Origin of the sequence: Caballeronia sp. INML2 (assembly GCF_023631365.1) — a bacterium.
In the GTDB taxonomy this organism is placed as follows: Bacteria; Pseudomonadota; Gammaproteobacteria; order Burkholderiales; family Burkholderiaceae; genus Caballeronia; species Caballeronia turbans.
Map to the genome: position 1 here is coordinate 1 of NZ_JALQDH010000002.1, position 56,735 is coordinate 56,735.

Here is a 56,735-nt window from a genome sequence, read left to right on the forward strand (position 1 = left end):
CACGTTTTGTGGATCTCGCCGGTGTGCGCATCGGTGATGGTCGGACCTGCGCCGAAATCAACCTGCGCGGCTTCTGCAGGTTTGAACTCCAGCCGCATCGGTACGTCCGGCGTGAGCTCCGCCTTCAATTGCTGAAGCAGCCTGTAGACGGATGAGTAACTTCCCGCGTAGCCGTGGTTGCGCACCAGCGCGCTGTGAATCGTCGTGCCGGGGACGCCTGCGTCATGCCACTGGGCAATCTGTTCGCGCCACGGCTCGGCCGACGAGATACAGCTCGTGGGCAGGAACTCCTTGCGGCTGAACGCTGTAGCAAGCTGCGCGTCATCCGGCAGAGCGTTGTCCGGAGAAAGCCACCCGCGCTCGGTCGCGATCTCCCGCACGGCCGCGAGCTTCTTACGGCCCATGATCTTCGACCGGTCGATATCCCGGTCGGAGTCACCCTGGCGCATTCGCACCAGAACCTGTCGATATTGGTACATCTCGAACTTCCTCTTCAAGCCACCCTCCGGAGCAAATGCGTGCCAGGAGAGTAGCGGTTGGCGAAGTTCGAGCGCCCGACTCAGACGCCAGTGGCGCGTTTACGGCGAAAATCTACCGGCGCCTATATGCCGAAAGACTTGTGGCGCCTAAACGCCGAAAAGTCCCTGGCGCCTTTACGCCGAAAACGGTTTGGTTCCTTAACGGCGAAAGTTCACAATTAATGCCAGAGACGATCTAAGCGCCATAAAAGCGCAACACCCGATCTTGTACAACACTGTTTTGTACAGAACTGTTTGCACAATGTAATATTTATATTTGCCAATATTCTTAAAGGTAAATCCTACAAAATGATAGGGTTATTCTCTCAGGCCGTCAAATCTTGATGCAAGATTGAGGTTCTCCGGATGCAATGTTGCTTTGCAATTTGAGGACAGCGAAGCCGGAACGCGGCACAACTATGCTTGCATTCAAACGGGCTTGCGCCATCGATTAGTCAAGCTCGATGCGGGCAGTTCTTCCTAACGGAGCTTAGTAGTCCTCTCGTCTTGAGGACTCTTGACGGTATCGTAGAGAACCCACTGGGGACGGTCAGATGAAGCAAGAGGTAAGCAGAAAAGCAGCAGCAGCCAAGGCTAGTAAGAATGGATCGGATCAGTTCAGATTCTTCTGTAAAACGTGTGGCAAGAAACGCATGCACTACGTCAGCGATACCAAATGTGTGCTCTGTACAAAGCAGCGAGACAAGAGAAGGACGAAGGAACGCCGCCAACACCCTGAGCTACGGAAGAAACACAGCGATGCTACGCGGAAATGGAACCGAGCCAACCCGGGGTCCAGCAGGGAGTCAACCGCGGCTCAAGACTGGCGAGAGGCAACGGGAGCGAAGCAGATGCACGCTTGGTATGAAAGAGAGCGGAAGGCCATGCAAGCGGTCTATGCCGGTCTGTTTGGCAGGGGAAAATACAAGCAGAATGGTGACCACTTGATAGCGAAGGTCGCCAAGAATGGGAACGATGAGCACGTAGCAAGTGGACTTCACACCTTCGCAAATCTTGGCCCCCTACCGGCAACGGTGAACCGAGGAAAAGGCAGCTACTTCAATCCCGATCATGAGCGAAGCCACAAGCCCGCTAATCGACACCCCGGTGGAGCTTGGGACCGTGAGCCAACCCCTTATGAAGTGGCGTACATGGAGCTTATGGAGAAGGAATACGGGGAGACCATCGAACAGAGCCTGAGGAACCTCGGAGGCTACCTGGACCGTCAAGCACGGGCCTATGAGAAACACGCCAGAGAGACGCATGATGTCGAAATCTTGGTCGATCCTTCTTGGTTTTAATGTCGTGTTGTACCTAAGTGGAAAGCTCTGAAAGCCCCTAGATACGAGGCTTTCGAAGGAGAAACTGACGAGAAGACCGTACAAGCTTTTATGACCATGCTGCAGAAGCTATCCGAGAAATAGACCGACGAAAGACAACGGTTTATGGCTTACTGTACGTTCCCCGCCCCCTTGCGACCTGAGCTCACTGTCAATCCTAGACCAGTTATAACACCTTTATTGATGACCATTTTCACCGGATACATTTTCCTATTAGCTCTAGTCTATCCTCGGTATATCCTTCGATGGCCTTCACCTTCTAGACACCCCTAACGGGGCTATCGTATTCCGCATCCAGCAATGGCCTCGCTTAAGAGATATCCACCTATAGGTCAATCTATTTTGTATATCCGGTAACAGTTTTCCTTATAGCAGCCCTCTTAACGAGTCCATGAAAACCATGATACCTAGGGTCTCCAAATACGTGGAATCCACGGGAAAAGTGGGGCGAACGACTTCAGGCAACCCACGACCCTTCACCAAAGTAACGTCACACCATGTCAAGCAACACGTTCAAGATTGCCCAATCGGTCTGTAGTGAAGCGACTAAGGCCACTGAAAGGCTTGTCGAAGCTGAAGCGTTGAACGGCGTCAACCTAGTGGCGAGAGTCTCAATCGTTCCTGCCAGCAACTTCCCTGACTGGCCGACCAAGCTTGCCGAAGCGCTATGTGAAAACCCGGAACTGGCTGCGCAGTCTAATGAAAGATTGGTCTCTGCGGTCGAGGCGCGTAGTGGCAGGACCGGCTTCAACCCAAAGCTTATTTCGAAGGATCTGACAAAGGCTCAACTTGCTTTCGTGTCTGGCATTCTTCGTCAGCACGGTTATTCCCCGGCGACACTCAAGAAAGGAACCGATATCAAGCGGATTGTCAAAGAGCAAATCCGAGGCGACACGCCTGCCGCGAACCAACCTACAGTCTTCTTCCCCGATGGAGTCTCAATTGACGGGAAGATTTACAAGTACCGTCAGCGCAACACTATTCCCACGGGTCTCCCATGGTATGACCTCTGCATCCGGATCGCAGGTAGCGAGGTTCCCCTTCAGATCGTGCTAAAGCTACGTGCTGTCAGCATTGGCGAGTTCCAATTGAAAGACAAGGCCGCGCAGGATTTCGCAAGTTCAGAGCAGACGGTGCGGAGGCAGGAGCTCGACAGGGAGCCGCAGGTTGCCCGCAGCTTGTCGGAACTTGCCAAAGCCGTTAGAGAGAATCAGCGAAAGGCAGTAGTACCGGGTGAGTACACCGGAAGTCAACTTGGGCAGCTAATTCGTTCGTGGTTCTACAACGTCACCGTAACGAAAGCTGGATACGTCTGCCTCGGAGACTTGTTGAAATCCATGGAGGACAATCCTGAGATCGTGGAAGCTTTGGAGGCGTTCATCAGCCAGCCTTATGGCGATGCCGCCAACGATAGAGAAGTGGAAGCAGCCTGACTGCCTTACAAAGACCGGGATGATCGTCGGTCGACAGGCCCATCTACGACAGTCCTCAAGGCGATCAACCACGCTACGCGGGTTTTACGTGCGTAACGCAAGTACCTCTAGACGAATTTCATTAGAAATCTTCGCAACCTGAAGTGAGAGATTACTATATTCTTGCGTAATCTGTTCTTGGCTCTTAGTCGACAAAAAAAATAACGTCTCTGCCGCTTTTTCGATAAGCACGGGCAACCGCGATTCAGCGGAAAGCTTGTTGCTATTTAGCCACCGTTCAATGGCCCCGCTAGATAGCCCATACAGCTCCTCATTCCATCGAGTACCGTTCACTATCTCTAATATTTCACGTTGAGCCGCAATGCGATTATTAAATTCAGTCATTTAAATACTCACATTAAAGGATTTCATCCAGTCACGAATATTATCAAGGGATTTCCGTGCGTCTTCAAGTTCGCACTCGTTTAATCTTTGACCATAACCGCGTGTGGACAAGATCCTCGCTTTCGCAAAAATCTCAAATTGTTCCCTTTCTAAGGGTGCAGCTGGACTGACCAGCATTGGCGAGTTTCGCGAAAAAATGGGTTTTCCAAGTAGGAACGAATAACATGTCGAAAAATTACGTATTGCTAGAAACATACAAGACAGGTGAAACGTCTGGCTGTTACGCGAGTAGACGAACGCATTGGCCGATTCATCGAACAAACGCTTAAATTTCGCACAATCCTGAAGCGCTTTTTGATATTCCGACGGCTCCCCGAGCTGTTTAAGAAAGTCGATGCCGTCGGATGAGAAAATCAAAGCGGACTCGTAATGCAAATGCCATGCAAAAGGGTTGCCTTCACGCCAGAGGGCTTCAAGACGATCGTAGGTATAGATCGAAAATTTCTGTGGGTCGATCACGGGTTGCCGTTCATCAGTGCAGGCAAGCAAATCAATGTCAGATCCACGGTCCATTTCCCCCCGACAGATCGATCCGAATGCGTAGAAATGCTTTCTCATCTTCGGCCGAATCTCTTAACTAACATTGCTGTCAACAATGCAATCGTTACAAAGCGACTTGCAACGATGCAGTCCAAGAATAGCGGCGAAAAGTTTCGTGGCGGGATTATGCCGAGAAACTCTCCAGGTGCGTTACATAATGCGGTGAGTATATCGTCTACATGCAGCAAGCTGCCATTACGAGCGGTATCGTAGACAGCGACGAGGACCAGAACGAGCATGATAGTGCGCAACAGGTTCCAAACGCTTTCACCGTTTCCCCAAATGAAATCGAGAATCCAAAAATCGGCCCATTTTACGAGCTGCGGGAACCGTTTCCAGCCGCCAAACTTTTTCTGATAATAACTTTCCTTTGAGGACCACGACTTGAGCAGGTATGTCGAGGTTGCCTGCAGCTCAAGCGATATCGCTTGATTGACTGCTTTGGCGTCGCCGACTTGCTGGTAATTCATCCTCAAAGATCGCGCAAATCGCATCCGGAGATTTTCTGCGCGAGGCGCTTCACTACGAAGGATGTCGTGGTCAATGTGGCAACGCTCAAACGTTGCATAGTCAAACTTGCAGCCGATGAACGCCGTTTGATGAAAGTTCGATCCGATAAATCGGCATCCAGTGAAGTCGCACGTGTCAAATACACAGGTGTTCAAGTAACATCCATCAAAGACGCAATGCTCGAATGAAACTCTTTTGAAAGCTATTTCCTTGGCATTTAATCTTACAAATACCTTATACCTGAAGCGCTTCGCTTCCTTTTCGACATTAGCCGCGAAGTAATGGTCGGTGATCACCTCCCGGTTACCTTTCTGCAAAACGTCTTTGGGCGCAGGAAGTTGCGGCACATGCGAGGGTAAGTGCTTGAGATCGCTTGACCCGCTTTCGGGAGTTGAACTCGGAATTTCCATTTTTTGGTTAGCGCCGCTGAACGTACCGATTCATCTATGATGAGCAAGCCATAAAGCAAGGCGTATCTGCGCTGCAGCTTGCAAGCCGTCAAGTCTATCATTCCAACGACGCTTCACGGGGACGGCCTGAAACAGCGCGGGCTGGTGGCTCGGGATTACTCAGAACATGGGCCCGAGGCAGCGCCCGGTGACCGCGCAAAACCGCGAAATTATGTGACAGTTATGCAAACGGCTTGCGGTCCTGCAACAAGCGGCGGTTTTATTTCCTCGGCAAGAAATCATGCGCCAGACGAAAAAACAGCACATTCGGCGGCGGGAGTTGTTAAGCCGATACGGACGCGTCACAAATTGGCATGCAAGCCTGCGGGAACATGCGGACAGGCCCCGGGGGCGGTCTCCGGTGCGAGAGAGCAGCGCAACCGTGCTGATCGAAGGGGAGTTCACAGAACCAGTCGGCGAGGTCACCCGATTCCTGATTCAGGTCTCGCCAACTGAGAAGCAGGAGCTGGGGAATGTCGAAGTACCCAACGTAGGCGTCTTCATATCGGTCAAACCCGAGTTTCAGGGGGTCATTGACATGACGGAGGACCGGTTCCATGAGTTGCTAACTCTAGCTGCATCGAGCCGCTTGGCTTGGTGCCATTTCGCATTCACGACCCCGCATCGGCGGTCCTCCTTCATCATCAGTATCGACTTCACCACGCAGCCGCCCGACGACGAGACCTAACGAGGCGCAACCTCGTCAAATCCGCCACCGGACGGCGAAAGGCGCAGTGACCGTGCAGAGTGTTCTTCTTGATTAGCCGAGCTTCATCGCCAATTCGCCAGCGTCGATTGACACATACCGTTGCAGCATGTTGGCCGTTGTGTGGCCTGATATGGCTCGAAGTTCCAGAACCGAGAGGCCCTGTTTTGCCAGCCTTGTAAGTGAATCGTGTCTCAGGTCGTGGAACGTGAAGTCGCTGATCCCGGCCCGGGCAACCGCTCGTTCATAAGCTTGCTTCAACGCTTCGATCGAAAGAGGAAAGACCGTTCCGTGAACGCTGCGCGGTAGCGATTCCAGCATCTTGACGCACGAAGGCGACAGAGGAATTCGTCTCGGTTGACCGGTTTTCGTCACATGCAACATCGCGGTTCGGTGCGACAAGTCCACATCTTTCCATCGCAGTGCGAGGATTTCTCCGCGTCGAGCAGCGGTTTCCAAGGCAAAGACCACGACCGGCTTGATCCATGGATTCCGGCATTGACTGCAGGCGGAAACAAGCGCGGTCCTTTCTGATGTGGTCAGCACACGGTCACGGGGTTTTCCGGCAGGTGGCTTTCTGATTAGGCTGACAGGGTTCTTGGAAATTGGGATGCCCCACTCGCGGATTGCCATCGTGAAAACGTGCCCAAGGAGTTGGAGTTCCCGCAATGCCGTTCCAGAGGAGACCTCTCTTAGGCGGGCATCTCGCCACGATGCGATCATTTGCGGGGTAATTGTCGCAATGGCGTGCTTTGCTAGGCCGTGTTTCTTGAGCGTTTCAATTCTGTAGATTTCGGCGCGGCTCCCTCGCTTGCTATTACTGACTTCCTTCGCATATCGGTCGAGGAGTTCTCCGAGGGTCGTCTGGCGCTCTCGAACAGTGGTATCGATCCACTCCCCGGCGTCGATGAGGCGTTCCTGCAGTCGTGCCCACTTTTCTGCGTCTTTCTTGAGCGTGAAAGTTTTTGATTGGGTCGGGTAGCCGGTGCGTTTCACGATCGCCTGCCAGCGGTCGTTGCGTTGACGAATGGTTGCCATCACTTCTCCAAGGGTGACAGCGGGGTGACAAACCAATGTGACAAACGGGGGCAACTTGCGCTAACCCCTTGATTCCATGCTTCGTTGGGGGGGTAGCTCAGCTGGGAGAGCGTCGCGTTCGCAATGCGAAGGTCGGGAGTTCGATCCTCCTCCTCTCCACCACGAATCCAAAGGGCTCGGCTTGAACGCCAAGCCCTTTTCCATTTGTTCCCCCACCCGCCTCCTTCCCCATTCGCGCTAGACTCAATCTCACATCGACTGTGCGAGGGCGACATGCACTTCAACATCCGCGGAATCGATCACGTCGTGATCCGCTGCGCCGATCTCGACAACATGGTGAATTTCTATCGCACCGTGCTGGGCTGTCCAGTGGAGAAAGAACAGCGCGATCTGGGCCTCGTGCAAATGCGCGCGGGCCGTTCGCTGATCGATCTACTGGCCGTCGGTGCGAAGATCGATCGGCCCGAGAGCGGCCAGCCCGGCAAAGGCCGCAACATGGATCATCTTTGCGTGCGCGTCGAGCCGTTCGATGCGGATGCGTTACGCGCGCATCTTGAAAAGCACGGCGCGCGCATCGGGGAAAACGCACGGCGCTATGGTGCCGAAGGTTTCGGCCCGTCTCTCTATCTGTTCGATCCCGAAGGCAACATGGTGGAGCTCAAAGGTCCGCCGGAAGCCTGAACGTCGACCTTCAGGCCGACCCCGCCTTGAGCACGTTCCAACGAATCGCAACCGGATCGACGGTCTCGCTGCTCAGCGTCACGTCCCCGTCCTGCACCATCAATTGCAAACGCATCGTCCGTTCGGCCAGCCTGCCGAGCGCTTCGGCGACGCCATCGGCGAGGGACCACACGGTCACGTTCTGTAGCCGCTCGACCTTACCCTTCACGCCGTTCCACCAGATGTCAGCGGTCTTGCCGGCATAAGCGATGACGATCACGCGCTCCGAGCGCCCGCTCGCTTTCGAAATGCGCCGTTCGTCGGGCTGGCCGACCTCGATCCAGGCTTGAATCTGGCCGGTGAGATCTTTCTGCCAGAGATCGGGTTCGTCGGTATCCGAGAGGCCTTTGCAGAATTCGAGTCGCTCGTCGGCGAACAGCCCGAAGGCGGCGACGCGAACCATCATTCGCTCGTCGGTCTCCGATGGATGGCGTGCAATAGTCAGGGAATGATCGCCGTAGTAGTGGCGGTCCATGTCGGCAACTTGAAGGTCGGCCTTGTAAATCGTGGATTTGAGAGCCATTCAGCATGAGGCGCCGGTTTTTTGGCCGGCGAAAAAGGAATATCGGAACGCTCCGTTCGATGGGCGCGCGAAACCGATATTGTGCGGCGAATCGATGGAAATGTGGAAGGCAGCCGGAGACGCGCGCTCGAGAGCGCGGCGCAGAGCGATGCGCACGAATGCAGCGTCGAATTACGTCCAACGATTATTCGCGGGAAAATCGAAGCGCCGACGCGATTAGAAATCGCGCCGGACTGCAGGCACGGGAAACGCGAAAAACGCTTATTGATCGATGAACCGATCCGCGGTCCACATTCCTTGCGTGTCGCTATTGGCGGCGTTGACGAATTCGACGTCATGGCCCACCACGCGAATCACGCGAAAATGCGAATCGACCGGAGTCGAAATACATTCGAATCCCTCGAAAAATTGCTGCATTTTCTGATGCTCGCCGGCTCTCGCATGCTGGTCGGCCGAATCGAACTTGTCTTTGGACAAGCAGCCATACGAATTGGGACGGAACGTGAAGGTCTGCTGAGCCTGTATGACGCTGTCTTGAGCCTGCACTGCGGAAACGACTGCGAACAAACCCATCATCGCAAAAAGAGCACCGGCGCGTTTCTGCATGTATAGCCTCCTAACGAAGCCGTTTCGCAATTAGCTATGTATTTAAAAGCGGATAACCGCAAGACTCATGCTAGATGAGTCAGCCTAACTTGCAAGCATATGTTGTGTGCGGCTGCAACAAGTCAGAATGTCGCAGGTCTATACGGCGACGCGAGCAAATCGCGGATTAAAAAAAAATCGTCGAATTTACGCTTTCAGGAGAATGAAAGCCCACATTTGGAGTCGCGAAAGTGTCGCAATTTGCTTCCGCGCGTTTTTTGGTGCGGCGCATTAAACACGGGTGAGGTGTGCCCGACAGTTCACGATCGGCGTGGCGGGCGACGTCAAGCTGGCCGAACGGCCTCTTGCAAGCGATCCGCGTTCATGGATAAATCGACGCATCGAACTCAGGAGAACAAGGATGACCCTCGCCCAATGGCTGCCGTTCGCGATCGCGTCGGCGATTCTCGTCGCGATTCCCGGCCCGACCGTGCTGCTCGTCGTGTCCTACGCGCTCGGCCACGGCCGCAAGTACGCCTTTGCGACGACCCTCGGCGTCGCGCTCGGCGACCTTACCGCGATGACCGCGTCGATGCTCGGGCTCGGCGTGCTGCTGGCGGCATCGGCTGAATTGTTCATGGTGGTGAAGTGGATCGGCGCGGCGTATCTCGTCTACCTCGGCATCAAGTTGTGGAACGCGCCCGTCGTCGATGCGGACGCCGTCCAGCCCACCGGCGACCTGCGCACGAGCCGCATCATGGCGCACGCCTACGCTGTCACCACGCTGAATCCGAAGAGCATCATCTTTTTTGTCGCGTTCGTACCGCAATTCGTCGATCCGCATACGGCGAGTGTGTCCCAGATCGCGATTCTCGAAGCGACCTTCGTCGGCCTCGCGGCGGCCAACGCATTCGCGTACGCGCTGCTCGCGTCGGGAGCACGCAAGGCGATTCGCAAGGCTTCCGTGCAGCGCGCCGTGAACCGCACGGGCGGCGCGCTGCTGATGGGCGCGGGCGTTTTCGCGGCGGCGTGGAAGAAGGCAACGTGAGTCAGCCCGACGATTGGACCGCGAATGCGCGGCGCGTGTACTACGGCCTGCTCGACGACTGGAACAGGCAGGACGCGGTCGCGATGGCCGCGCGGTTTACCGAGCGCGGCAGCATGGTCGGCTTCGACGGCAGCGCTATTGATGGGCGTGCGAGCATCGAGGCGCATCTTCAGCCGATCTTCGCCCGGCATCCCACACCGCGCTTCGTCGCGAAAGTGCGCGAGGTGAGGCGCATGGCAAACGGTCAAACGCTGCTGTTGCGCGCCGTCGCCGGGATGTGGCCGCGCGGTGCCACGGAACTCGAACCGAGCCTGAGTGCGATTCAGACGATGGTGCTGTCGCTCACCGACGGTGTTTATCTGATCGAAATGTTCCAGAACACGCCGGCGGCGTTTCACGGACGGCCGGAGGAAGCCGAGAAACTTAACGCGGAACTTCGCGCACTCGGCAAACCCGCGGGCGCGTGAATTGCCTGTTGAAGAGAGAAGTCGGTTTGGGCCCCCGCTGGCTTTGGCGCATGTCGCTTCACGGTCCGCGCGGTCGTTCAGTTAGGCTCAGAAGCTTATTTCTTCATCAACGTATGCCGCGGAAGACTGATCGTGAATATGCATCCGACGCCCGGAATATCGCGCACGCTCAGAACACCGTCATTCAGCTCGACGCTCCGGCGTGCAATGGACAGTCCCAGCCCAAGCCCCGATTTATCCGCTCCGAACTGCGTAAACGGCAGAAACATCTGCTCTGCTTTGCCCGGCGGGAGACCGCCGCCATGATCCTTCACTTCGATAAGAATCTTGTCGGCGATGGCATATGCGTTCAGGGTGACTTCGGAATGTGGTCGCGTAAATTTGATCGCGTTTTGTATGAGATTGCCGAGCGCCGAATAAAGCAGGTCGCGATTGCCGCTGACAGCGAGCCGGGCATCGACTGGCGTTAAGACAAAGCCGCATCCGCGTAGTTGTGCGGCCAGATTTGCCGCGTGCTTCGTTTCGTTTATGAAGTCCGAAAGTGAAAACAGCGTCCACTTCGCGGCATCGCCAGAGGGTTTGCGAGCGTCTTCGATCGAATGCTCAATGAGTTTCCCCAAGCCCGCCAGACTGCGCTCCAGAACGGCGCCCGTAGCACCGAACAAAGGCAAGTTCCCGGCCTTCGCGGCGGCGAATGCGAGAGTCGCCGTGTGCAGGAAGTTGCGAAGCTCGTGCGCGAACGATCCCATGCGTTCGCCTTCTTCCAGTGCGTGCTGAGTGGCCATGTTGAAATCGCGTTGATAACTGAATTCAGTCACAGCGTCGGCGATCGCGTTGTCCAGGCAGCGGTTCAGCGTGCGGAATTCGTCGATCGAAAACGGGGCATCGCGTTCATGTGCCAGGTCCGTGATGGCCTGACACAGGTCTCCGTAATCATGGACGACCTGGTCGACCGTGTACCCCAGCCGTAGCAACTCGTGTCCGTGCCGGGCTGCGGCCTCGCCAATCTCCGATCGGCCGGAGTTGCCTCCCGACGAGCCTGACACGATGACGCTGTCTGCGGGGCGGTCCGTTTGCTCGATTCTCAACGTTTCTATCAGCTGTTCGAGGAACAGCGGAACGCCGTTTTCGAGTTGCAGCACGGAAGCGCCGCGCGCTGGCCGTTGCGCGACTTTGATCCTGCATCGCGATATCAGTTCGTCGCGATTATTGGCCAGAAATGTGTGAAGCATGGCGCCTCCTGCACGGTGGATGCCGGTAGCCGAACTACGAGATCTGGTGCGGCCCTTCGGTTCCAGAACTCGCCGTTCTTCACCGCGGAAAGCCAGACCGGTGCGCCCGCACGAAAATCGTGAGCCTCGATGGAGCAGTCAGTCAAGGTATTCGAGGACGTCGATTGTGTGGCGCGGCGTCGAGGGAGTGCGCTGCTTCATAGTAAAGAAAAAGCGAGAGCCTGACGAATCTGCATCGGAATACCTGCAAGGTCCAGAGCAAAAAAGAAGCCCATAATCGGCTTGGAACGCGCCTGGTTTTTCATGGGAAGGTCATAAGGCCAATCCCCGAAGCCTTCGCGGCGCAGCTGGAACGCCAGGTTGCGTCTGGCTCGTGTCTATCTCCTTCGGTGGCGGGACTTGCGTTCTCCGCGACCGTCCGGTCGACGACGCCTTCCGTGCTAGTCTCCGCTGCCAAATGGGAGGTTTTATGAAGCGGACGATCGAGTACCGAGGTTTTGAGATTCATGTCGAGCTCACTCCTTCTGCGCAGGACCTGTTTGACGTGATCGTCCAGATCAAAGGCGCCGAGAACATCGAGGTACTCGGGGCACGGGCGGATCGCGTAAGACTGCGTAACGGCCCTTTTACGGAGCGATGGGCGTATCTCGTCGGAGAAGTTGCAGGACAGGCTGCAATCGACGTCTTGTTGGGCCCTGCGGACTGAACTCGCGTTAGCTGTTCTGGGTGCTCAGCGCGCCGCGACACCGGCGTCGAGAACAGACAAAGGCGCCGCGCGCGATACGGCCGCGTTCGACGGTCCGCAACGCATCGTCAGGCGGTCGCTGAATGTGAGGGATAGTTTCAGACATCGTCGCCGTGCACGACAGCAGGGCTACTTGCCAATGCAGAAGCGGCTGAAGATCACACCCAACAAGTCGTCGGACGTGAACTCCCCCGTGATCGAGTTGAGATTGTCCTGCGCGAGCCGCAACTCTTCCGCGAACAGATCGAGCACCTGCGAGTGCTGGTCGGCATGTCCGGCGGCAAATCCGAGGTGATCGCGCGCCTCGCGCAGTGCGATCAAGTGACGCTCGCGCGCCAGATACACGCTTTCCGCGCCCGCCTGCCAGCCTGCGATTTTCAACAGTTCATCGCGCAGCAGCGAGATGCCGTCGCCGGTTTTCGCCGACAGGTTGACCTCGCGCGCGTGACCTTCACCCTCATGTGCCGCGGACGGCGCGCCCGCGAGATCCGTCTTGTTCAGCACTCGCACGACGGGCACGCCCGCCGGAAAGCGCGCCGCGATGGCCTGGTCTTCCGGCGTCAAGCCTTCGCGCGCATCCAGCAGATGCAGTACGACATCGGCGCGCTCGATCTCTCCCCAAGTGCGCTCGATGCCGATCCGCTCCACTTCGTCCTGCGTCTCGCGCAGTCCAGCCGTATCGATGATATGAAGCGGTATGCCTTCGACCTGAATCGTCTGCGCGACCTTGTCGCGCGTCGTCCCGGCGATAGGCGTGACGATCGCGAGTTCCGCGCCCGCGAGCGCGTTCAACAGCGACGACTTGCCCACGTTCGGCTGACCCGCGAGTACAACCGACAAGCCTTCGCGCAGAAGCGCGCCCTGCCGCGCGTCGGCGAGCACGGTGTCGAGCCGCTGCCGGATGCGTGCGAGTTTGCCGCGCGCATCGGCTGCTTCGAGAAAGTCGATCTCTTCTTCGGGAAAATCCAGCGTCGCCTCGACGAGCATGCGCAGATTGATCACGTCTTCGACGAGCGCATGGATTTCGCGCGAGAACGCGCCTTCCAGCGAGCGGCCGGCCGAGCGCGCGGCGGCTTCCGTACTGGCTTCGATCAGATCGGCGACGGCTTCTGCCTGGGCGAGATCGAGCTTGTCGTTGAGAAACGCGCGTCGCGTGAATTCGCCGGGCTCGGCGAGCCGCAGGCCGAATTCGCGGCCGGCTTCGAGCGCCCGTTGCAGCACCAGTTGCAGCACGATCGGGCCGCCGTGGCCTTGCAGTTCCAGTACGTGCTCGCCCGTGTAGGAATGCGGCGCGGGGAAATAGAGCGCGATGCCGCGATCGAGGGCTTCGCCGTTGCCGTCGATGAACGGCACATAGCTCGCGTGACGCGCCGCCAGCCCCTGACCGCATAAAGCGTGCATCGCCTTTTGCGCGGCAGCCTCGCCCGCACGACCGAACGACAGACGCACCACGCCGATTCCGCCCCGCCCGGGCGCGGTGGCGATTGCGACGATCGGATCGGTGTCGTTGCTCAGCATGTCGGTCGTGTCGTCGGATGGTTTCGAAGTGCGGGCATTGTATCGCGGGGTACGGATGGAGCCTCTCGCGCCCTCGCGCAGCAACACCGGGAGTGTTAGCCCTTTTGAGATAAAAAGTTACACTGAGGCTGAAACGGAAACTTTCACGCCGTCTGACGGATGACGCATACGGAAGCTCACGTTGCGCCGGAAATTTGTTGCCACATAGCAGTCAACTCGCGTGCGTATTCAAGATAAAAGCACGCGGAGTCGCGCCAAATCTAGCCCGGATGGTTGACTGGTAAGCAGCGATTGCCTCGCACAATCCAGCCCATGCCTACACCACAAGAAAAGGCCGATTTTTCCGAGCGGCTCAAATTCTCGATGACCCGTGCACCCGAAAAGATGCGCGGCGCGACTGATCTCGCACTGCATTTCAATCTGCGCTATCAAGGCGAATCGGTTTCGCCACAGACGGCGCACAAGTGGCTCACCGGACGCTCGATTCCCACCGTCGACAAGCTGAAGACGCTCGCCGAATGGTTCAAGGTCGATCAGCACTGGCTGCATTACGGGCCGCCGCCGAGCGGCAATCCGCAAGCGACGCCGAAGCCGCTCGCGCGCGACGAGCGGTATCCCGCGTCCGAGGAGACGCTCGAATTGGCGACGAAGATCGAAGCGCTGTCGCCGCATCATCGATATTTGCTCGAAGAACTCATCGAGCAGTTTTATGGTTCGATGAAGGGGTAAATCCAGTCTCACAAAAGCAAAACGCCCGGCAAGCCGGGCGTTTCCACATCTGGAAGAGCAAAGCCGCCGCTTACGCCGGCTTTTGCTTGCTCTTGCCCATCATGCGCGTGATGTAGTACTGCTGCGCGATCGACAGCACGTTGTTCACCACGTAGTACAGCACGAGACCGGCCGGGAAGAAGAAGAACATGACCGAGAACGCGATCGGCATGAACATCATCATCTTCGCCTGAACGGGGTCGGGCGGCGTCGGGTTCAGCTTGGTCTGCACGAACATAGAGACGGCCATCAGCACCGGCAGGATGAAGTACGGGTCTTGCTGCGACAGATCGTGAATCCAGAGAACCCACGGCGCGCCGCGCATTTCCACCGACGACAGCAGCACCCAGTACAGCGAGATGAACACCGGAATCTGCACGACGACCGGCAGACAGCCGCCGAACGGATTCACCTTCTCGGTCTTGTAGAGCTCCATCAGCGCGGCGTTCATCTTCTGCGGGTCGCTCTTGAAGCGTTCGCGGAGCTGCTGCATGCGCGGCGTGATTTCCTTCATGCGCGCCATCGACTTGTAGCTCGCCGCCGACAGCGGGAAGAACACGGCCTTGATGAGCAGCGTAAGGAGCACGATCGCCCAGCCCCAGTTGCCCACGTAGCTGTGGATCTTCTCGAGCAGCCAGAAGAGCGGCTTGGCGATGATCGTCACCATGCCGTAGTCCTTCACGAGCTCCAGTCCCGGCGCGATGCCTTCGAGCATGCGTTCTTCTTCCGGACCGGCGAAGAGACGCGCATCGACGTTCACGGTCTGTCCCGGCGCGATCGTCTGCGCGGGCAGGGTCATGCCGACGCGATACAGTTCCGGATCGATCTTCTGCACGTAGATGTCGCGCTTCACGCCTTGCTGCGGAATCCACGCGGACGCGAAGTAATGCTGCACCATTGCGACCCAGCCGTTATCCGACGAAGGCTCGAACGTTGCCTTGTTCTTGTCGATGTCCGAGAAGTCGATTTTCTGGAAGTGCTTCTGTTCCGTATAGACCGCCGGCCCGATGAACGTATGCGAGAAACGCGGCGTCTCGACCGGCGTGTTGTCGCGCACGAGTTCCATGTAAAGCTTCGGCGAGACGGGCGCGGTGCCGACGTTCTCGATCTTCGTATCGACGTTGATCACATAGCTGCCGCGCGTGAACGTATAGGTCTTGATGACCTTCACGCCACCCTTCACCGGCGATTCGAACGCGATCTTCAGCGTCTTTTCGTCGCCCGTCAGCGACGTCTGGCCGGGCACCGGCGTGAAGATGTCGTTGTGGTTCGGGAAGTCGCCGCCCAGAAGGCCCGTGCGCGCAAGGTACGTGTGGTTCGCGGTGTGATCGAAGAGCGTGATGTAGAGGTCCGGCTGCTTGCCGTCGCCTTCCTTCATCAGCGCGAGCTTCGAGAGCGTGCCGCCGCGCGTGTCGATCTCACCGGAATACACGTCCGTTGTGAACTTGACGAGCTGGGCTTGCGCCGTGGCGGGGGGCGTCGCGGTGCCGGGGGCGGCCGCGCCCGCGGGCGCGTTCGGCAGCTCGGACGGCTGTGCGCCGGATGCGGCGGAGCCCGGTGCCGGGTTGCTGGCGGTCTTGGCGGGTTGCGTCGCGCTCGGGAAGAACATCGACGGGCGCCCATGGTCCCGTTGCCAGTTGTCGAACAGCAGGACAACTGACACGAAGAAGATGACCCATAGGACGGTGCGTTTGATATCCATGCGTTGTCTCAGTGTCGATCGGAAAGCGCTTCAGCGCCGTTTAGTGTTGAAAGCTTGTCTTGCCCCGAATCCGGGCGCGATTCGGACGCGTCGTCAGAGCCGACGTGTCCGCGGGGAGGCGGCACGAGATCGACGCCGCCCGCCGAAAAAGGATGGCAGCGGCACAGCCGTTTCACGGCGAGATACGTGCCATGCGCGGCGCCATGATACTGGATTGCCTCGCGCGCGTAGTCGGAACAGGAAGGATAAAAACGGCACCGGTTGCCGAGCAGCGGGCTCACAGCAACCTTGTAGAAGCGCAACAACGCGATGAGTGCCGTTTGCATAGTCTTCGCGCCGTACGCCGGACCCGCCGTAAAAGGCAAACGTCTGGCGCAACCGCGCTTCATGACCCTGACGGGCCGGATGATTCGTCGACGGCGGGCGCCTCGGGCGGCGCCGCCACGGTTTCGGCCCTGCGGCGCGCGGCTTCGCGCACGGCACGGTCGAACAATGCTTCAAGCTCGCTGCCGACGAGCGCCCTGAGCGGCGGCGAACTCGCGCTCGGCATCGCCTTGCGGTCGATCTTCGCGTGCAGCCGAACGAGGATATCGAATCCGTTCAGCTGTGCGCGCCGCAACCGGAACGTGTCGCGCGCAAGCCGTTTGATCAGATTGCGCGTGACGGCGCGCGGCGCCTGCTTCTTGCCGATCACGAGCCCGAGCCGCGCTTGCGTCCCGGACGGCTTGCCGTACAAAACGAAGTGCGGCGAACGCCGCCAGGGGCGCAAACGAAAAACGGATGAGAACTCATCCGTTTTCAGCAGCCTTGCGGCCTTGGGGAACGCGGCCTGCGCCGGCAACTGAACGATGTCCTGTTTCAAGACTTCTGTGCGGCGCGTGAGCGGCTCGCTGTCGAGTGCAAGATCCAACCGCGAGCGGGCATTCGGCAGACTTAGATGGCCAGGCGCTTGCGGCCCTTCGCGCGGCGAGCGTTGATGACCTTGCGGCCGCCAGCGGTCTTCATGCGAACGCGGAAGCCATGGGTGCGCTTGCGGCGCGTCACGGAAGGTTGGTAAGTACGTTTCATGGTGCTCTCACTTGAGTTGATTGACCGCGCGGGCTTGGCTCCAGTGTGGTCACTGCAAGCGCGATGGCCGGAGGTTCAGGAATTCTGTTTTCGCGGAACCCGCTATTTAAACCGTTTTCCTATTGACCGTCAATAGGTTAGCGCGAGCGAACGCGCATTCCGGCGGATTTGCGGCCTCGTCGACGCGCTGATTTGACCCTGTGGATAACTCGCGCGCCGCCCTCGTTTGGCGTTAGAATCTCGCCTTACTCCCAAATATCCGCCCGCTGCTTCGGCCCGCCGTCCGCCCGCAAACCCTTGCGGCGTAAGCCTCCGGAGCATCCCTGCTCGGCTGTGCCGGGACTTGTCCGAACGTTCGGCAAGCACGGCCCGCAGGTGCGGAGCAACCATAACGACCGCATTCGATGAACGATTTCTGGGAACACTGTTCCGCACTGCTTGCGCGAGAACTCACGCCGCAGCAGTACGTCACGTGGATCAAGCCGCTGACCCCGGTCGACTTCGATGCCGACGCAAACACCCTGCGCATCGCCGCTCCCAACCGCTTCAAGCTCGACTGGGTGAAAAGCCAGTTTTCGGGCCGCATCGCCGACGCGGCGCGCGACTTCTTCAGCGCACCCATCGATGTTCAGTTCGTACTCGATCCCAAAGCAACTGCGCGCAACGCGATCGGCGGCGGATTGAGCGCCGCGCCGCGCCCGACCGCGAGCGCACCCGCCGCGGCGCGCGCTCCGGCGCCGTCGGCGGCGGTGCCGCAAGCGCCTTCCGTGGTTGCGCACGCGAATGCCACAGCGCATATCAACGCGCTCGCCGCCGAAGCGGCGCAACAGGCGCAAGCCACGCAGGACGACCAGGCCGATCTCGATCTGCCGAGCCTCGACGCCAACGAAGCCGCCGCCGGCCGGCGCACGTGGCGCCCGGGCGGCGCGCCGTCGGCGGGCGGTGAAACCGATTCCGCCTACGAGCGTTCCAAACTGAACCCGGTGCTGACGTTCGACAACTTCGTCACCGGTAAGGCGAACCAGCTCGCGCGCGCGGCCGCCATTCAGGTCGCCGACAATCCGGGCATTTCGTATAACCCGCTCTTCCTGTATGGCGGCGTGGGTCTCGGCAAGACGCACCTGATTCACGCCATCGGCAATCAGTTGCTGATGGACAAGGCGGGCGCGCGCATTCGTTACATTCACGCGGAACAATACGTATCGGATGTCGTGAAGGCGTACCAGCGCAAGGCGTTCGACGACTTCAAACGCTATTACCATTCGCTCGATCTGCTGCTCATCGACGATATTCAGTTCTTCTCCGGCAAGTCGCGCACGCAGGAAGAGTTCTTCTACGCGTTCGAGGCGCTCGTCGCGAACAAGGCTCAGGTCATCATCACGAGCGATACCTATCCGAAGGAAATTTCCGGTATCGACGACCGCCTGATCTCGCGCTTCGACTCTGGCCTGACGGTCGCGATCGAGCCGCCCGAGCTGGAAATGCGCGTGGCCATTCTGATGAGGAAGGCGCAGTCCGAAGGCGTGAGCCTGTCGGAGGACGTCGCGTTTTTCGTCGCGAAGCATCTGCGCTCGAACGTTCGCGAGCTCGAAGGTGCGTTGCGCAAGATCCTCGCGTACTCGAAGTTTCACGGCCGCGACATCACGATCGAGCTGACCAAGGAAGCGCTCAAAGATTTGTTGACGGTGCAGAACCGGCAGATCTCGGTGGAGAACATTCAGAAGACGGTCGCCGACTTCTACAACATCAAGGTCGCCGACATGTACTCGAAAAAGCGGCCGGCCAACATTGCGCGCCCGCGCCAGATCGCGATGTATCTGGCGAAGGAGCTGACGCAGAAGAGCCTGCCCGAAATCGGCGAACTGTTCGGAGGACGCGATCACACGACCGTGCTGCACGCGGTGCGCAAGATCGCGGCCGAGCGCGGCACTGATGCGCAGTTGAACCACGAACTGCACGTGCTCGAACAGACGCTGAAGGGCTAAGGGGCCTGCGGGCGCGGCGCGGAGAACGCACGCGTCATTTATTGCGTTCGAGCGCCTGTTTTTTGATGAAAACGCCCCCATTTTTAGGGGGCGGTTCCGTTTTGAGGCACAATATAGGTTTAGCCGTCCGTGGCCTGGGCGGCTTTCGAGCGCAGTTTTCGCGAGTGACCGGCGGGGGGCCGGCAACGCGTGTTACGAGGTTGTCCGTTGGGCAAATCTGGTGGCGAAACCGGCGGACAGGCCGTCACATCAACGAAGGAACTCTATGCAACTGGTCAAGACCGAACGAGATAATCTTCTAAGGCCGCTGCAAACCGTGAGCGGCATCGTAGAACGCCGCCATACGTTGCCGATCCTCGCGAATTTGCTCATTACCAAGAACGGCGCAGATGTGTCGTTCCTCTCGACCGACCTCGAACTCCAGATCACGACCCACGCCGATTTCGGCGTCGGCAGCGACCAGGTCGCCACCACGGTCGCCGCGCGCAAGCTGCTCGACATTCTGCGCGCGATGCCTTCCGGCGAAGTGGTGCTCGATCTTTCCGACAAGCGCCTCACGGTGCGGTCCGGCAAAAGCCGCTTCGCGCTGCAGACGCTCGCCGCCGACGAATTTCCCACGGTCAACCAGGCTACTGACTTCGGCGCGAGCCTTTCGGTTCCGCAAAAGACATTCCGCCAGTTGCTCGGCATGGTCTATTTCGCGATGGCCCAGCAGGACATCCGCTACTACCTGAACGGCATGCTGCTCGTGGTGGACGGCGACCAGCTGATGGCGGTCGCGACCGACGGCCACCGTCTCGCGTTCTCGTCGATGAAGATCGAAGGCTCGTTCGCGCGCCAGGAAGTGATCATCCCGCGCAAGACGATTCTCGAGCTCCAGCGTCTGCTCGAAGACATCGACGATTCCTTGAAGATCGACATCGCCGCGACGCAGGTGAAGTTCAGCTTCGGCCAGGTGGAGCTCGTGTCGAAGCTGGTCGAGGGCAAATTCCCCGACTTCCAGCGCGTGATCCCGAAGTCTCACAAGAACACGTTCGAAATCGGCCGTGAAGAGTTGCAGCGTTCGTTGCAGCGCGCGGCGATTCTGACTTCCGACAAGTTCAAGGGCGTGCGTTGCCTGGTCGAGCCGGGCCAGCTCAAGATCATGTCGACCAACGCCGACCAGGAAGAGGCGCAGGAAGAACTGGAGATCGCTTATCAGGGCGATACCGTCGATATCGGATTCAACGTCACGTATCTGCTCGATGTGCTCGCGAATCTGAAGATCGACACGCTCAAAGTGAGCCTCGGCGATGCCAATTCCAGTGCGCTCATCACGATTCCCGAGAACGAGGAATTCAAGTACGTGGTGATGCCGATGCGCATCTGACGCGCGCAATACCGGGAACACTCCAAGGGGCGGCGCGCCCCTTTGGCGTTTTTAAGGTGTTTTGAAAAGTTCGAGCAGTAACCCAGGCAGTGACGCAGAACCGGAAAATTCCATGACTGAAAACACAAACCCGCAGCCCGACAACAAGCCCGACAATAGCTATGGCGCTTCGTCCATTCAGATCCTCGAAGGTCTGGAGGCGGTGCGCAAGCGGCCGGGCATGTACATCGGCGATACGTCGGATGGCACCGGTTTGCATCACCTCGTTTTCGAAGTGCTGGACAACTCCATCGACGAAGCGCTCGCTGGCTATTGCGACGACATTCACGTCGTCATTCACGCGGACAACTCGATTTCCGTGACCGACAACGGCCGCGGCGTGCCGACCGGCCTGAAGCGCGACGACAAGCACGATCCGAAGCGCAGTGCCGCCGAAATCGTGATGACCGAGCTGCACGCGGGCGGCAAGTTCGACCAGAACAGCTACAAGGTGTCGGGCGGCCTGCACGGCGTGGGCGTGTCGTGCGTGAACGCGCTGTCGGAATGGCTGCGCCTCACGGTGCGCCGCGACGGCAAGAAGCACTTCATGGAATTCGCGCGCGGCGTCGTGCAGAACCGCGAGATCGTCGAAGAGGACGGCGTGCAGTATTCGCCTATGCCCGTCGTCGGCGATACGGAAAATCGCGGCACCGAAGTGCACTTTCTCGCAGATGCGACCATCTTCGGCAATGTCGAATTTCACTACGACATTCTCGCGAAGCGCATGCGCGAGCTCTCGTTCCTGAACAACGGCGTGCGTATCCGCCTGACGGATCAGCGCACCGGCAAGGAAGACGACTTCGCGTTCGCGGGCGGCGTGAAGGGCTTCGTCGAGTACATCAACAAGGCGAAGCAGGTGCTGCATCCGACCGTCTTCCACGCGGTTGGCGAACGCGAGAACGTGACCGTCGAAGTGGCGATGCAGTGGAACGACAGCTTCAACGAGAGCGTGCTGTGCTTCACGAACAACATTCCGCAGCGCGACGGCGGCACGCATTTGACCGGACTGCGCGCGGCGATGACGCGTGTCATCAACAAGTACATCATCGATAACGAGATCGCGAAGAAGGCGAAGGTCGAAACGACCGGCGACGATATGCGCGAGGGTCTGTCGTGCGTGCTGTCGGTGAAGGTGCCGGAGCCGAAGTTCAGCTCGCAGACGAAGGACAAGCTGGTGTCGTCGGAAGTGCGCGCGCCGGTCGAGGAAGTCGTGGCGAAGGCGCTCGAAGACTATCTGCAGGAGACGCCGAGCGACGCGAAGATCATCACGGGCAAGATCGTCGATGCGGCGCGCGCTCGCGATGCGGCGCGCAAGGCGCGCGAGATGACGCGCCGAAAGGGCGTGCTCGACGGCATCGGCTTGCCGGGCAAGCTCGCCGATTGTCAGGAGAAGGATCCGGCGAAGTCGGAGATTTATATCGTCGAGGGCGACTCGGCGGGCGGATCGGCGAAGCAAGGGCGGGATCGCAAGTTCCAGGCGATCTTGCCGTTGCGCGGGAAGGTGCTGAACGTCGAGAAGGCACGCTTCGACAAGCTGATTTCGTCCGAGCAGATCGTCACGCTGGTGACGGCGCTCGGGTGCGGTATCGGCAAGGATGATTACAACCTCGACAAGCTGCGCTATCACCGCATCATCATCATGACCGACGCGGACGTCGACGGCGCGCACATCCGCACGCTGCTGCTGACGTTCTTTTATCGGCAGATGCCGGAGATCGTCGAGCGCGGATATATCTATATCGCGCAGCCGCCGCTCTACAAGATCAAGGCGGGGAAGGACGAGCGCTATATGAAGGACGCGCACGAACTCAATCAGCATATGTTGAAGCTGGCGCTTCAAGGGTCGGAACTTGTCCCGAGCGAGGGCGCTGATCCCATTTCCGGCGATGCGCTGGGCGAACTCGCGCGTGCGTATCTGCTCGCGCAGGCTGTGGTCGATCGCTTGAGCCGCATCTACGACGCGGCGGCGCTCGAAGCGGTGATGGATGGCGTCGTCATCGATCTTTCATCGCAGGAAGCGGCTGATGCGTCGGCGAAGCGTCTGGAAGAACGGCTGCGTGCCGATCCATTGAAGCCTGAAGTGACCGTTCAAGCGGCTTACGATCAAGTGCGCGAGTTGCGCTCGCTGCATGTCAAGCGGCGCCATCACGGCAATGTCAAGGTGACGGTGCTCGATGAAGACCTTCAGTTGACGGCGGACTACAAGCAGCTCGTCTCGACGGCCGATACGTTCAAGGGGTTGATCGGCGAAGGCGCATTGATCAAGCGCGGCGAACGGTCGATGGCCGTCACCGATTTCAAGACCGCGATGAAGTGGCTGATCGCCGATGCGGAACGCAATGTCAGCAAGCAGCGATATAAGGGGCTGGGCGAGATGAATCCCGAACAGCTCTGGGAAACGACGATGGATCCGAACGTGCGGCGTCTGTTGCGCGTGCAGATCGAAGACGCGATTGCTGCGGATGGCATTTTCACGACGCTCATGGGCGATGATGTCGAACCGCGGAGAGCGTTTATTGAAAGTAATGCGTTGCGGGCGGGGAATATCGACGTTTGATTCAAAAGCGCAGCAATGTCCTGAACCGTAATCGCCGCATTTCGAACCGGCGATTACGGCGCGTCGAGAATAAAAACAACACGCAGTAATGGCTCCCGCGACTTCCGCTGAGATTCTCCAGCGCTTCGAGAACTTGAACGTCTGGCGGCGCGGCGATGTACGCGCGCCGCATAAGCCGTTGCTCGTGCTTCTCGCACTCGGCTTGTTCGTTCGGGATATCCGCGTCATTCCGTTCATCGAATATGGCAGTTCGCTGACCGACTTGCTACGCGAGTTCGGTCCGCAACGGCAAACGTACTACCCCGAGCTTCCATTTCTGCATCTCCGTAGCGACCACGTCTGGCAGGTGGCGATTCACGGCACATGCGACGAACTCGTTCTGCGCGTCCATTTGACGAAGACGCAACTACGCGAACTGAATGCGACCGGGCGATTTCCGGACGACGTTCAGCAATGCTTCGACGAAGATCCCCGCCGCATCGCGACGGTCGCGCGACTTCTGCTCGACAGGCATTTTCCAGAGAGCGTCCATCGCGACATACTGGACGCGACCGGACTTTCGCTCGACGTTTCCGTGCCCGCCACGCAAAGGCGTGATCCGATGTTCCGCGGCCAGGTTCTGACCGCATATCAATATCGCTGCGCGCTGTGCGATCTCGACGTGCGCATCGGCAATATGTCGGTCGGTCTCGAGGCCGCGCATATCAAATGGCATCAGGCGCACGGACCCGACGTCGTCGCTAACGGCGTCGCGTTGTGCTGCATGCATCACAAGCTTTTCGACCTTGGCGCCTTCACCCTGGGCGACGATCGACGCGTTCTCGTATCGGACGCAGCTTACGGATCTTCGCGCCAATTCGATGAAATCCTGCTGCGGCACCATGGGCGTCAGATGAACGCCCCGGTTCACGCGGAAGATCATCCTTCGGGCGACTTCATCGTCTGGCATCGCGCGCAGGTCTTCAAGGGACGCGCGAGGCCGATCTAGGCCGCCTTCAACGGCAACCAGATCTCCGTCACCAAATCCGCCGGCGCCGTCTCCCTCGGATCGCTGACATACACCTCGAACACGGGCGCGTCGCCGGTTTCTCGTCCCGATTTTGGCAGCCATTCGCCATAAAGCCACTGATACGCGAAGCAAAGCTGCGCATACGGCCCGACATGCGTGAGCACCGCAAAGTCTCCGCCCGCGACTTCCATGCGCGACACCGGCGCTTCGAATCTCACGGAGTCCGGCTCGAACAGTTCACAACACGCCATCGACCGAAGTTCATCATCAGCCACGGCCGCCGGATCATCGAAATAAATGCCGAGCGAACGCGCGCGAGGATCGATCAACCCGCGCATCGCGAGCCAATGAAACAGCAGTTCAAACGCCCGCCCGATGTTCATATACGACCCGCGATGTGCCATCGCGGCGACGGCGAAACCCTTCCGGGTACGAATATCGACCTGATGCATCGCGGTATCTCCTGATCGGGCTTCATCGAAAGGAACAAACATCGAAGCGCCGCCTTCGTTGCGAAATTGCCCAGGCGCCATCCGGTAGCTCGCCTGAAACGCCCGCGAAAACGCCTGCACGCTGCCATACCCGGCTCGCTCGGCGATGGAATCGATGGGCACGCCGCCGTGCACGAGCTCATTTGCCGCGCGATGCAACCGCAACCGCCGCACGGTTGCAGCCGCAGTCTCCCGATAAAACGCGTGATAGATCCGATGCCAGTGATAAGGCGACAAACAGGCCACCTCCGCGAGCCGATTGAGATCGAGCTCATCATCGAGATGGTCGTGGATATACGCGACCACGCGCGCGAGCCGCGCCTCGTAGAGCTTGCTGCTCATGGTTCGCTCCGGAAAGTAGACTCGATGCAAAGCAAAGTAGCACGACCGGCTTTAGCATTTCTTGCGGACTTGCGCGGACCGCGCCGGTGCGAGAGACGCGTACACTTTCGCCTTTGGGCGCACGAACGCGCCACGAACCAGAGAAATTCGCATATGTTCACCTGTCGAAACCAGTCCTGCGGCGCCGAGTGGGCCCTGTCGGATGTCGTTATCAAGAACGAGGGCCAAGGCCTGCTGTTCCGCTGCCCGATGTGCGGCGCGCGCAACTACGTGACGCGCAACGATGCCGACGACGGCACCGCCACGTACGAGCAGGTCACTGAAATCCCGCCGCGCGGAACACGCTGAAATCATGACGACCGAAACCTCCTTCAGCAGTCTGCCGCTCTCACCGGCGATGCAGTCGAACCTGCAGCAACTCGGCTATCTGTCGATGACGCCGATCCAGGCGGCAAGCCTGCCGCCGGCGCTCGCGGGCCAGGATCTCATCGCGCAGGCCAAAACGGGCAGCGGCAAGACGGCGGCCTTTACCCTGCCGCTGCTCTCCAGGCTCGACGCGAGCCAGTTCGACGTGCAAGCGCTCGTCTTATGCCCGACACGCGAACTCGCCGATCAGGTCACGCAGGAAATCCGCCGCCTCGCGCGCGCGGAAGAGAACGTGAAAGTGCTGACGCTGTGCGGCGGCACGCCGATGCGCCCGCAGATCGCGAGCCTGGAGCACGGCGCGCACATCATCGTGGGGACGCCTGGCCGCATCATGGATCACCTCGACCGGGGCACGCTCGCGCTCGACGCCGTGCGCACGCTCGTCCTCGACGAAGCCGACCGCATGCTCGACATGGGCTTCTTCGACGATATCGCGTCAGTTGCGCGGAAATGCCCGAAGGATCGCCAGACCTTGCTGTTCTCGGCGACGTATCCCGAGGGCATCGCGAAACTGAGCCAGCAATTCCTGCGCAATCCGCGCGAGATCAAGCTCACCGAACAGCACAGCAACGCGAAAATCAAGCAGCGCTTCTATCAGGTCGAGGATCACGAGCGCCTGCACGCGGTCGGCCTGCTCCTCGATCACTACCGTCCGGTGAGCACGCTCGCGTTCTGCAACACGAAGCAGCAGTGCCGCGACCTGCTCGACGTGCTGCGCGCGCAAGGCTTCGAAGCGCTGACGCTGCACGGCGAGCTGGAGCAACGCGAACGCGACCAGGTGCTCGTGCAGTTCGCGAATCGCAGTTGCTCGGTGCTCGTCGCAACCGATGTCGCCGCGCGCGGCCTCGACATCTCGCAACTCGAAGCAGTGATCAACGTCGATGTGACGCCGGATCCGGAAGTGCACGTGCATCGAATCGGCCGCACGGGACGCGGGGACGAAGAGGGCTGGGCGCTGTCGCTCGCGAGCATGGACGAGATGGGACGCGTCGGCTCGATCGAACAGGCGCAGCGCGCGGAAGTGGAATGGCATCCGCTCGACGAACTGACATCGGCGGAACCGGGTCACCTGAAGCCGCCAATGGCGACGCTGCAAATCCTCGGCGGCCGCAAGGACAAGATCCGCCCGGGTGACGTGCTCGGCGCGCTCACCGGCGAAGCGGGCTTCGACGGCAAGCAGATCGGCAAGATCAACGTGATGGATATGGTGACGTACGTGGCCGTCGAGCGAAACGTCGCGGACGAAGCGGTGCGCAAGCTGGGCGCGGGCAAGCTCAAGGGCCGCAAGGTGAAAGTGCGGAGAATGTGAGCGCGCTCAGGTTTCGCGCGACGGCTCTCCGACGATTCGTTCAGACGACGGATGGCGCGTCACCAGCCGCAGACCGCTTGCAATACTGCCCGCGCCCGCGAACGCCGCACCGAGCGACAGCGCGAGCGCCGGGCCATGCTTTCCGGCGATGCTGAAGCACAGCGCGACGAGCGCCGCGCCTGTCGCCTGCCCGATGAGACGCGATGTGGCGATCGTGCCGCTGGCACCGCCGCTGCGTTCACGCGGCGCGCTCGACATGAACGCCTTCAGATTCGGCGACTGAAAGAACCCGAAGCCCGCGCCGCAGATCGCCATTCGGATGCAGATCTCCAGCGCGTGCGGCTGGGCCGGCAGCATCGCGAGCGACACCATCCCGACGCACAGAATGGCCAATCCGACGCCGCCGAGCAAGCCGGGCGCGTGGCGATCGGAGAGGCGTCCCGCGATGGGCGCCATCAGCGCGACGAGCGCGGACCACGGCGTCATCAGAAATCCCGTTTCGACCTGGCTGCGGCCCAGCACGCTTTCGAAAAAGAACGGCAGTGACACGAACGCGAGCCCTTGCGCCGCGAACGAGCAGATGGCGGTCATCGTCGAGAGCGCGAACATCGGGCGGCGAAAGAGATCGACGGGCAACATCGGCGCGGGATGGCCGCGTTCGCGTCGCAGCAGAAGAACGCCCGCGAGCAGCGCGACGCCGAAAGCCGTCAGCACCGTATGAGCCGGCGCGCGCTGGGACGCTTCGCCGAGCGCGAAAATCAGCGACGCAAACGTGACGACGTTGAGCAGGGCCGCGACGCGATCGAAGCCGTGCTCGGCTCGTTTGGTCTGCGGCAGCGACGGCCACGCGATCATCAGCGCGAACACGCCGACGGGCAGGTTGACCGCGAAGAGCCACGGCCAGGTGCCGAGCGAGAGCACGATCGACGCGACCGTCGGCCCGACCGCGAACGCGATGCCGACGACGAGCGCATTCAGCCCGACGCCGCGCCCCAGCCGATGCGGCGGGAAGATCGCGCTGATGAGCGCCGCGTTGACGCTCATGATCGCGCTCGCGCCGAGGCCTTGCAGCAGGCGTGCGGCGACGAGCGTCGGCAGCGACCACGAGAAAGCGCATATCGCCGAGGCGATGAGAAACAGGACGAGCCCGCCGAGATAGACGCGCCGATGGCCGAGGATGCCGCCGAGCGCCGCGAGGGGAAGCAGGGTCGCGACCATCGCGAGTTGATACGCGTTGATGATCCAGACCGACGCGGCGGGCGTCGTATGCAAATCGGCGGCGATGGCGGGCAGCGCGGTATTGGCGATCGCGGTGTCGAGCGTCGCGAGCGCGACCGAGAGCAGGATCGCGGCCATGCCGCGGCGCTCGAGCGGGGTCATCGGGGCGTCGGGATCGTGCGGCAGAGTTTGGGGGCGTTCTTCGGTGGGCACGGCGGGATTCCGGATGTAAGCGAACGGAGAATAATCCGAAACGATACGGGAAGATGGCCGGTTTTGCTGCGCCGATGCGCGGGAGCTTTCAAAGCGGTGTCAGCGGTTATGCTTTGCGCACGAGTATCGAAGGAGACCAGGGATGACCATTCGAATAGTCAGATTGGGGACGCCGCGCGCGGAGGATGAAGGGTTGCGCATCGGCACGGTGCGCCGGCCGCCGCGCGGGGTGCCGAAGGCCGAATTTGCGAAGCGTGATTTTTATGATGTGTGGTATCCGGTGCTGTCGCCGACGCAGGAACTCGTCACGGAAGCGCTTCACGCCGAAGACGAGAAGGCGTGGCGCGCGTTCGTGAAGAAGTTCAAGGCGCAGATGGCGGAGCCGGATGCCAGCAAGACGCTCGATCTGCTCGCGGCGCTGTCGCATCGGACGAATATGTCGGTTGGATGTTATTGCGAGGATGAGGCGAGGTGTCATCGCTCGGTGTTGCGCGAGTTGTTGACGGCGCGTGGGGCGGATGTGATTTGACGCGGAAATGAAAAAGGGCTGCGCGTTGCGCAGCCCTTCGAATCTGGTGGTGGGGCGTGAGTGACTCGAACACTCGACCTACGGATTAAGAGTCCGCTGCTCTACCAACTGAGCTAACGCCCCAACAGAAACGAAATTATAGCGGCAGCTTTTGCAGAAGCGCAAGCCCCCGGCCCCAAAAATTCTTAACTTTCCGACGAAGCCCTCCGAGAGGCGCATCCGCACGCACGGCACGGCCCGGTATCATGACGCATCCTTCAAAACCATGAAGCCTGCCAATCAAAAAGGAACCATGGACGAAACCGCCATCAGCGCGCTGCTCGACAGTATCCTGGCCCCGTGGGTCAAGGAACTTCGGCTCGTGCCCGAATCAGTCGCCGAGAACGCCGTCACATTGCGCTTGCCGTATTCGGACCACTTGCGCCACGCGGGCGGCGTCATCTGCGGACAGGTCTTCATGGCCGCGGCGGATACCGCGATGGTCGTCGCCGTCTCGCACGTCATGGGCGGCTTCGTCCCGATGACCACCGTGTCCCTCAACACGACCTTCATGCGACCGGTGAAAGCCGGCGACGTGCTGATCACCGCCCACATCCAGCGTCGCGGGCGCAACCTCGTCTTCGGGGAAATCGACATCCACGATGACGAGGGCGAACTCGCCGCTCACGCGACCACCACCTACGCGCTCATCAACAAGTAAATGTTCGACCAAGTCGTATTCGCCGGCGGGGGAAACCGCTGCTGGTGGCAAGCCGGTTTCTGGGACGTGATCCGGCCGGAACTGGATCTCAAACCGCGCATCATCGCCGGTATTTCGGCGGGTGCGGCCACCGCCTGCATGCTCTACACGAACGAGTCGCGCTGGGTCATGGACTACTACGCCCACGCGCTGCGCGACAACACGCGCAACGCCTACTGGGGCAACCTGCTGCGCCGGCAATCCGTGTTTCCGCATTACCGCATCTATCGACAGGCGCTGCTCGACATCTTCGCGGACCGTTTCCATGAGCTCGCGAACGCGCCCGAGATTCGCATCGGCGTGTCGCATCTGCCGCGCTGGCTCGGCGCGCGCAGCGCAGTCGCGGCGGGGCTGATCGCATACAACATCGAGAAATATGTCCGCAAGACGCTTCACCCGACGCTCGGTCAGGCGCTCGGTTTTCATCCCGAATTCGTGAAAGCGCAGGAGTGCGCGACGATCGAAGATCTCGCCGATCTCATCCTGCAATCGTCGAGCACGCCGCCGTTCACGCCGATCCTGCGACGCAACGGCCGTCCCGTCCTCGACGGCGGCATGGTCGACAACGTCCCGGTCGCCGCGCTCGATGCGTCGCCGGGTGTCGTTCTCGTGATGGTCACGCGCCTGTATCCGCGCGAGCGCATGTTCGTCGTGCCGCACGGCGAGCAGAAGCGCATCTACATCCAGCCATCGCGCAAGGTGCCGATTTCGAGCTGGGACTATACGAGCCCGTCCCAGATGCAACATGCTTATGACCTGGGCCGCGCGGACGGCGAGGATTTTCTCGAGCGCTTGCCGCGTCTGATGGAAACCGCTTCGCATCCCGCTTGAGGAGCAGACCGTGACGAAGAAGCATACGTACGAACTGACCGTCGACTGGACCGGCAATCTCGGTTCCGGCACATCGGCTTACGACGCGTATTCGCGGGATCATCTGGTGCGCGTCGGCACGAAGGCGGCGATCGAGGCGTCGAGCGATCCGGCGTTTCGCGGCGACCCCGCCCGCCACAATCCCGAGGAGCTGTTCGTGGCGTCTTTGTCGTCGTGCCACATGCTCTGGTATCTGCACTTGTGCGCGACGAACAAGATCGTCGTCACGGGTTATGTCGATGAAGCCATCGGCACGATGCAGGAGGAGTCAAAGGGCGAAGGGCGCTTCGTCGATGTGCTGTTGCGTCCGCGCGTGACCATCGGCGCGGGGGGCAATGTCGATCTCGCGGCGCGCCTGCACGAGGAGGCGCATCGCTTCTGTTTCATCGCGAACTCGGTGAATTTTCTCGTGCGATGCGAGCCGTCGATCGAGATGTCGACCGTCTGAATCCGACACTCAGCGGCGGCGCGCGTGCTGAAGCGCTTCCTTGTTGAAGACGCTCGACGTATCGCCCGCATCGAAGGCGAGGATGTTTCTGAACGCCGCGCCGAAATACAGTTCGTAACTTTCGCGCTCCACATATCCGATGTGCGGCGTGCAGATCACGTTCTCGAGTCGCAGCAATCCGTAACCTTGCAGAATCGGCTCGCTCTCGAAAACGTCGACGGCAACCATGCCCGGCCGGTTGTGATGCAGCGAGTTGAGCAGCGCGTTCTCTTCGAGCAGCTCGGCGCGGCTCGTGTTGACGAAGAGCGCCGTGGGCTTCATGCGCATCAGGTCGTCTTGCTTGACGATGCCCGCCGTCTCATCGGTCAGGCGCAGATGCAGCGTCAGCACGTCGCTCTGTTCGAAAAGCGCCTCGCGGCTTTCAACGACCGCGAAGCCATCTTCGCGTGCCGCGCTCTGCGAATGCTCGCGCCCGTAGACGAGCACGTTCATCCCGAACGCTTTCCCGTACCCCGCCACCAGCTTGCCGATTTTGCCGTATCCCCAGATGCCGAGCGTTTGCCCGCGCAGCACCTGACCGAGGCCGAAGTTCGGCGGCAGCGCGGACGTCTTCAGCCCGGACTGCTGCCACGCGCCTTGCTTCAGGTTCGCGACGTATTGCGGAATGCGCCGCTGCGCCGACATGATGAGCGCCCACGTCAGCTCGGCGGGCGCCACCGGCGAGCCCGTGCCTTCCAGCACCGCGATGCCGCGTTCCGTACAGGCATCTATGTCGATATGACCGCCGCCCGCGCGTCCCGTCTGGCTGATCATGCGCAGCTTGGGGCACTTGTCGAGCAATTGAGAGCTGATGCGCGTGCGTTCGCGAATGAGCACGAGCGCATCCACTTCAGATAGCCGGCTCGCCAACTGCCCGAGACCACGCACCGTGTTATTGAAGACCTTCACCTCATGGTCATCGAGCAGATGGAAGCAATCGAGCTTCCGGACGGCATCCTGGTAGTCGTCGAGAATGGCGATTTTCATGGGCTTTGATTGGCTTTTGTTGGGCATCAAACGTGCTGCTTTTTTATGGAGGGCGAGAATGGAGTACTTAAATTCGGGTAAATACTGATAAATTGCGCTCTTTTGCGCTTTATTGCGCTGCATCACAGAGTTCGCGCGCCGCGGTGTTATGCTTGACTCCCCTTTTTTCCGGGAGCGTCATACGGCGGCGCGATGACGGAAAGATAATCCGCGCAACTTGCGGAAAACACGATGATCCGCGAAGAGACAGGCCACTTAGTATCTCTTTTTAACAGTTTGTTCCTTTGCGACGCAAGCCGCGAAGGATTACGGTTGCTGTGTAAAGAATTCAGGCCCGTGACGCCGCATTGGCTCGCGAACCGCAATTCGTGCGATGAAAGCGCGTAACAGAAGTGCACGGATGCGCCCGGCGGTTCGAGTCGCAACGCCTCTCGCATGCAGCGTCAGTTGGGCGATTGGTTTTCATTGCAGAAGAACGGAGACAGCTCGATGAACCAGCCCGCAGTAGTCGAAGACACCAATAAAAATGCCGTCGATATCAAAGCGCCGGCCTATGTCCGGCACCGAAGACTCATCGAATGGGTGCAGCAAATCGCGGCCCTGACCAAACCGGACCGCGTCGAATGGTGCGACGGTTCGCAGGAAGAATACGACCGGCTCTGCCAGCAGATGGTCGAAGCCGGCACGATGAAGAAGCTCAACCCCGAGAAGCGCCCGAATTCGTTCCTCGCGTGTTCCGATCCGTCGGACGTGGCGCGGGTCGAAGACCGCACGTTCATCTGCTCAGAGCGCCGTGAGGATGCCGGCCCGACGAACAACTGGATCGATCCGCAAGACATGCGCGTCACGCTCGAAGGCCTGTTCGACGGCTCGATGCGCGGCCGCACGATGTACGTCGTGCCGTTCTCGATGGGCCCGCTCGGCTCGCCGATCGCGCACATCGGCGTCGAATTGTCGGATAGCCCGTATGTCGTCACGAACATGCGCATCATGACGCGCATGGGCCGCGCCGTGTATGACGTGCTGGGCGCGGACGGCGAGTTCGTGCCGTGCGTGCATTCGGTCGGCGCGCCGCTCGCGCACGGCCGCAAGGACGTGCCCTGGCCGTGCAACGACACGAAATACATCGTCCATTTTCCCGAATCGCGTGAAATCTGGAGCTTCGGCTCGGGCTATGGCGGCAACGCGCTGCTTGGCAAGAAGTGCTTCGCGCTGCGCATCGCATCGACGATGGGTCGCGATGAAGGCTGGCTCGCCGAGCACATGCTGATTCTCGGCGTGACATCGCCGCAAGGGCGCAAGTATCACGTCGCGGCGGCGTTCCCGTCGGCGTGCGGCAAGACCAATTTCGCGATGCTGATCCCGCCGAGCGATCTCAACGGCTGGAAAGTGACGACGATCGGCGACGATATCGCGTGGATCAAGCCGGGTCGGGACGGCCGGCTCTACGCGATCAATCCGGAAGCGGGCTATTTCGGCGTCGCGCCCGGCACGAGCGAAAAGACCAATTTCAACGCGATGGCGACGCTGAAGGAAAACGTGATTTTCACGAACGTCGCGCTGACCGATGACGGTGACGTCTGGTGGGAAGGCATGACCGACACGCCGCCCGCGCATCTGATCGACTGGCAGGGCCGCGACTGGACGCCCGAAATCGCGAAGGAAACGGGAGCCAAGGCCGCGCATCCGAACGCGCGTTTCACGGCGCCGGCCTCGCAATGTCCGTCGATCGACCCGGACTGGGAGAGTCCGGCCGGCGTGCCGATCGACGCGTTCATCTTCGGCGGTCGCCGCTCGAACACGGTGCCGCTCGTCACCGAGGCGCGCGACTGGAAGGAAGGCGTCTATATGGCCGCCACGATGGGCTCCGAAACCACTGCCGCCGCCGCGGGCCAGCAGGGTGTCGTGCGCCGCGATCCGTTCGCGATGCTGCCGTTCTGCGGCTACAACATGGCCGACTACTTCGGCCACTGGCTGAAGATGGGCGAGCGCCTCGAAGCGATGCACGCGAAGGCGCCGAAGTTCTTCTGCGTCAACTGGTTCCGCAAAGGCGACGATGGCAAGTTCGTGTGGCCGGGCTTCGGCGAGAACATGCGCGTGCTGAACTGGATGATCGGTCGCGTCGAGGGCACAGCGAAGGGCGAAGAGCACGCGTTCGGCATTTCGCCGGGCTATGAGGACATCGACTGGGGCGCGCTCGGCTTCACGCGCGAGCAGTTCGAGCAGGTCATATCGGTCAACGACGCCGCCTGGCGCGACGAACTCGCGCTGCACGACGAACTGTTCACCAAGTTGCAGCACGGTTTGCCGCAAGCGCTGACCGAGGCCAAGGCCGGAATGGAGAAGCGTCTCGCCGCGTGAATGAATCGGCCGGCGCGTGTATGCGCTGGGGTTGTCTCATAAACTGAATCAATCCCCATATTTCGGGCTCGCATCTGCGGGCCCGTTTCTTTGTTGCCTACACCGTCAAAATTGACGCGGCCACTAATTTCAGTATTTCGTCCATCGGAGTTTGCTTAACCGAGTGTTGTGCGAATGACAACAGTCGGTGATCTTTCATCCGCGTAAGACGTCTAACTGCCAGATTTTTTTCGACTTTCTAGCCCTTCCCGGCAACTTCTGCACGAAAGCGCCGGTCCTAGGATAATCCTGAATTGCTTTGCAGCAGAATTCGAGCCGTCTAGCGGCAGGAGTTGTCTTATGGATCATTTGCAGTCGATGAGAGTGTTCGTCCGCGTCGCGGATCTCGGGAGTTTCGCCCGGGCCGCCAGCGCGATGGACATCTCCAACGCGGTAGCTACGCGCCACGTCGCGGACCTGGAAGGCCGCCTCGGCACGCGCTTGCTCAACCGCACGACGCGCAGCCTCTCGCTCACCGAGTCCGGTCAGGTGTATCTGGAACGGGCGCGGCAGATTCTCGACGAACTGGAAGACGTCGAACAGATGGTGGTTGCGCGCAATCACGAACCGCTCGGTTCGTTGAGGATCGTCGCGCCTGTGGTGTTCGGTCTGCATAATCTCGCGCCTGTCTTGCAGACGTACGCGCAGCGCTATCCGAAGGTCGTGCCGGACGTGACTTTGGTGGACCGTCAGGTCGATCTGGTCGAGGAAGGTTTCGATGTCGGCATCGTTATCGCGCGGCAGGTGAAGAGCGCGAGCGTCGTCACGCGACGCCTGACGACCGGTTGCATGACCGTCTGCGCGACGCCCGCGTATCTGGAAACGCACGGCACGCCGACGCGTCCCGAGCATCTGCTCGAGCATCCGTGTCTGAGCCTGCCCGCCGAATACTGGGGCGACGAGCGTGTGTTCACAGGGCCGGATGGTGAAGTGCGTGTGCGGCCGCAGAACGTGATCATCGCGAACAACACCGAGATGCTGCGGCAGTTCGCGCTGCTCGGCATGGGCATCGCGATTCTGCCGAGCTATCTGATCGGCAACGACACGACACGCGGCCAGCTCGTGCGCCTGCTTGGCGACTATCAATTGCCGCAGGTCGAGATCAACGTCGCGTATCCGAGCCGCCGTCATTTGCCGGCGAAAGTGCGCACGTTTATCGATCATCTCGTCGAGCATTTCAGCCAGACGCCGAATCATCAGCTCGGCGAGCAGTGGATTCGCGATGGCCGCGGCAGGCCGGGTTCGCATCCCCACTATGAGCAGGCCGAGGAAGCCGCGATTGCCGCGCCGCGCTCACGGCCGATCGACGGTGAACTGGCACCGAAGCTGTCGAAGCCTTCGCGACCGCGAGGGCGCCTGCCGGCGGCTTCTCCCTTCTGAAGGGCTCGCGCCAGGCGCAAATGAAAAACCCCCGCGAAGCGATTCGCGGGGGTTTTTCTCTTTAGCCGGCAAAACGGGGGATCAGCTCGCCTTCTTCGCCGCGGTCTTTTTCGCTGGGGCCTTTTTCGCGGGCGCTTTCTTCGCTGCGGTCTTCGCCGACGTGGTCTTGGCGGCCACCGCGACATCGCTGTCGCCGCTTTCGTCGCCGCTATCGGCTGGCGCTTCGGTGGCCGCGCCGCGCTTACCCGCCGTCTTCGCTGCCGGCTTGCCTTCCTTCTTCTCGAACTCGAAGCCGATCTTGCCGTCCGGCTGCTTCACGAGAAACGCCTTGAAGTTGCGCCCGGTGCGCGACGACTTGAAGTTCGTCAGCAGATCCGTGCGGCCTTCATTGAGCAGCTTTTCCATCTGCTCGCGGCTGATTTCCTGTTGAAGAATCACCTTGCCTGAGCGGAAGTCGCACGTTTTCGGATTCGACACCGAGTTTTCGCACACATAGCTCATGCCGTGCTCGAATACGCGCGATTGGCACTTGGGACACGCGCCGACCGGCGTTTGCTCGGAGAAATCAGGCGGTTCGCCGTCTTCGCCGCCGGAATCCTGCCCGAAGTCGAATTCGAGCTTGTAGTTCTTGATCTCGTCGTCGAATGAAAGTTTGAGAATGGCGGAGAACGGCCGGCCCATTTTGCTGCGGAATCCCGACAGCGGTCCGATGGTTTTCTCGCGCAGCAACTCCTCGACTTCCGGGATTTCGAATTGTCGGCCGCCTGGAATCTTCGAGATCGAGAACTCGCACTTCGTGCACGCAAAGCGGCGATAGTTTTCCTTAACCTGCGCGCCGCAGTTCGGGCACGGCGTTTCGAGCGTCGCGTAATCGCCGGGAATCGTGTCGGAGTCGTATTCCTTCGCGCGTTTGACGATGGTCTGCGTCATGCGCGCGATTTCCTGCATGAACGCATCGCGGTGCAGGTTGCCGCGCTCCATCTGCGAAAGCTTGTGTTCCCACTGGCCGGTCAATTCGGGCGCGGTCAGCTCCTCGACGCCCAGGCCCCGGAGCAACGTCATCAACTGGAACGCCTTGGCTGTCGGAATGAGCTCGCGGCCTTCGCGCACCATATATTTCTCGCCGAGCAGCCCTTCGATGATCGCCGCGCGCGTGGCCGGCGTGCCGAGGCCCTTCGCGGCCATCGCGTCGCGCAACTCTTCGTCTTCGACGAGCTTGCCCGCGCCTTCCATCGCCGAAAGCAGCGACGCTTCGTTGTAGCGCGCGGGCGGCTTGGTCACGAGACCGTGCGCCTGAACCTTCTCGACATCGACCTTTTCGTTCTTTTGCACCGGCACGAGATTGCCTTCTTCGCCCGCGGCTTCGCGGCCGTAGACCTGCAGCCAGCCCGGCTCGACGAGCACCTTGCCTTCCGTCTTGAAGTGATGCCCCGACACTTCGGTGATGCGCGTGGTCACGAGATATTCCGCCGCCGGGAAGAACACCGACAGGAAACGCTTGACGACGAGGTCGTACAGCTTCTGCTCGGGTTCCGACAGCGACTTCGGCGCCTGCAGCGTCGGGATGATCGCGAAGTGATCGCTGATTTTCGAATTATCGAAAATGCGCTTGTTCGGTTTCACCCAGCCCTTGTCGAGCACCTGCTTCGCGAACGGCAGATAGTTGTTGCTCTCCTTGAGCATGGTCAGGGTGTCCTTGACCGTGTTCAGGTAGTCCTCGGGCAGCGCGCGTGCATCGGTACGCGGATAGGTCAGGACCTTGTGCTTCTCATACAGCGCCTGCGCGAGTCCGAGCGTGTTCTTCGCCGAAAAGCCGAAGCGGCCATTGGCTTCGCGCTGCAAGCTGGTCAGATCGAAGAGAAGCGGCGACATCTGCGTCGACGGCTTCGATTCCTCGGTCACGACGCCGGTCTTGCCGCGGCACGCAGCGACCACCGTTTCCGCGGCCGCGAGACTCCACAGGCGCGAATCGCGCTGCTCGGGGTCGTTTTCGACGCGCTTGAACTTCGGGTCGAACCAGCGGCCTTCATAAAGGCCCTTCGCGGCGATGAACTCCGCGCGCACTTCCCAGTAATCGCGCGGAACAAAGCGGCGAATTTTCTCTTCACGTTCGACGACGATCGACAACGTAGGCGTCTGAACTCGACCGACGGTCGTCAGAAAAAAGCCGCCGCCCTTGCTGTTGAACGCGGTCATCGCGCGCGTGCCGTTGATGCCCACGAGCCAGTCCGCTTCCGAACGGCAGCGCGCCGCATCGGCGAGCGGCTGCATGTCGGCATCACTGCGCAGGTTCGCGAAGCCTTCTCGGATCGCGGCGGGCGTCATGGATTGCAGCCACAGGCGTTGCACCGGCTGCTTCGCCTTCGCGTGCTGCGCGATCAGGCGGAAGATCAGCTCACCTTCGCGCCCCGCGTCACATGCGTTGATGAGGCGGTCGACATCCTTGCGCTTCATCAGTTTCGTCAGCACCTTCAGGCGCGACTCGCTCTTCGCGATCGGATTCAGGTCGAAATGCGGCGGAATCACCGGCAGATTGGCGAAGCTCCATTTGCCGCGCTTGACGTCGTACTCTTCCGGCGCGGCAATCTCTAGCAGGTGGCCGACCGCGGACGAGAGCACGTAGTCGTCGCTCTCGTAGTACTCGTCATGCTTGGTGAAGCCGCCCAGCGCACGCGCGATGTCGTTCGCGACGGAGGGCTTCTCAGCGATGATCAGGGCTTTGGACATGACTCAAAAGGTTGGTAACTGGCAGCGGCCCGGTTTGGACTGCTTTAACGACCGCTTTATAGCACACGCTTTGCGCGGCAGGCGTCGAAGCTGGAATCGGGGCGTTTCAATATCTGGCTCGAAAAGCGCACAGCGAGAGGCGCAAAACGCGCGTTTCGCGTGCGTCGTATTCAGGCCGCAGCAAGCGCCGGGCGCAGTTTCGGCGCGCCGACCATGCCCGGCAGCGCGGTCAGATCGGTCAGCATCCGCTCGACGATCGACACTTGCGGCAGCACCGTGCCGAAAAACCGCGTCGTGACGGCGTCCTCGATCAGGATGGTAGGAAAATTTTCGACGTCGAGGTCGTCGAAGCGATCGGCGTGGTTCTCGATATCGATCCAGGCGAAGCAGATTTCCGGATGCGCGGCCGCCAGCCTGTCGAACCCTTCGCGATATTCGCGGCAGGTCCCGCACCATTCCGCGCACAGGCAGGCGACGAACAGCGTGCCAGGCACGGCGATGCGCTCCGCGATGCGGTCGGCATCGGTATCGAGATTCAGCGCAGACATGGCGGGTGCGAAATCCTTTATTGGTATCGGCTGCGGGGGAGGCTCATTTTTCCGCGAATGTAGCACGACGCGGCGTCACGAGCGCTCCACCGCCGCGTAGCGGCCGCCTCCGAGCGCGGCCACATGGCCCGACAGTTCGAGTTGCAGGAGCGCGCCCTGAAGTGCCGCGCCGTCCAGATCGGTGCGCATCGCGAGAATTTCAAGCGTCGCGGGTGCGTGGCCGAGTGCGCCGAGAACGCGCCCGGCATCGCCGCTGATCGGGCATTCGACGCCTGCCGAACTCGCCGATGCCCACGACGCGCTGACCGGACGCGGCTTTGCGCGTTTCGCCGCTGCGGTAGCCGCGCGCGCTGTTGCCGGCGGGAAACCGAACTCCTCGAGCACTTCTTCCGGCGTTTCGACGAGCTTCGCGCCCTGCTTGATCAGCCGATGACAACCTTGCGAAAGCGGTGCGTGAATCGAGCCGGGAATCGCGAAGACATCGCGCCCCATTTCGTTGGCGAGCCGGGCGGTGATGAGCGAGCCGGAACGCATCGCGGCCTCGACGATCAGCACGCCGCTCGACATTCCCGCGATCAGCCTGTTTCTTTGCGGAAAATTGGCGGAACGCGCCGGCGTGCCGAGCGGCCATTCGGCGAGGATCGCGCCGTCGCGGGCGATCTCATGGGCGAGCGTGTGATGCGCCGCCGGGTACACCAGATCGGCGCCCGTGCCGATCACCGAGACCGTGCCCGTGGCGCCCTCCAGCGCGCCGCGATGCGCGGATGCGTCGATGCCGAGCGCGAGACCGGACACCACGGATAGTCCCGCATCCGACAGCGCGCGGGCGAAGCGGCGCGCGTCTTCGAGTCCTTGCGGCGTGGCATGCCGGCTCCCGACAATGGCCACCGCGCGCACCTGAAGCAGATCGAGCCGGCCTTTCGCGTAGAGCAGCGGCGGCGGATCCGGCATCGTGAGAAGCGCCCGCGGATAGGTCGCGTCGGCGAGCGTCAGAATGTGATTACCCCGTTCGGACGCCCACGCCAGAACCGCTTCAATATAGTCATCGAACTGAACGCCTTCGATATCCTCCGGTGGCGCGAGCACGGCTTCGGCGGCGCGGGCATCGGCGGTTTCGGCGAGCGACGCGAAACTCTCCGACAAAACTTCGCGCGGACCGCCGAACGCACCGAGCAGCGTGCGCAGCGCGAGCGGCCGCAGCCCCTTCGCATGCGCGAGCCGCAGCCACGCGCGCAGTTCGTCGGCGTCGAGTATCGGGGCGGTGTCCCCGGTCGGCAGGTCGGCGGTCGTCATGTTAAGATTTTTGATCCGGAACAGATAAAGAAAGGTCGCTCAGGCGTGGTCCAAAGCCCGACGCGACGCCCATTGGCCGCTTGCCGGCGGCGTTGAATCCACTGGATTCGCCCGCATATCTTCGGCAGGCCGCCACTCACCCGCAACCTGGCCGAATGGCCGATTTACACGCGCCGCGGCGCGCGTAGACAATCCGAATCATGGCTCTGCTCAAGATACTCAACTACCCGGACAAGCGGCTGAACAAGGTGGCGAAGCCCGTCGCCGTGGTCGACGACCGCATCCGCAAGCTCGTCGCCGACATGGCCGAGACGATGTACGCCGCGCCCGGCGTCGGCCTCGCCGCGACGCAGGTGGACGTGCATGAGCGCGTGATCGTGATCGATGTCTCCGACGCGCACGACCAGCTCATGGTGTTCATCAACCCTGAGCTCGTCTGGACGAGCGACCAGAAGAAGGAGTGGGAAGAGGGTTGTCTCTCGGTGCCCGGCATTTACGATTTCGTCGAGCGCCCGGATAAAGTGCGCGTGAAGGCGCTGAACGAGAAGGGCGAAACCTTCGAGCTCGATTGCGACGGCCTGCTCGCGGTCTGTATTCAGCACGAGATGGATCACCTGGCAGGGCATGTGTTCGTCGAATATCTGTCGCAGCTCAAGCAGACGCGCATCCGCGGCAAGATGAAGAAGCTGGAAAAGGCGCTGTAACTGATGACTCAGTCGTTGCGCGTGGTTTTCGCCGGTACGCCGGAATTCGCTGCGGCCGCGCTTGCGGCCATTCACGCGGCGGGATTTTCCGTGCCGCTCGTGCTTACGCAGCCCGACCGGCCGGCCGGACGCGGCATGAAGTTGACCGCGAGCCCGGTCAAGCGCTTCGCGGTCGAGCATGGCCTGAAGGTCGCACAGCCCACTTCGCTGCGGCGCGCGGGCAAATATCCGCAAGAGGCGGCGGAGGCCATCGACCTTCTGCGGGCAACGCCGCACGACGTCATGGTCGTCGCCGCTTACGGGCTGATCCTGCCGCAAGAAGTGCTCGATATTCCGCCGCGCGGCGCCATCAACATCCACGCGTCGCTGTTGCCGCGCTGGCGTGGCGCTGCGCCGATCCATCGCGCGATCGAAGCGGGCGACGCCGAAACCGGCATCACGCTCATGCAGATGGACGCCGGCCTCGACACCGGCGCCATGATCCGCGAAGCGCGCACGCCAATTCTCGCCGACGACACCACGGCCACCCTGCACGACCGGCTCGCGCGAATCGGCGCGGAGTTGATCGTCGCGGGGCTGCGTGATCTCGAGCGTGACGGCTCGCTCCCGTCCACGCCACAGCCGGAAGACGGCACGACTTACGCCGAAAAGATCGCTAAGAACGAGGCCGCGCTCGATTGGCGGCGTCCCGCAGAAGAACTGGCGCGCCAGATTCGCGCGTTCGATCCGTTTCCCGGCGCGTTCGGCACGCTCGAGAACGCTGCGATCAAGATCTGGGCCGCGCATCCCGTCGATGTGTCGTCACGCGCGGAGCCCGGCACCATCGCCGAGGTTTCGTCGGACGGTATCGTCGTGATTTGCGGCGGCGGCGCGCTCAAGCTCACGCAATTGCAAAAACCCGGCGGCAAACGCCTGCCGGTGCGCGAATTCCTCGCGGGCGCGTCGCTCGCGAAAGGTCAGCGTTTCGCGTTTCCGGAAGCCGCTCGACAGTAAGGACGCCGCGACGGGCGCAGCGCTAAAATAAAGCGCTTTCCGCGCGTTCCGTCTGTCTGGAGTGTTCGATGCTCGGCATCACCGGTTTTACCTTCTTCGTCATCGCCGTATTTCTTCTCAACGTCACGCCCGGTCCCGACACCGCGTATATCGTCGGGCGCAGCGTCGCGCAAGGGCGTGGCGCGGGCATCGTGTCGGCGCTCGGTATTTCGGCCGGCTGCATCGTCCATACGCTCGCGTGCGCGTTCGGTTTGACGGCGATCCTCGCCGCATCGGCGACTGCGTTCACGGTCATCAAGATCGCCGGCGCGATCTATCTGATTTACCTCGGCGTGCGCCTCATTCTCGCGAAGCATGACGATGCGACCGCCGCGCGTCAGGCGCACGCCAGCGAGAAAGCCACGCCGAAATCGCTGCTTCAGCTTTTCGCGCAAGGTTTCGTCACGAATGTGCTCAATCCGAAGGTCGTGTTGTTCTTCGTGTCGTTCTTTCCGCAATTCGTCGCTGCGGAAAGCCAGCACAAGACGCTCGCGTTCCTCGCGCTCGGCATCGTTTTCATCGCCATGAGCACGGTCTGGAACAGCTTCGTCGCATGGATCGCGGGCAGCGTCACGGAGCGCTTCGCGGGCAAATCAGGCGTGAAGAAGTGGCTGGACCGCGGCGTCGGCAGCGCGTTCGTCGGCCTCGGCATCAAGCTCGCGACTTCGCATCGATAAATCGCGCAATGGCGGATTGAATTATTGACGGGCGCCGCTATCTAACATTTTGCTTACAATCGTCGTTCCGGTCATGTCGGCCGGGACAACCGCGCACTTCGCGCAGCGTATTCCGGGAGAGGAGTTCCAGCAATGTTCAACTGGGTCAAAACCGCGATGCTGATGGCTGCGATCACGGCCCTCTTTGTCGTGATCGGCGGTGTGATCGGCGGATCGAAGGGCATGATGCTCGCGCTGATCATCGCGCTCGGCATGAATTTCTTTTCGTACTGGTTCTCGGACAAGCTGGTCCTGCGCATGTACAACGCGCAGGAAGTCGACGAGACCACTGCGCCGCAGTTCTATCGCATGGTGCGCGAGCTCGCCGCGCGCGCTCAATTGCCGATGCCGCGCGTCTACCTGATCAACGAAGACGCGCCGAACGCGTTCGCCACGGGCCGCAACCCGGAGCACGCGGCGGTCGCGGCGACCACGGGCATTCTGCGCGTGCTGTCGGAGCGCGAAATGCGAGGCGTGATGGCGCACGAACTGGCGCACGTGAAGCACCGCGATATCCTGATCTCGACGATCTCCGCGACGATGGCCGGCGCGATCTCGGCACTCGCCAACTTCGCAATGTTCTTCGGCGGCCGCGACGACGAAGGCCGTCCGTCGAATCCGATCGCGAGCATTCTGGTGGCGATTCTCGCGCCGATCGCGGGCGCGTTGATCCAGATGGCGATTTCCCGTGCGCGCGAGTTCGAAGCCGATCGCGGCGGCGCCGAGATTTCAGGGGACCCGCAAGCGCTCGCGAGCGCGCTGGAAAAGATTCACGCTTACGCAACCGGCGTGCCGTTCCCGACAGCGGAAGCGCACCCGGCGACCGCGCAGATGATGATCATGAATCCGCTCTCGGGCGGCGGCATCGCGAATCTGTTCTCGACGCACCCGGCGACGGAAGAGCGCGTCGCACGTCTGATGGAAATGGCGCGCACGGGCCGCATCTGACGCTAACGAAGTCGTAGCGAAGGCCGTTCCGGGTTGCGCCGGAACGGCCTTTTTGCTGGTCCTCGGCAGCCCGTCCGGGCGCGCAATCCCCGCACGTTACAATCCTCGTTCGCGCAAGCCGTCCGCTTGCCGCTCGACCGTTCCCGTTTTCGCCATGACCGACAAGCCTCCCCGGCGGCACGCCGCCGCGCATACCCGCCTGAGCGCCCTCCGTCTCGCGCCCGATTCGCTCGCGTTCGCGCTCGATTGCGCGGCGCAGGCCGTGGGCGCGGTGCGCGCAGGCTCGGCGTTGCCGGCCGCGCTGCAGACGGTCATCGCGTCGGCGAAGCATGCGGAGGCGCGCGGGGCGGTGCAGGACATCGCGTATCGCGCGATGCGCCGTCTCGCCCTTGCCGATTCGCTCCTGCACAAGCTCGTGAAGAAGGCGCCGCCGCCGCATGTGGCGAATATGCTGGTCTGCGCGTTCACGCTGTTGACCGACGACGAAGCGCACGCGGCGTATGCGCCGTTCACCGTCGTCGATCAGGCGGTGAGCGCGATCGCGGCGCGGCGCGAGTTCGCGTTCGCGAAGGGGCTGGTCAACGCGGTGTTGCGCAACTTCCTGCGCGAGCGCGAAGCGCTCATCGACGAAGCGCGCCGGGATCCCGTCGCGCGCTGGAATTATCCGCAATGGTGGATCGACGCCGTAAAGCGCGGACAACCCGATGCCTGGGAGCGCATTCTCGAAGCGGGCAACGCGCAAGGGCCGCTTACGTTGCGCGTGAATGCGCGTCACGCCACTGTCGATCAATATCTCGCGCGCCTGAAAGACGCGCATATCGAAGCCGAAGCCGCGGGCCTCCACGCGGTGCGCCTGAAGACGCCGATGTCCGTCGATCGCATTCCGGGCTTCGACGAAGGCGTCGTATCGGTGCAGGACGCGGGCGCGCAACGCGCGGCGCAACTACTCGACGTGAAAGACGGCATGCGCGTGCTCGACGCGTGCGCCGCGCCGGGCGGCAAGACCGGGCATATCCTCGAACTCGCGACCGTCGATCTCATCGCGCTCGAAAGCGATGCCGAGCGCTCGGGCCGCATCGAGCAGAATCTGAAGCGCCTCAAGCTCGAGGCGCAAATCAAAGTGGGTGACGCGGGCGATCCCGCGCAATGGTTCGACGGCGCGCCGTTCGATCGCATTCTCGCCGATGTGCCGTGCTCGGCATCGGGCATCGTGCGCCGTCATCCGGACATCCGGTGGCTGCGGCGCCCATCGGACATCGATGCGCTCGTCGCCGAGCAGCGGCGCATCGTGAGCGCGCTGTGGCCGCTCGTCGCGAAGGGCGGCGAATTGCTTTACGTGACATGCTCCATCTTTCCCGAGGAAGGCGAACAACAGGCCCGCTGGTTTGGAGCCGCGCATGAAGATGCGGTACGATTGGACGCGCCGGGGCAATTGTTACCGACAGCGGCGCGCACGAGCGCGGGCGCGGTGCAGGCCTCACCAGACGGTACAAATCTCGCGAACCCGGATCGGGACGCCGAGACCTTAGCGGACCACGACGGATTCTTCTACGCGCGCTTTCAGAAACGGTGACGATCAAACGCTTCTTTCCGCTTCGGCTCGCGGCCGTCATCTGGACTGCGCTGACGCTCTGGCTGGCATTCGCCGCAGCCGACCCCGCGTTTGCCGAAACGATCGCCGTGCAACGCGCGTCGCTGCAAGCGGACAACGCCGGCTGGAGTCTCGACGCACATTTCGACTTCGACCTGAACAACAGCCTCGAAGATGCCGTGAACCGCAGCGTGCCGCTTTATTTCACGATCGATTTCAACCTGTCGAGGCCGCGCTGGTACTGGTTCGACGAAGAGCCGGTCAACGTGTCGCAGAGCATCCGCCTTTCCTATCAGCCGCTCACGAACGAATATCGTGTATCGACGGGCGGGCTGCAATTGCGTTTCGCATCGCTCAACGAGGCGCTCGCGGTCATCAGGCACGTGACCTCGTGGCACGTGATCGACCGGAACCAGGTGCGTGGCGGCGAAACCTATACCGCATCGGTGCGCATGCAGCTCGACATCGCACTCATGCCCAAGCCGTTCCAGATCGACGCGGTGAATAACCGCGACTGGAACCTTTCCTCGGACTGGAAGCGTTTTACTTTTACGGCGGCAGAACGTGCGAAATAGATTTCGACGCGGCCGCACGGACATGAAGAGTCTCATCGTCCGCTTGCTGGTCTCCACGGTGGCGCTCACGGCGGTTCTGCTGCTCGTGATGCTCGCGCTCGCGAGTGCGAACACGGAATTCTTCGACCGCTACTACGGCTGGCTCTATGCCGCGAACGTTGCGGTGGCGGTCGTCTTCATGCTGATCGTCATCGCCCTGTTCATCATCATCGTGTCGCGGGTCAGGCAAGGGCGCTTCGGCACGCGATTGCTCGCGAAGCTCGCGTTGATCTTCGCGCTCGTCGGCGTCGTGCCGGGCGTGATCATCTACGTGGTGTCCTACCAGTTCGTGTCGCGCAGTATCGAATCGTGGTTCGACGTGAACGTCGAGACGGCGCTGTCATCGGGCCTGACGCTCGGCCGCGGCATGCTCGAAACCTCGCTCGCCGATTTCAAGGGACGCGGCCGGCAGATGAGCGATCAGCTCGCGAGCGCCGATCCATCGAGTCTCACGCTATCGCTCTTGCGCCTGCGCGATCAATACGGCGTGCAGGACGCAGTCGTGTTCGAGCGCCCGCGCGATCAGTACAACCGCGAGGATCTCGCGTCGAACAACAGTTCGCTGCGCGTGCCGGGGCTTCGCACGGTCGCGCAGGCGTCGGGCAATTACTACGCCCTGCTGCCGACCAACGAGCCGACCAGCGCGATGCTGAGGGAGGCGCAGGATCATCCGTATGGCGCGATCGAAGGCGAGATAGACGGCGATCCGAAATCGAATGGACCGAAGGGCGCGCTGCGTCTGCGCGTGGTCACGAAGATTCCGGATCCCACGACCACGACCGAATTCCAGCATGTCGATCGCTTTCTGCAGATCGAGCAGCCCGTGAGTCAGGAGCTCGCGCGCAATGCCGACGCCGTGCAGCGCGCGTATCGCGAGTATCAGGAAAAGCGGCTCGGGCGCACGGGCTTGCGCAAGATGTATATCGGCACGCTGACGCTCGCGCTCTTCCTCGCGACCTTCATCGCGATGATGCTCGCGCTCGCGCTCGGCAATCAGCTCGCGCGGCCGCTGTTCCTGCTCGCGCAAGGCACGAAAGAAGTGGCCGAAGGCGACTACACGCCCAAGCGAGAGATCAATTCGCGCGACGAACTGGGCTTTCTCACGCAGTCCTTCAACGCGATGACGCGCCAGCTTTCCGAGGCGCGCGCGGCGGTCGAGAACAATCGCGTCGCGCTGGAGCATTCGAAGGCGTATCTCGAAAGCATCCTTGCGAATCTGACGGCGGGCGTGTTCGTGTTCGACCGGCAGTTCCGCTTGACCACCGCGAATCGCGGCGCGGAGCGCATCTTCCGCCAGCCGTTCAACGCGTTGCTCAATCAGCCGCTCGATCAGATCGGCGTGCTCGCCGAACTCGGCGCGATGGTGAAGAAGGCCTTCGCCGAACGCGATGCGGCCGAGGTCGGCAGCGGACATCCGCTTGGCGATCGAGGCCACTGGCAGCAGCAGGTCGCCGTGTCGGTGCCCGGCGAGAACGAGCCGCTCACGCTCCTCGTGCGCGGCACGCAGTTGCTGAGCGTGACCGAAAGCGATGCCGACGATGCCGAAACGACCGGCTACGTCGTCGTGTTCGATGACATCTCGGACGTGATCTCCGCGCAGCGCTCGGTCGCGTGGGGCGAAGTCGCGCGGCGTCTCGCGCACGAGATCAAGAATCCGCTCACGCCGATTCAGCTTTCCGCCGAACGCTTGCAGATGAAGCTCGCGGACAAGCTCGCGCCGCCCGACGCGGAGGTGCTCAAGCGAGCGTCGACGACCATCGTCAATCAGGTGCAGGCGATGAAGCAGATGGTCGACGACTTCCGCGAATACGCGCGCACGCCGCCCGCGGTGCTCGGCAATCTGCAACTGAACGATCTCGTCGCGGAAGTGCTGACGTTGTACGGCATCGAAGATGGCAAGACGCCGATCAAGGTGGATCTCGCGAAGCTGCCCGTGATTCGCGGTGACGCGACGCAGATCCGCCAGGTGATCCACAACCTGTTGCAGAACGCGCAGGACGCGGTGGCGGATGTCGCGGAGCCACGCGTGCTGCTCGAAACGAGGACAGTAGAATATGGCGAGCCCGATGCATCGGGTCATGCGCGTGTCGCGGTTCGCCTCACTGTCTCGGATAACGGCTCGGGTTTTCCGGCGCGAATCCTTTCGCGTGCTTTCGAGCCTTACGTGACGACCAAGGCGAAGGGCACGGGCCTGGGACTTGCAACGGTGAAGAAGATCGTCGACGAGCACGGCGCGCGCATCGACATACGCAACCGCTCGAAGACAGCGGATGTGATCGAAGGCGCGCAGATATCGATTCTGTTTCTACAACTCGCGGACGATACCGCGGCGCCCGGCGCAACGCCTCCGGCGGCCGGTGCGGCGGCGAATCACGGAACGACAAAAGCAACAGTGCAGACAAGGGCAGCGTAAATGGCAACCATCCTGGTGGTAGACGATGAAATGGGGATCCGGGAACTGCTCTCCGAGATCCTGAGCGACGAAGGCCACGTTGTTGATGTAGCGGAAAACGCGCAGCATGCGCGCGACTATCGCCTGCAGCAAACGCCCGACCTCGTTTTGCTCGACATCTGGATGCCCGATACCGACGGCGTGACCCTGCTCAAGGAGTGGGCCGCGCAGGGCAAGCTCACGATGCCGGTCATCATGATGTCGGGTCACGCGACCATCGACACGGCTGTCGAAGCGACGAAGATCGGCGCGCTCAACTTCCTCGAGAAGCCGATCGCGCTACAGAAGCTCCTGAAGGCCGTCGAGCAGGGGCTCGCGCACGGCACCGCAGCGGCGCCCGTGACGACGCTAGCCAAGCCTCCGGCGAGCGCGATGGCATCGGGGGTGCCTGTGGCGGCCGCGCTGCCGACGGCGTCGGCGCTGAACGCATCGGGCGAAGCGGGAGCGGGCGGCGCGACGCAGAATCAGGCGGGGCAGACGGCATCCATCTCGTTCGATATCCCGTTGCGCGATGCACGCGATGCGTTCGAGCGCGCGTACTTCGAGTATCACCTGGCGCGCGAGAACGGCAGCATGACGCGCGTCGCCGAGAAGACGGGGCTCGAGCGCACGCATCTCTATCGCAAGCTCAAGCAACTGGGCGTCGATCTCGGAAAGAACAAGAACGAGGTCTGAGCAAAATGCTCCGAACATTTTCAGAAAAAATGTGTGGAGGGGCTTGAGGGGCGAAAATGAGTCTGCTATAGTTTCACCTCTTCGTTGGCCCGGTAGCTCAGTTGGTAGAGCAGCGGATTGAAAATCCGCGTGTCGGTGGTTCGATTCCGCCCCAGGCCACCAGAATGCAAGAAGCCCGAGAGTGTCATCGCTCTCGGGCTTTTTCATTTTCCATATGCAAAAGCGGGCACGTTCGATTGAGCGAAACGTGCCCGCTTTTTTCCACTATACGATCCTCACCTTGGATTCGCCGCGACGAAGTTCTTGAACGCCGCGTAGGCCGCTTTCTGCGTCTTGCCGTCGTTCTTCAGAAGGCCATATGCGCCTTCGCCGCCGGCGGGATCGTCGTACAGCTCGTACGTCTGGATCGCCTGGATGTTGTACTTCGACGCCACCGCGACGAACTCCGCCATCATCTTGTTGCCGACGAGGTAGGCCGCGATCTGCTGTTCGCTGCCGAGCCATGGGCGCACGCCGAATTCGTTGATCCAGATCGGCTTGCCCATCTGCTGCAGCGCCGCGAGCACGTCGTGACAACCCGTGCCGCCACATGCGTTCGTGATGTCGCCCATATCCGAGTACCAGTGCCACGCGGTGATGTCCCAGTTCACGACCGGATGACCCGTCGTGCCGTCGGGCTGCGTGCCGTTGGCGAGCATCTGATCGAGGCCGTAATGCATCCACGTGCCGCCGCCCATGATGATCTTGCCGTTCGGATCGACTGACTTCACGCCAGCGATCATCCCGCGAATCACGCCGCGCGCGATCTGGAATTTGGTGTTGTCGAATTGCTGCCCATAAACGCCGTCGACGTTGCTGCTGATCGCGCTGGCGTCGAGTTCGTTCGTCACTTCGTAGTACGGGTACTGGTACGAGGTCGCCGTCCAGACGCCGAGTTGATAACCCGCGTTGTAGGCATCGGTCTCGCTGGAGAAGGCGAGGCTCATCAACATCACCGGATACACGGTTACGCCGCCTGCCGCCATTGTTTTCGCGATGCCCGCGAGCTTGTTCGCAGTCCCCTGGCTGTACACCTCGTTTCGATACAGCTTCACGCCGAGATCCTGCAGCTGTGAGAGTTGCAAAGCCGGGCTGGAGAGGTCGTAGGCGCCGCCCTCATTGTTGTGCCCATTCGCGCCGTAAAAGATCGAGGTGGCCGACGTCGCATTCTTCACGACGACGTTCACGTTCTGCACCGTGCGTGTGGCGCCTTTGGCGTCGGTGGCCGTGATTTGCCATGTGTGCGTGCCGTTGGTCTGACTCGTCGTGTTGACGGTCGTCGAGAACGCCCCGTTCGAGGGCGTTGCATCAGGCGCGACCTTGTTGCCGGTGGTCATGTCGACGACGGAGACTTTCGTCCAAGTCGTGCCCGCCGTCCCTTTCACCGTCGCGGTGCCGGAAACGGCGGTGTTCACTGTTGGCGAGGTGACGGCGAAAGCGGTTGTATTGCGGTTCGCTGCGGCTGCTGCTGCGGTGGAGGCGGTATCGAAGGCGTCGCTACTACCGCCGCCGCAGGCGCCGAGCAGCAAGCTGGCCGCGACTGCAACGGCGAACAGGCTCGCTCTTGGGACGGAAAGGGCGCCGACAGTGCAGTCGGCATGAATGTTGGTCTGAATGTAATTTTTCATTGTTCGTAGTGCTAATCGGGTAGTTGGCGTCAACAAAAATGGGTGCGATCGCCGGAGCGCCGCGAGAAGGGCGGATCGGAGACGGACCTGCGGCCCCGCGTAACCCTGCGGGAGGGTTTGAAAATCAATCTTCGTTATGCGAATCAATTGGCCGCGTGAATGCCCCGGGCGGCGCGTACGAAAAGCGGCGCGTGGTCCGAAATCGCGCTATGGATGAGCTAGCTATGCAACCGGACGAATTGCTGGTCTCGTTATTAGTTCAGACGATTCAATTGTCTGTATAACGACCGGTTGTCCGTTGGGTTGAGGGAGATTTCCAGAAATTGCCGATCCGACCGTGTTGTTTGCGGCAATTTGTTCCGTTTGCAGGGTGTTGCGGCAAGATTGAAAGTGCTGGCCGCGACGGCGCGCGCCGAGCTCGGCGAACACCCGTGCTCCGTGCTAAAATTCCCGCCGAATTAAGGACTTGCCTCGTCCTCGGACCCGCAAGTCCTTTTCTTTTCGACGCTCCGAATCGCTCGTGTGACGCGCCGGAATCCTTCACCCGGCGCTCGTTCATCCGTCTCGTACTCCGCTATCGGCGGCATAAAGGGCGTGCGCGTCCGGGCGAAGGTCGCCGGCCTATACTGGACTCGCGGGCGTCGCGCCCGTGCCGCTCATGGCGAAGTCCGGTCATTCCGACAGCCAGTGCGGCGTGCGACGCCAATCTCATTCACGGAGTACGGAGTTTTCACGGTGACTCGGATAGACGCTAAAGACAGCGCGCTCGTGCTGTTTTCCGGCGGCCAGGACTCGGCCACGTGCCTTGCCTGGGCGCTTGATCGCTACAAGACGGTAGAGACGCTCGGGTTCGACTATGGACAGCGTCATCGCGTGGAACTCGAATGCCGCGACGGCTTCCGTGCCGCGATCGCGCGCGAGTTTCCGCAGTGGACGGAGCGCCTGGGCGAAGATCACATGATCGATCTGTCCGTGCTCGGCGCGATCAGCGATACCGCAATGACGCGTGAGATCGAAATCCAGGCGAACGCGAGCGGCTTGCCCAATACGTTCGTGCCGGGCCGCAATTTGCTGTTCATGACGATTGCCGCGGCGGTGGCGTACCGGCGCGGGCTGAAGGTGCTGGTTGGCGGCATGTGCGAAACGGACTTTTCCGGCTATCCGGATTGCCGCGACGACACGATGAAGGCGCTCCAAGTCGCGCTCAATCTCGGGATGGAAACGCGCTACGCGCTGGAAACGCCGCTGATGTGGCTCGACAAGGCCGACACCTGGCGGCTTGCGGAAACGCTCGGCGGCGAACCGCTCGTCGAACTGATCCGCGTCGAAACGCACACGTGTTATGTCGGCGAGCGCGCCGAACTGCACGACTGGGGCTTCGGCTGCGGTCAGTGCCCGGCATGCAAGCTGCGCAAGCGCGGCTACGAGGCGTATCGCGCGGGCGAGCAGGTCACCACCGCGCCGGTTTGATTTTTACGACACGTTTTACGAGGCAGGCAGAGCAGTCATGACGTACGCGGTAAAGGAAATTTTCTACACGTTGCAGGGCGAGGGCGCCAATGCCGGGCGCCCGGCCGTGTTCTGCCGTTTCGCGGGCTGCAATCTGTGGTCGGGGCGCGAGGAAGATCGCGCGGACGCCGTCTGCCAGTTTTGCGACACCGATTTCGTCGGCACGGACGGCGAGAACGGCGGCAAGTACAAGACGCCGGCGGAACTCGTCGCGAAGATCGCATCGTTGTGGCCGGAAGGCGCGGCGCACAGATTCGTCGTGTGTACGGGCGGCGAGCCGATGCTGCAGATCGATCAGCCTTTCGTCGACGCGCTGCATGAAGCCGGCTTCGAAATGGCGATCGAGACGAACGGCTCGCTGCCCGTGCTCGAGAGCATCGACTGGATTTGCGTGAGCCCGAAAGCCGATGCGCCGCTCGTCGTCACGAAGGGCAACGAACTGAAGGTTGTCGTCCCGCAGGACAACCAGCGACTGGCGCAATACGAGAAGCTCGACTTCGACTACTTTCTCGTACAGCCAATGGACGGCCCGTCGCGCGACATCAACACGAAGCTGGCGATCGACTGGTGCAAGCGCCATCCGAAGTGGCGCCTGTCGATGCAGACGCACAAATATTTGAACATCCCCTGATAAGACGGTCAGCCGACGTGCAGACGATTACCCGAAAACTCGAATTCGATGCGGGCCACCGCATCCCCGATCACCGCAGCCAGTGCCGCAATCTGCACGGGCATCGCTATGTGCTCGAGATCACGCTGCAAGGCGATCTCGTCGACGTGGAAGGCGCGCCCGACCGCGGCATGGTGATGGACTTCGCCGACGTGAAAGCGCTCGCGATGGAGCATCTCGTCAACAAGTGGGATCACGCGTTCATCGTCTATGAAGGCGATGTCAAAGTGCGCGAATTCCTGCACACGCTGGCGGATCACAAGACCGTCGTGCTGGATCGCATTCCGACCGTCGAGAACCTGGCGGCGGTTGCGTTCAACATCCTCGCCGCAGTCTACGATGCACATTACGGCGTCAACCTCAAGCTGAAGCGCGTGCGTCTTTTCGAAACGCCGAACTGCTGGGCCGACGTCGAGCGCGGCTAATCTTCGGCGCGCGCCCGGCCCGGAGCAGGCCCGGCGCGCGCGCGTGCGTCACGGTATGATCGTCCGATGAGTCGCCCACCTCCGAGGCGACGAGACACGGAGCGCACGCATGCCGTCACTTCTGCCATCGTTTTCATCGCTGCGGCCGCGCGCGGCCGTCCTTCGATCTCTCGAAGGAGCCGCGCGATGAGCACGTTCACCAATCCCCTCAAGCAGCGCTTTTCAGAATCGGGCACCCTCTTCGGACTGTGGCTGTCGCTCGGCAGCGCCGATGCCGCCGAAGCGCTCGCGCACGCGGGCTTCGACTGGCTGTGCATCGACATGGAGCATTCGCCGAACGATAGCGCCGACGTCGTCGCTCAACTGCGGGCGATCGCCGCCGCGCATCTGCCGAGCGAGCCGATCGTGCGTGTGCCGGCCAACGAGGGCTGGCTCGTCAAACGCGCGCTCGACGCGGGCGCGCGCACGCTGATGTTCCCGAACGTGCAATCGGCCGAAGAGGCGGCGCGCATCGTGCGGCTCACGCAGTATCCGACCGAAGCGGCGCTGCACGGCTTGCGCGGCGTCGCGGGCGCGGTGCGCGCGGCGGCATACGGCATGCGGCGCGACTACATGGCGAGCGCGAATGCGCAGATTGCGACGATCGTGCAGATCGAATCGGTGGCGGCGCTCGAAGCGGTCGATGAGATCGCCGCGACGCCGGGCGTCGATTGTCTGTTCATCGGGCCGGCGGATCTGGCGGCGAGCCTCGGTCATCTCGGCGACGGCAAGCATCCGGATGTGCAGGCGGCGATCACGAAGATCGTCGACGCCGCGAATCGCGCGGGCATCGCGAGCGGCATCTTCGCGCTCGATGCGGCGAGCGCGAAGCAATACGCGCAGGCGGGCATCAAGCTCGTCGCGATCGGCGCGGATGTGATGTGGCTGTTGAAGGCGACGCGTCAGGCGTTGCAGGAGGCGCGAACATGAAAACCGTCGTGGCGTCGGTGGTCGCCGCGGTGATTCTGTCGATATCGATCGGCGCGGCGCACGCCGACAACGCGCCGAAGTCGGCCGATATCGCCACGCAAAACGCCGTCGCCGACTACAACGCGGGCAATCTCGTCGCGGCGCGCTCCGAGTTCCGGCGCGCCGCGCAGAAGGGCAGCCGCCTTGCCCAATTCAATTACGCGATGATGCTGCTCAACGGCGAGGGCGGCCCGGTGGACGTGCCGGAAGGCAAGAAATGGTTGCGCCGCGCAGCCGATGCCAACATGACCCACGCGCAATATGTGTACGGCAAGATGTACGACGATGGACAGTTCGTCGAGAAAGACCCGGCGGAGGCGCATCGCTGGTTCCTGCGCGCGGCGAATCAGGGACACGTGCAGGCCGAACTCGCGCTCGCCAATCAGTTTCTCGATGGACGCGGCACCACGCGCGATAACACGCAGGCGTTCACCTGGTACAAGAAGGCCGCGCAAGGCGGCGACATGACGGCGCAATACGTCGCGGGTTCGTTCTATGAGCGCGGCGGTGATGGCGTCGAGCGCAACCTGAACGTTGCGCGCGCCTATTACGCTGCGGCGGCGGCGCAGGGCGATCCGGCCGCCAAGCTGAAATATCTGCAGTTGAGCGCAGAACTGGAGCAGCAAAAGCCGCAGTGACGAGGACGGCGCGCGCTAACTCTGCATCAACCGCTTTTGACGAGCGACGCTCATGATCAGCCCAACCGCGACGCCGAGCGTCGTCAACGCGGTTCCGCCGTAACTCATGAACGGAAGCGGCACGCCGACCACGGGCAGAATGCCGCTCACCATGCCGATATTGACGAACGCGTAAGTAAAGAACGCGAGCGTGAGCGATCCGGCCAATAATCGCCCGAAGAAAGTGGCGCCGTTCGCCGCGATGAAGAGCCCGCGCGCGATGAGCGCCATATAAAGGAAGAGCAGCACGAGCCCGCCCGCGAGCCCGAACTCCTCGGAGAAGACGGCGAAAATGAAGTCGGTGTGCTTTTCGGGGATGAATTCGAGGTGCGCCTGCGTGCCCTTCAACCAGCCTTTCCCGAACGTGCCGCCCGAACCGATCGCGATCACCGCCTGAATCGTGTGGAAGCCTTTGCCGAGCGGATCGGAAGTCGGGTCGAGCAGCGTGCAGATGCGGTGCTTTTGATAGTCGTGCATCATCGGCCAGACCACATCCGGCTGGCAGATCTTGTCCTGAAACACCGCGATGCTCGCGACCGCAATGACGGCTGCGATCAGCACGGGCAGGATGAGCTTGAAACTCAGCCCGGCGAAATAGATGACGAACATGCCCGCCGCGAACACGAGCACCGCGGTGCCCAGATCCGGCTGCTTCGCGATCAGCCCGACCGGCAGCAACAGAATGACAAAGCCGACGATGTAATCCCACCAGCGGACATTGCTTTCGCGCTTCTGGTAGTACCAGGCGAGCATCAGCGGCATCGCGATCTTCATGATTTCGGATGGCTGGATCACCACGCCGACATTGAGCCAGCGTTTCGCGCCCTTGCGCGTCAGCCCGAACGCGGCGACCGCGACCAGCAACGCGACGCCGACGGTGTAGAGCGGCACGGCGAAGCGCATCAGCATCTGCGGCGGGATGTTGGCGAGCACCCACATCAGACCGAAGGTCAGCATGATGTTGCGCAACTGGTCCTCGACACGCCCAGGCATGTCGAGGCTCGCGCTGTACAGCGTCACGATGCCGACGCCGAGCAGCAGGAACACGATGAGCGCGAGCGGCTTGTCGAAGCCCGCGAACATGCGCTTGGCGCGGTCCAGCAGCTCCCGCTTGTCGAATTGCATGTGCAGTTGCATGGCGGTTTCCTTTACTCGTCGATGCCGCCGGACGGCGCGAGAACGCGCACGCCGTCGTTTTCATTGCCGCGCACCATCGAAGGCGTCGGCTCCGTCGGGCGCTTTTTCGGCGCGGGCGTGCGGCCAGGCGTGGAGGCGGGCAGTGCCGCAGCAGGCGCTGCGGGCGTCGCCGATGCGGCGCGCGGCGCCGACGCTTTCGGTGTGGAAGCAGGAAGCGCCGGCGCGGAAGCCGCTTTCGCGACTGCGGGATTCGACGCAGCCTGAGGCGAAAACGCCGGCGACGAATTCGCGACGGACGCAGGCAACGCGATGGCGGCGGGCGGTTGCGTGCCGCCGATCGTCGGCAGGCCGGCGTCTGTCGTCGCCGAGGCCGCCGCCGCGACAGCGGCCGCCTCCGCGCCTGGCTTCAGACGATCGATCAGATAATAGTCGAGCACCTTGCGCGCGATCGGTCCTGCGGATTCAGCGCCCCAGCCGCCGTTCTCGACGATCAGCGCAAGTGCGATCTTCGGCTGTTCCGCCGGCGCGAACGCGATGAACAGCGCGTGATCGCGCAGATGCTCCGCGAGCGCGTGTCCTTTGTAGTTCGACCCCTGCAGCGAATAGACCTGCGCCGTGCCGGTCTTGCCGGCCGCCTG

At 61.4% G+C, this 56,735-nt stretch carries 54 protein-coding genes, 3 tRNA genes and 1 pseudogene (1 of these 58 running past the window's edge); 35 read left to right on the top strand and 23 right to left on the bottom strand.

All coding sequences use genetic code 11. The features are described from left to right. Positions 1-479 (bottom strand): annotated as a pseudogene (locus NCT32_RS00010) (IS21 family transposase); the annotation flags it as partial. A gap of 923 nt (positions 480-1,402) precedes the next feature. Here NCT32_RS00010 and NCT32_RS00015 point away from each other — a divergent pair. After that, complete coding sequence (locus NCT32_RS00015; RefSeq protein ID WP_250476113.1) at positions 1,403-1,819, top strand: hypothetical protein; 417 nt, start codon at positions 1,403-1,405, stop codon at positions 1,817-1,819. A 536-nt stretch (positions 1,820-2,355) separates the two neighbouring features. Then, on the top strand, positions 2,356-3,291 hold the full coding sequence (locus tag NCT32_RS00020) for a hypothetical protein (RefSeq protein WP_250476114.1): 936 nt from the start codon (positions 2,356-2,358) through the stop codon (positions 3,289-3,291). 84 nt (positions 3,292-3,375) lie between these two features. Here the strand turns inward: NCT32_RS00020 and NCT32_RS00025 are convergent, their stop codons facing one another. The 3 genes from NCT32_RS00025 to NCT32_RS00035 are packed head-to-tail and all read right to left on the bottom strand — an operon-like array spanning position 3,376 to position 5,195. Further along, positions 3,376-3,675, bottom strand: a complete 300-nt coding sequence (locus tag NCT32_RS00025) for a hypothetical protein (protein WP_250476115.1) — start codon at positions 3,673-3,675, stop codon at positions 3,376-3,378. Beyond that, positions 3,676-4,293, bottom strand: coding sequence for a nucleotidyltransferase domain-containing protein (locus NCT32_RS00030; RefSeq protein ID WP_250476116.1), 618 nt, complete (start codon positions 4,291-4,293; stop codon positions 3,676-3,678). Then, on the bottom strand, positions 4,290-5,195 hold the full coding sequence (locus NCT32_RS00035; protein ID WP_250476117.1) for a pentapeptide repeat-containing protein: 906 nt from the start codon (positions 5,193-5,195) through the stop codon (positions 4,290-4,292). The genes NCT32_RS00030 and NCT32_RS00035 overlap by 4 nt, the downstream gene beginning before the upstream one ends. A gap of 421 nt (positions 5,196-5,616) precedes the next feature. Between NCT32_RS00035 and NCT32_RS00040 the strand changes: the two genes are divergently transcribed. Beyond that, on the top strand, positions 5,617-5,922 hold the full coding sequence (locus NCT32_RS00040) for a hypothetical protein (protein WP_250476118.1): 306 nt from the start codon (positions 5,617-5,619) through the stop codon (positions 5,920-5,922). Positions 5,923-5,994: 72 nt separating this feature from the next. Here the strand turns inward: NCT32_RS00040 and NCT32_RS00045 are convergent, their stop codons facing one another. After that, positions 5,995-6,978: a site-specific integrase gene (locus NCT32_RS00045; RefSeq protein WP_250489828.1), complete on the bottom strand. Its 984-nt coding sequence runs from the start codon at positions 6,976-6,978 to the stop codon at positions 5,995-5,997. An 86-nt stretch (positions 6,979-7,064) separates the two neighbouring features. Here NCT32_RS00045 and NCT32_RS00050 point away from each other — a divergent pair. After that, positions 7,065-7,140 (top strand) — tRNA-Ala (locus NCT32_RS00050). Between the two features lie 111 nt (positions 7,141-7,251). Then, positions 7,252-7,659 (top strand): VOC family protein, encoded by a 408-nt coding sequence (locus NCT32_RS00055; RefSeq protein WP_061116694.1) that lies wholly within the window; start codon positions 7,252-7,254, stop codon positions 7,657-7,659. 10 nt (positions 7,660-7,669) lie between these two features. Here the strand turns inward: NCT32_RS00055 and NCT32_RS00060 are convergent, their stop codons facing one another. Both NCT32_RS00060 and sap1 read right to left on the bottom strand, forming a co-directional pair. Further along, on the bottom strand, positions 7,670-8,221 hold the full coding sequence (locus NCT32_RS00060; RefSeq protein WP_061116695.1) for a YaeQ family protein: 552 nt from the start codon (positions 8,219-8,221) through the stop codon (positions 7,670-7,672). Between the two features lie 261 nt (positions 8,222-8,482). Further along, complete coding sequence (sap1, locus tag NCT32_RS00065; protein WP_061116696.1) at positions 8,483-8,827, bottom strand: surface attachment protein Sap1; 345 nt, start codon at positions 8,825-8,827, stop codon at positions 8,483-8,485. Between the two features lie 400 nt (positions 8,828-9,227). Here sap1 and NCT32_RS00070 point away from each other — a divergent pair, with 400 nt between their 5' ends. Together NCT32_RS00070 and NCT32_RS00075 are read left to right on the top strand one after the other, a co-directional pair. Next, entirely contained in the window at positions 9,228-9,854 is a 627-nt protein-coding gene (locus tag NCT32_RS00070) for a LysE family translocator (protein ID WP_061116697.1), read from the top strand. Next, on the top strand, positions 9,851-10,321 hold the full coding sequence (locus NCT32_RS00075) for an SgcJ/EcaC family oxidoreductase (protein ID WP_061116923.1): 471 nt from the start codon (positions 9,851-9,853) through the stop codon (positions 10,319-10,321). Before NCT32_RS00070 ends, NCT32_RS00075 begins: the two co-directional genes overlap by 4 nt. A gap of 95 nt (positions 10,322-10,416) precedes the next feature. On the opposite strand, the gene NCT32_RS00080 is transcribed toward NCT32_RS00075, so the two are convergent. Beyond that, positions 10,417-11,553, bottom strand: coding sequence for a sensor histidine kinase KdpD (locus NCT32_RS00080; protein WP_250476120.1), 1,137 nt, complete (start codon positions 11,551-11,553; stop codon positions 10,417-10,419). 469 nt (positions 11,554-12,022) lie between these two features. Here NCT32_RS00080 and NCT32_RS00085 point away from each other — a divergent pair, with 469 nt between their 5' ends. Further along, a complete protein-coding gene (locus NCT32_RS00085; protein WP_061116924.1) occupies positions 12,023-12,259 on the top strand; it encodes a hypothetical protein in 237 nt (78 codons plus the stop codon). 168 nt (positions 12,260-12,427) lie between these two features. Here the strand turns inward: NCT32_RS00085 and mnmE are convergent, their stop codons facing one another. After that, the gene (gene mnmE, locus NCT32_RS00090) at positions 12,428-13,816 is read right to left on the bottom strand and encodes a tRNA uridine-5-carboxymethylaminomethyl(34) synthesis GTPase MnmE (RefSeq protein WP_061116699.1); all 1,389 of its coding nucleotides are present in this window, start codon (positions 13,814-13,816) and stop codon (positions 12,428-12,430) included. A gap of 312 nt (positions 13,817-14,128) precedes the next feature. Here mnmE and NCT32_RS00095 point away from each other — a divergent pair, with 312 nt between their 5' ends. Continuing rightward, on the top strand, positions 14,129-14,545 hold the full coding sequence (locus tag NCT32_RS00095) for a transcriptional regulator (protein WP_061116700.1): 417 nt from the start codon (positions 14,129-14,131) through the stop codon (positions 14,543-14,545). A 70-nt stretch (positions 14,546-14,615) separates the two neighbouring features. Here the strand turns inward: NCT32_RS00095 and yidC are convergent, their stop codons facing one another. From yidC to rpmH, 4 genes are read right to left on the bottom strand one after another with little or no spacing between them, the layout of a single operon-like run. Continuing rightward, positions 14,616-16,286 carry a membrane protein insertase YidC gene (gene yidC, locus NCT32_RS00100; RefSeq protein WP_061116701.1) on the bottom strand — a complete coding sequence of 557 codons (1,671 nt, stop codon included), beginning with the start codon at positions 16,284-16,286 and terminating at the stop codon, positions 14,616-14,618. 8 nt (positions 16,287-16,294) lie between these two features. Further along, positions 16,295-16,612 (bottom strand): membrane protein insertion efficiency factor YidD, encoded by a 318-nt coding sequence (gene yidD, locus NCT32_RS00105; RefSeq protein ID WP_061116925.1) that lies wholly within the window; start codon positions 16,610-16,612, stop codon positions 16,295-16,297. Positions 16,613-16,671: 59 nt separating this feature from the next. After that, on the bottom strand, positions 16,672-17,196 hold the full coding sequence (gene rnpA, locus NCT32_RS00110) for a ribonuclease P protein component (protein WP_409241521.1): 525 nt from the start codon (positions 17,194-17,196) through the stop codon (positions 16,672-16,674). Between the two features lie 23 nt (positions 17,197-17,219). Further along, positions 17,220-17,354: a 50S ribosomal protein L34 gene (gene rpmH / locus NCT32_RS00115; protein WP_004198824.1), complete on the bottom strand. Its 135-nt coding sequence runs from the start codon at positions 17,352-17,354 to the stop codon at positions 17,220-17,222. A gap of 404 nt (positions 17,355-17,758) precedes the next feature. Here rpmH and dnaA point away from each other — a divergent pair, with 404 nt between their 5' ends. The 4 genes from dnaA (at position 17,759) to NCT32_RS00135 (ending at position 24,292) form a co-directional block, all read left to right on the top strand. Next, positions 17,759-19,339, top strand: coding sequence for a chromosomal replication initiator protein DnaA (dnaA, locus tag NCT32_RS00120; RefSeq protein WP_250476121.1), 1,581 nt, complete (start codon positions 17,759-17,761; stop codon positions 19,337-19,339). A gap of 265 nt (positions 19,340-19,604) precedes the next feature. Then, positions 19,605-20,708, top strand: a complete 1,104-nt coding sequence (dnaN, locus tag NCT32_RS00125) for a DNA polymerase III subunit beta (RefSeq protein WP_061116703.1) — start codon at positions 19,605-19,607, stop codon at positions 20,706-20,708. Positions 20,709-20,820: 112 nt separating this feature from the next. Then, positions 20,821-23,304: a DNA topoisomerase (ATP-hydrolyzing) subunit B gene (gyrB, locus tag NCT32_RS00130; protein WP_061116704.1), complete on the top strand. Its 2,484-nt coding sequence runs from the start codon at positions 20,821-20,823 to the stop codon at positions 23,302-23,304. Between the two features lie 88 nt (positions 23,305-23,392). Continuing rightward, a complete protein-coding gene (locus tag NCT32_RS00135) occupies positions 23,393-24,292 on the top strand; it encodes a phosphorothioated DNA-binding restriction endonuclease (RefSeq protein ID WP_250476122.1) in 900 nt (299 codons plus the stop codon). Here the strand turns inward: NCT32_RS00135 and NCT32_RS00140 are convergent. Then, positions 24,289-25,146 (bottom strand): GyrI-like domain-containing protein, encoded by an 858-nt coding sequence (locus NCT32_RS00140; protein ID WP_250476123.1) that lies wholly within the window; start codon positions 25,144-25,146, stop codon positions 24,289-24,291. The genes NCT32_RS00135 and NCT32_RS00140 overlap by 4 nt on opposite strands. A 153-nt stretch (positions 25,147-25,299) precedes the next feature. On the opposite strand from NCT32_RS00140, the gene NCT32_RS00145 reads away from it, so the two are divergent. After that, a complete protein-coding gene (locus NCT32_RS00145; RefSeq protein ID WP_061116707.1) occupies positions 25,300-25,494 on the top strand; it encodes a hypothetical protein in 195 nt (64 codons plus the stop codon). Positions 25,495-25,498: 4 nt separating this feature from the next. Continuing rightward, entirely contained in the window at positions 25,499-26,881 is a 1,383-nt protein-coding gene (dbpA, locus tag NCT32_RS00150) for an ATP-dependent RNA helicase DbpA (protein WP_250476124.1), read from the top strand. Positions 26,882-26,887: 6 nt separating this feature from the next. Here dbpA and NCT32_RS00155 read toward each other — a convergent pair whose 3' ends face one another. Next, entirely contained in the window at positions 26,888-28,261 is a 1,374-nt protein-coding gene (locus NCT32_RS00155; RefSeq protein ID WP_061116709.1) for an MFS transporter, read from the bottom strand. A 193-nt stretch (positions 28,262-28,454) separates the two neighbouring features. On the opposite strand from NCT32_RS00155, the gene NCT32_RS00160 reads away from it, so the two are divergent. After that, the gene (locus tag NCT32_RS00160; protein ID WP_250476125.1) at positions 28,455-28,841 is read left to right on the top strand and encodes a DUF488 domain-containing protein; all 387 of its coding nucleotides are present in this window, start codon (positions 28,455-28,457) and stop codon (positions 28,839-28,841) included. A gap of 47 nt (positions 28,842-28,888) precedes the next feature. Here NCT32_RS00160 and NCT32_RS00165 read toward each other — a convergent pair. Then, positions 28,889-28,964: transfer RNA gene (locus NCT32_RS00165), tRNA-Lys, on the bottom strand. 169 nt (positions 28,965-29,133) lie between these two features. Between NCT32_RS00165 and NCT32_RS00170 the strand changes: the two genes are divergently transcribed. From NCT32_RS00170 to NCT32_RS00180, 3 genes are read left to right on the top strand one after another with little or no spacing between them, the layout of a single operon-like run. Beyond that, on the top strand, positions 29,134-29,541 hold the full coding sequence (locus tag NCT32_RS00170; RefSeq protein ID WP_250476184.1) for a PaaI family thioesterase: 408 nt from the start codon (positions 29,134-29,136) through the stop codon (positions 29,539-29,541). Further along, positions 29,542-30,411 carry a patatin-like phospholipase family protein gene (locus NCT32_RS00175; RefSeq protein ID WP_250476126.1) on the top strand — a complete coding sequence of 290 codons (870 nt, stop codon included), beginning with the start codon at positions 29,542-29,544 and terminating at the stop codon, positions 30,409-30,411. It begins immediately after the preceding gene. 10 nt (positions 30,412-30,421) lie between these two features. After that, positions 30,422-30,898, top strand: coding sequence for an OsmC family protein (locus NCT32_RS00180; RefSeq protein WP_250476127.1), 477 nt, complete (start codon positions 30,422-30,424; stop codon positions 30,896-30,898). Between the two features lie 9 nt (positions 30,899-30,907). Here the strand turns inward: NCT32_RS00180 and NCT32_RS00185 are convergent, their stop codons facing one another. Beyond that, positions 30,908-31,924, bottom strand: coding sequence for a D-2-hydroxyacid dehydrogenase family protein (locus tag NCT32_RS00185; RefSeq protein ID WP_061116714.1), 1,017 nt, complete (start codon positions 31,922-31,924; stop codon positions 30,908-30,910). A 489-nt stretch (positions 31,925-32,413) separates the two neighbouring features. On the opposite strand from NCT32_RS00185, the gene NCT32_RS00190 reads away from it, so the two are divergent. Together NCT32_RS00190 and NCT32_RS00195 are read left to right on the top strand one after the other, a co-directional pair. Next, entirely contained in the window at positions 32,414-34,285 is a 1,872-nt protein-coding gene (locus tag NCT32_RS00190) for a phosphoenolpyruvate carboxykinase (GTP) (RefSeq protein WP_250489829.1), read from the top strand. Between the two features lie 339 nt (positions 34,286-34,624). Beyond that, positions 34,625-35,704 (top strand): LysR family transcriptional regulator, encoded by a 1,080-nt coding sequence (locus tag NCT32_RS00195; RefSeq protein ID WP_061116715.1) that lies wholly within the window; start codon positions 34,625-34,627, stop codon positions 35,702-35,704. Between the two features lie 81 nt (positions 35,705-35,785). On the opposite strand, the gene NCT32_RS00200 is transcribed toward NCT32_RS00195, so the two are convergent. The 3 genes from NCT32_RS00200 to dprA all read right to left on the bottom strand — a co-directional run bounded on the left by NCT32_RS00200 (position 35,786) and on the right by dprA (position 40,272). Beyond that, positions 35,786-38,431 (bottom strand): DNA topoisomerase III, encoded by a 2,646-nt coding sequence (locus tag NCT32_RS00200; RefSeq protein ID WP_250476129.1) that lies wholly within the window; start codon positions 38,429-38,431, stop codon positions 35,786-35,788. Between the two features lie 170 nt (positions 38,432-38,601). Continuing rightward, complete coding sequence (locus tag NCT32_RS00205; RefSeq protein ID WP_061116717.1) at positions 38,602-38,979, bottom strand: thioredoxin family protein; 378 nt, start codon at positions 38,977-38,979, stop codon at positions 38,602-38,604. 75 nt (positions 38,980-39,054) lie between these two features. Further along, positions 39,055-40,272: a DNA-processing protein DprA gene (gene dprA, locus NCT32_RS00210; protein ID WP_250489830.1), complete on the bottom strand. Its 1,218-nt coding sequence runs from the start codon at positions 40,270-40,272 to the stop codon at positions 39,055-39,057. Positions 40,273-40,472: 200 nt separating this feature from the next. Here dprA and def point away from each other — a divergent pair, with 200 nt between their 5' ends. From def to NCT32_RS00255, 9 genes are all read left to right on the top strand, one after another. Further along, complete coding sequence (gene def, locus NCT32_RS00215; RefSeq protein ID WP_061116719.1) at positions 40,473-40,976, top strand: peptide deformylase; 504 nt, start codon at positions 40,473-40,475, stop codon at positions 40,974-40,976. Between the two features lie 3 nt (positions 40,977-40,979). Then, the gene (fmt, locus tag NCT32_RS00220; protein ID WP_250476132.1) at positions 40,980-41,969 is read left to right on the top strand and encodes a methionyl-tRNA formyltransferase; all 990 of its coding nucleotides are present in this window, start codon (positions 40,980-40,982) and stop codon (positions 41,967-41,969) included. 68 nt (positions 41,970-42,037) lie between these two features. Then, on the top strand, positions 42,038-42,685 hold the full coding sequence (locus NCT32_RS00225) for a LysE family translocator (protein WP_250476133.1): 648 nt from the start codon (positions 42,038-42,040) through the stop codon (positions 42,683-42,685). A gap of 132 nt (positions 42,686-42,817) precedes the next feature. Beyond that, the gene (htpX, locus tag NCT32_RS00230; protein ID WP_250476134.1) at positions 42,818-43,672 is read left to right on the top strand and encodes a zinc metalloprotease HtpX; all 855 of its coding nucleotides are present in this window, start codon (positions 42,818-42,820) and stop codon (positions 43,670-43,672) included. Positions 43,673-43,826: 154 nt separating this feature from the next. After that, positions 43,827-45,245: a 16S rRNA (cytosine(967)-C(5))-methyltransferase RsmB gene (gene rsmB / locus NCT32_RS00235; protein WP_250476135.1), complete on the top strand. Its 1,419-nt coding sequence runs from the start codon at positions 43,827-43,829 to the stop codon at positions 45,243-45,245. After that, entirely contained in the window at positions 45,242-45,838 is a 597-nt protein-coding gene (locus NCT32_RS00240; RefSeq protein ID WP_061116724.1) for a DUF4390 domain-containing protein, read from the top strand. Before rsmB ends, NCT32_RS00240 begins: the two co-directional genes overlap by 4 nt. 22 nt (positions 45,839-45,860) lie before the next feature. Continuing rightward, complete coding sequence (locus NCT32_RS00245; protein WP_061116725.1) at positions 45,861-48,290, top strand: PAS domain-containing sensor histidine kinase; 2,430 nt, start codon at positions 45,861-45,863, stop codon at positions 48,288-48,290. Continuing rightward, on the top strand, positions 48,291-49,004 hold the full coding sequence (gene esaR / locus NCT32_RS00250) for a response regulator transcription factor EsaR (protein ID WP_061116726.1): 714 nt from the start codon (positions 48,291-48,293) through the stop codon (positions 49,002-49,004). It begins immediately after the preceding gene. An 86-nt stretch (positions 49,005-49,090) separates the two neighbouring features. Next, positions 49,091-49,166: transfer RNA gene (locus NCT32_RS00255), tRNA-Phe, on the top strand. A gap of 113 nt (positions 49,167-49,279) precedes the next feature. Here NCT32_RS00255 and NCT32_RS00260 read toward each other — a convergent pair. Continuing rightward, entirely contained in the window at positions 49,280-50,230 is a 951-nt protein-coding gene (locus NCT32_RS00260; RefSeq protein ID WP_250476185.1) for a lipopolysaccharide biosynthesis protein, read from the bottom strand. A gap of 1,176 nt (positions 50,231-51,406) precedes the next feature. Between NCT32_RS00260 and queC the strand changes: the two genes are divergently transcribed. The 5 genes from queC (at position 51,407) to NCT32_RS00285 (ending at position 54,921) form a co-directional block, all read left to right on the top strand. Further along, complete coding sequence (queC, locus tag NCT32_RS00265; protein WP_250489831.1) at positions 51,407-52,141, top strand: 7-cyano-7-deazaguanine synthase QueC; 735 nt, start codon at positions 51,407-51,409, stop codon at positions 52,139-52,141. A gap of 37 nt (positions 52,142-52,178) precedes the next feature. Further along, positions 52,179-52,811: a 7-carboxy-7-deazaguanine synthase gene (gene queE, locus NCT32_RS00270; protein ID WP_061116728.1), complete on the top strand. Its 633-nt coding sequence runs from the start codon at positions 52,179-52,181 to the stop codon at positions 52,809-52,811. 17 nt (positions 52,812-52,828) lie between these two features. Beyond that, on the top strand, positions 52,829-53,275 hold the full coding sequence (gene queD, locus NCT32_RS00275) for a 6-carboxytetrahydropterin synthase QueD (protein WP_250476138.1): 447 nt from the start codon (positions 52,829-52,831) through the stop codon (positions 53,273-53,275). Positions 53,276-53,461: 186 nt separating this feature from the next. Then, positions 53,462-54,244: an HpcH/HpaI aldolase/citrate lyase family protein gene (locus NCT32_RS00280; RefSeq protein WP_061116730.1), complete on the top strand. Its 783-nt coding sequence runs from the start codon at positions 53,462-53,464 to the stop codon at positions 54,242-54,244. Continuing rightward, the gene (locus NCT32_RS00285; RefSeq protein ID WP_250476139.1) at positions 54,241-54,921 is read left to right on the top strand and encodes a tetratricopeptide repeat protein; all 681 of its coding nucleotides are present in this window, start codon (positions 54,241-54,243) and stop codon (positions 54,919-54,921) included. Before NCT32_RS00280 ends, NCT32_RS00285 begins: the two co-directional genes overlap by 4 nt. 15 nt (positions 54,922-54,936) lie before the next feature. Here NCT32_RS00285 and rodA read toward each other — a convergent pair whose 3' ends face one another. Further along, positions 54,937-56,085 carry a rod shape-determining protein RodA gene (rodA, locus tag NCT32_RS00290; RefSeq protein WP_061116929.1) on the bottom strand — a complete coding sequence of 383 codons (1,149 nt, stop codon included), beginning with the start codon at positions 56,083-56,085 and terminating at the stop codon, positions 54,937-54,939. A gap of 23 nt (positions 56,086-56,108) precedes the next feature. Continuing rightward, positions 56,109-56,735: the 3' end of a penicillin-binding protein 2 gene (mrdA, locus tag NCT32_RS00295; RefSeq protein ID WP_061116732.1), read on the bottom strand. Its footprint extends 1,656 nt past the window's final position; the window shows 627 of its 2,283 coding nt (coding positions 1,657-2,283); the start codon falls outside the window, past its right edge; its stop codon occupies positions 56,109-56,111.

Coding starts and splice junctions, on each gene's coding strand:
- NCT32_RS00015 (WP_250476113.1), top strand. CDS start 1,403: ATGCAAGCGGTCTATGCCGGTCTGTTTGGCAGGGGAAAATACAAGCAG.
- NCT32_RS00020 (WP_250476114.1), top strand. CDS start 2,356: ATGTCAAGCAACACGTTCAAGATTGCCCAATCGGTCTGTAGTGAAGCG.
- NCT32_RS00025 (WP_250476115.1), bottom strand. CDS start 3,675: ATGACTGAATTTAATAATCGCATTGCGGCTCAACGTGAAATATTAGAG.
- NCT32_RS00030 (WP_250476116.1), bottom strand. CDS start 4,293: ATGAGAAAGCATTTCTACGCATTCGGATCGATCTGTCGGGGGGAAATG.
- NCT32_RS00035 (WP_250476117.1), bottom strand. CDS start 5,195: ATGGAAATTCCGAGTTCAACTCCCGAAAGCGGGTCAAGCGATCTCAAG.
- NCT32_RS00045 (WP_250489828.1), bottom strand. CDS start 6,978: ATGGCAACCATTCGTCAACGCAACGACCGCTGGCAGGCGATCGTGAAA.
- NCT32_RS00055 (WP_061116694.1), top strand. CDS start 7,252: ATGCACTTCAACATCCGCGGAATCGATCACGTCGTGATCCGCTGCGCC.
- NCT32_RS00060 (WP_061116695.1), bottom strand. CDS start 8,221: ATGGCTCTCAAATCCACGATTTACAAGGCCGACCTTCAAGTTGCCGAC.
- sap1 (WP_061116696.1), bottom strand. CDS start 8,827: ATGCAGAAACGCGCCGGTGCTCTTTTTGCGATGATGGGTTTGTTCGCA.
- NCT32_RS00070 (WP_061116697.1), top strand. CDS start 9,228: ATGACCCTCGCCCAATGGCTGCCGTTCGCGATCGCGTCGGCGATTCTC.
- NCT32_RS00080 (WP_250476120.1), bottom strand. CDS start 11,553: ATGCTTCACACATTTCTGGCCAATAATCGCGACGAACTGATATCGCGA.
- NCT32_RS00085 (WP_061116924.1), top strand. CDS start 12,023: ATGAAGCGGACGATCGAGTACCGAGGTTTTGAGATTCATGTCGAGCTC.
- mnmE (WP_061116699.1), bottom strand. CDS start 13,816: ATGCTGAGCAACGACACCGATCCGATCGTCGCAATCGCCACCGCGCCC.
- NCT32_RS00095 (WP_061116700.1), top strand. CDS start 14,129: ATGCCTACACCACAAGAAAAGGCCGATTTTTCCGAGCGGCTCAAATTC.
- yidC (WP_061116701.1), bottom strand. CDS start 16,286: ATGGATATCAAACGCACCGTCCTATGGGTCATCTTCTTCGTGTCAGTT.
- yidD (WP_061116925.1), bottom strand. CDS start 16,612: ATGCAAACGGCACTCATCGCGTTGTTGCGCTTCTACAAGGTTGCTGTG.
- rpmH (WP_004198824.1), bottom strand. CDS start 17,354: ATGAAACGTACTTACCAACCTTCCGTGACGCGCCGCAAGCGCACCCAT.
- dnaA (WP_250476121.1), top strand. CDS start 17,759: ATGAACGATTTCTGGGAACACTGTTCCGCACTGCTTGCGCGAGAACTC.
- dnaN (WP_061116703.1), top strand. CDS start 19,605: ATGCAACTGGTCAAGACCGAACGAGATAATCTTCTAAGGCCGCTGCAA.
- gyrB (WP_061116704.1), top strand. CDS start 20,821: ATGACTGAAAACACAAACCCGCAGCCCGACAACAAGCCCGACAATAGC.
- NCT32_RS00135 (WP_250476122.1), top strand. CDS start 23,393: ATGGCTCCCGCGACTTCCGCTGAGATTCTCCAGCGCTTCGAGAACTTG.
- NCT32_RS00140 (WP_250476123.1), bottom strand. CDS start 25,146: ATGAGCAGCAAGCTCTACGAGGCGCGGCTCGCGCGCGTGGTCGCGTAT.
- NCT32_RS00145 (WP_061116707.1), top strand. CDS start 25,300: ATGTTCACCTGTCGAAACCAGTCCTGCGGCGCCGAGTGGGCCCTGTCG.
- dbpA (WP_250476124.1), top strand. CDS start 25,499: ATGACGACCGAAACCTCCTTCAGCAGTCTGCCGCTCTCACCGGCGATG.
- NCT32_RS00155 (WP_061116709.1), bottom strand. CDS start 28,261: ATGACCCCGCTCGAGCGCCGCGGCATGGCCGCGATCCTGCTCTCGGTC.
- NCT32_RS00160 (WP_250476125.1), top strand. CDS start 28,455: ATGACCATTCGAATAGTCAGATTGGGGACGCCGCGCGCGGAGGATGAA.
- NCT32_RS00170 (WP_250476184.1), top strand. CDS start 29,134: ATGGACGAAACCGCCATCAGCGCGCTGCTCGACAGTATCCTGGCCCCG.
- NCT32_RS00175 (WP_250476126.1), top strand. CDS start 29,542: ATGTTCGACCAAGTCGTATTCGCCGGCGGGGGAAACCGCTGCTGGTGG.
- NCT32_RS00185 (WP_061116714.1), bottom strand. CDS start 31,924: ATGAAAATCGCCATTCTCGACGACTACCAGGATGCCGTCCGGAAGCTC.
- NCT32_RS00190 (WP_250489829.1), top strand. CDS start 32,414: ATGAACCAGCCCGCAGTAGTCGAAGACACCAATAAAAATGCCGTCGAT.
- NCT32_RS00195 (WP_061116715.1), top strand. CDS start 34,625: ATGGATCATTTGCAGTCGATGAGAGTGTTCGTCCGCGTCGCGGATCTC.
- NCT32_RS00200 (WP_250476129.1), bottom strand. CDS start 38,431: ATGTCCAAAGCCCTGATCATCGCTGAGAAGCCCTCCGTCGCGAACGAC.
- NCT32_RS00205 (WP_061116717.1), bottom strand. CDS start 38,979: ATGTCTGCGCTGAATCTCGATACCGATGCCGACCGCATCGCGGAGCGC.
- dprA (WP_250489830.1), bottom strand. CDS start 40,272: ATGACGACCGCCGACCTGCCGACCGGGGACACCGCCCCGATACTCGAC.
- def (WP_061116719.1), top strand. CDS start 40,473: ATGGCTCTGCTCAAGATACTCAACTACCCGGACAAGCGGCTGAACAAG.
- fmt (WP_250476132.1), top strand. CDS start 40,980: ATGACTCAGTCGTTGCGCGTGGTTTTCGCCGGTACGCCGGAATTCGCT.
- NCT32_RS00225 (WP_250476133.1), top strand. CDS start 42,038: ATGCTCGGCATCACCGGTTTTACCTTCTTCGTCATCGCCGTATTTCTT.
- htpX (WP_250476134.1), top strand. CDS start 42,818: ATGTTCAACTGGGTCAAAACCGCGATGCTGATGGCTGCGATCACGGCC.
- rsmB (WP_250476135.1), top strand. CDS start 43,827: ATGACCGACAAGCCTCCCCGGCGGCACGCCGCCGCGCATACCCGCCTG.
- NCT32_RS00245 (WP_061116725.1), top strand. CDS start 45,861: ATGAAGAGTCTCATCGTCCGCTTGCTGGTCTCCACGGTGGCGCTCACG.
- esaR (WP_061116726.1), top strand. CDS start 48,291: ATGGCAACCATCCTGGTGGTAGACGATGAAATGGGGATCCGGGAACTG.
- queE (WP_061116728.1), top strand. CDS start 52,179: ATGACGTACGCGGTAAAGGAAATTTTCTACACGTTGCAGGGCGAGGGC.
- NCT32_RS00280 (WP_061116730.1), top strand. CDS start 53,462: ATGAGCACGTTCACCAATCCCCTCAAGCAGCGCTTTTCAGAATCGGGC.
- NCT32_RS00285 (WP_250476139.1), top strand. CDS start 54,241: ATGAAAACCGTCGTGGCGTCGGTGGTCGCCGCGGTGATTCTGTCGATA.
- rodA (WP_061116929.1), bottom strand. CDS start 56,085: ATGCAATTCGACAAGCGGGAGCTGCTGGACCGCGCCAAGCGCATGTTC.